The sequence below is a fragment of the Paraburkholderia kururiensis JCM 10599 = LMG 19447 genome (assembly GCF_003986935.1).
In the GTDB taxonomy this organism is placed as follows: Bacteria; Pseudomonadota; Gammaproteobacteria; order Burkholderiales; family Burkholderiaceae; genus Paraburkholderia; species Paraburkholderia kururiensis.
The window spans coordinates 55,760-113,101 of sequence record NZ_RJZE01000026.1 but is presented as its reverse complement, the minus strand read 5'-3'; the positions used below and the strand labels follow the sequence as shown (position 1 = coordinate 113,101).

General features: G+C 64.6%; 49 protein-coding genes (2 of these 49 only partly in view). 28 read left to right on the top strand and 21 right to left on the bottom strand.

From position 1 onward, the window contains the following. Together PKKP23_RS27110 and PKKP23_RS27105 are read right to left on the bottom strand one after the other, a co-directional pair. On the bottom strand, positions 1–1,555 hold the 5' portion of the coding sequence (locus PKKP23_RS27110) for a sigma-54-dependent Fis family transcriptional regulator (RefSeq protein ID WP_126879187.1). It extends 551 nt beyond the left edge of the window; 1,555 of the gene's 2,106 nt are visible here — the first part of the coding sequence; its start codon is at positions 1,553–1,555; its stop codon lies off the left edge, out of view. Between the two features lie 313 nt (positions 1,556–1,868). After that, the gene (locus PKKP23_RS27105) at positions 1,869–2,771 is read right to left on the bottom strand and encodes an NAD-dependent epimerase/dehydratase family protein (protein WP_017775153.1); all 903 of its coding nucleotides are present in this window, start codon (positions 2,769–2,771) and stop codon (positions 1,869–1,871) included. Between the two features lie 275 nt (positions 2,772–3,046). On the opposite strand from PKKP23_RS27105, the gene PKKP23_RS27100 reads away from it, so the two are divergent. The 4 genes from PKKP23_RS27100 (at position 3,047) to PKKP23_RS27085 (ending at position 7,406) form a co-directional block, all read left to right on the top strand. Continuing rightward, on the top strand, positions 3,047–4,045 hold the full coding sequence (locus PKKP23_RS27100) for an ABC transporter permease (protein WP_126879167.1): 999 nt from the start codon (positions 3,047–3,049) through the stop codon (positions 4,043–4,045). Between the two features lie 50 nt (positions 4,046–4,095). Next, positions 4,096–5,061, top strand: coding sequence for a sugar-binding protein (locus PKKP23_RS27095; protein WP_126879166.1), 966 nt, complete (start codon positions 4,096–4,098; stop codon positions 5,059–5,061). A 120-nt stretch (positions 5,062–5,181) separates the two neighbouring features. Beyond that, positions 5,182–6,684, top strand: a complete 1,503-nt coding sequence (locus PKKP23_RS27090; protein ID WP_126879165.1) for a sugar ABC transporter ATP-binding protein — start codon at positions 5,182–5,184, stop codon at positions 6,682–6,684. A gap of 62 nt (positions 6,685–6,746) precedes the next feature. Further along, positions 6,747–7,406, top strand: a complete 660-nt coding sequence (locus PKKP23_RS27085) for an aspartate/glutamate racemase family protein (RefSeq protein ID WP_017775157.1) — start codon at positions 6,747–6,749, stop codon at positions 7,404–7,406. Here the strand turns inward: PKKP23_RS27085 and PKKP23_RS27080 are convergent. Beyond that, entirely contained in the window at positions 7,392–8,162 is a 771-nt protein-coding gene (locus PKKP23_RS27080) for a Crp/Fnr family transcriptional regulator (protein WP_017775158.1), read from the bottom strand. The genes PKKP23_RS27085 and PKKP23_RS27080 overlap by 15 nt on opposite strands. A gap of 280 nt (positions 8,163–8,442) precedes the next feature. Continuing rightward, the gene (locus PKKP23_RS27075) at positions 8,443–9,474 is read right to left on the bottom strand and encodes an AraC family transcriptional regulator (protein WP_126879164.1); all 1,032 of its coding nucleotides are present in this window, start codon (positions 9,472–9,474) and stop codon (positions 8,443–8,445) included. Positions 9,475–9,632: 158 nt separating this feature from the next. Between PKKP23_RS27075 and kce the strand changes: the two genes are divergently transcribed. The 5 genes from kce (at position 9,633) to PKKP23_RS33825 (ending at position 14,220) form a co-directional block, all read left to right on the top strand. Beyond that, positions 9,633–10,571 (top strand): 3,5-dioxohexanoate:acetyl-CoA acetone transferase, encoded by a 939-nt coding sequence (gene kce, locus PKKP23_RS27070; protein WP_126879163.1) that lies wholly within the window; start codon positions 9,633–9,635, stop codon positions 10,569–10,571. A 148-nt stretch (positions 10,572–10,719) separates the two neighbouring features. Then, the gene (locus PKKP23_RS27065) at positions 10,720–12,063 is read left to right on the top strand and encodes an MFS transporter (RefSeq protein WP_126879162.1); all 1,344 of its coding nucleotides are present in this window, start codon (positions 10,720–10,722) and stop codon (positions 12,061–12,063) included. Between the two features lie 61 nt (positions 12,064–12,124). Further along, complete coding sequence (locus PKKP23_RS27060; protein ID WP_126879161.1) at positions 12,125–13,123, top strand: SMP-30/gluconolactonase/LRE family protein; 999 nt, start codon at positions 12,125–12,127, stop codon at positions 13,121–13,123. A 52-nt stretch (positions 13,124–13,175) separates the two neighbouring features. Beyond that, complete coding sequence (locus PKKP23_RS27055) at positions 13,176–13,967, top strand: SDR family oxidoreductase (RefSeq protein ID WP_126879160.1); 792 nt, start codon at positions 13,176–13,178, stop codon at positions 13,965–13,967. A gap of 94 nt (positions 13,968–14,061) precedes the next feature. Continuing rightward, positions 14,062–14,220: a hypothetical protein gene (locus tag PKKP23_RS33825; RefSeq protein WP_161978151.1), complete on the top strand. Its 159-nt coding sequence runs from the start codon at positions 14,062–14,064 to the stop codon at positions 14,218–14,220. Here the strand turns inward: PKKP23_RS33825 and PKKP23_RS27050 are convergent. Further along, positions 14,217–15,155 carry a LysR family transcriptional regulator gene (locus tag PKKP23_RS27050; RefSeq protein ID WP_126879159.1) on the bottom strand — a complete coding sequence of 313 codons (939 nt, stop codon included), beginning with the start codon at positions 15,153–15,155 and terminating at the stop codon, positions 14,217–14,219. The two genes, PKKP23_RS33825 and PKKP23_RS27050, sit on opposite strands and share 4 nt — an antisense overlap. Positions 15,156–15,305: 150 nt before the next feature. Between PKKP23_RS27050 and PKKP23_RS27045 the strand changes: the two genes are divergently transcribed. Further along, complete coding sequence (locus PKKP23_RS27045; protein ID WP_126879158.1) at positions 15,306–16,019, top strand: SDR family NAD(P)-dependent oxidoreductase; 714 nt, start codon at positions 15,306–15,308, stop codon at positions 16,017–16,019. A gap of 57 nt (positions 16,020–16,076) precedes the next feature. Here the strand turns inward: PKKP23_RS27045 and PKKP23_RS27040 are convergent, their stop codons facing one another. After that, a complete protein-coding gene (locus PKKP23_RS27040; protein WP_126879157.1) occupies positions 16,077–17,186 on the bottom strand; it encodes a lysozyme inhibitor LprI family protein in 1,110 nt (369 codons plus the stop codon). A 56-nt stretch (positions 17,187–17,242) separates the two neighbouring features. Beyond that, positions 17,243–18,130: a LysR family transcriptional regulator gene (locus tag PKKP23_RS27035; RefSeq protein ID WP_126879156.1), complete on the bottom strand. Its 888-nt coding sequence runs from the start codon at positions 18,128–18,130 to the stop codon at positions 17,243–17,245. Positions 18,131–18,298: 168 nt separating this feature from the next. On the opposite strand from PKKP23_RS27035, the gene PKKP23_RS27030 reads away from it, so the two are divergent. The 3 genes from PKKP23_RS27030 (at position 18,299) to PKKP23_RS27020 (ending at position 22,511) form a co-directional block, all read left to right on the top strand. Then, a complete protein-coding gene (locus PKKP23_RS27030; RefSeq protein WP_126879186.1) occupies positions 18,299–19,825 on the top strand; it encodes an MFS transporter in 1,527 nt (508 codons plus the stop codon). A 223-nt stretch (positions 19,826–20,048) separates the two neighbouring features. Continuing rightward, entirely contained in the window at positions 20,049–21,068 is a 1,020-nt protein-coding gene (locus PKKP23_RS27025; RefSeq protein ID WP_126879155.1) for an MBL fold metallo-hydrolase, read from the top strand. 282 nt (positions 21,069–21,350) lie between these two features. Next, positions 21,351–22,511: a glycoside hydrolase family 53 protein gene (locus PKKP23_RS27020; RefSeq protein ID WP_126879154.1), complete on the top strand. Its 1,161-nt coding sequence runs from the start codon at positions 21,351–21,353 to the stop codon at positions 22,509–22,511. Between the two features lie 51 nt (positions 22,512–22,562). On the opposite strand, the gene PKKP23_RS27015 is transcribed toward PKKP23_RS27020, so the two are convergent. The 6 genes from PKKP23_RS27015 to PKKP23_RS26990 all read right to left on the bottom strand — a co-directional run bounded on the left by PKKP23_RS27015 (position 22,563) and on the right by PKKP23_RS26990 (position 30,224). Continuing rightward, the gene (locus PKKP23_RS27015; RefSeq protein ID WP_126879153.1) at positions 22,563–23,900 is read right to left on the bottom strand and encodes a sugar efflux transporter; all 1,338 of its coding nucleotides are present in this window, start codon (positions 23,898–23,900) and stop codon (positions 22,563–22,565) included. Positions 23,901–23,903: 3 nt separating this feature from the next. Continuing rightward, positions 23,904–25,862 (bottom strand): beta-galactosidase, encoded by a 1,959-nt coding sequence (locus PKKP23_RS27010; RefSeq protein WP_126879152.1) that lies wholly within the window; start codon positions 25,860–25,862, stop codon positions 23,904–23,906. Between the two features lie 69 nt (positions 25,863–25,931). Then, on the bottom strand, positions 25,932–26,783 hold the full coding sequence (locus PKKP23_RS27005; RefSeq protein WP_017775174.1) for a carbohydrate ABC transporter permease: 852 nt from the start codon (positions 26,781–26,783) through the stop codon (positions 25,932–25,934). A 10-nt stretch (positions 26,784–26,793) separates the two neighbouring features. Next, positions 26,794–27,711 carry a carbohydrate ABC transporter permease gene (locus PKKP23_RS27000; RefSeq protein ID WP_240659157.1) on the bottom strand — a complete coding sequence of 306 codons (918 nt, stop codon included), beginning with the start codon at positions 27,709–27,711 and terminating at the stop codon, positions 26,794–26,796. Positions 27,712–27,775: 64 nt separating this feature from the next. Continuing rightward, a complete protein-coding gene (locus tag PKKP23_RS26995) occupies positions 27,776–29,017 on the bottom strand; it encodes an ABC transporter substrate-binding protein (protein WP_126879151.1) in 1,242 nt (413 codons plus the stop codon). 49 nt (positions 29,018–29,066) lie between these two features. After that, a complete protein-coding gene (locus tag PKKP23_RS26990; RefSeq protein ID WP_017775177.1) occupies positions 29,067–30,224 on the bottom strand; it encodes an ABC transporter ATP-binding protein in 1,158 nt (385 codons plus the stop codon). Positions 30,225–30,478: 254 nt separating this feature from the next. Between PKKP23_RS26990 and PKKP23_RS26985 the strand changes: the two genes are divergently transcribed. The 6 genes from PKKP23_RS26985 (at position 30,479) to PKKP23_RS26960 (ending at position 39,511) form a co-directional block, all read left to right on the top strand. Further along, positions 30,479–31,504 carry a LacI family DNA-binding transcriptional regulator gene (locus PKKP23_RS26985; RefSeq protein ID WP_126879150.1) on the top strand — a complete coding sequence of 342 codons (1,026 nt, stop codon included), beginning with the start codon at positions 30,479–30,481 and terminating at the stop codon, positions 31,502–31,504. A 237-nt stretch (positions 31,505–31,741) separates the two neighbouring features. Then, positions 31,742–32,920: a glycosyltransferase family 9 protein gene (locus PKKP23_RS26980; RefSeq protein ID WP_240659156.1), complete on the top strand. Its 1,179-nt coding sequence runs from the start codon at positions 31,742–31,744 to the stop codon at positions 32,918–32,920. A gap of 302 nt (positions 32,921–33,222) precedes the next feature. Then, positions 33,223–34,050 carry a p-hydroxycinnamoyl CoA hydratase/lyase gene (locus tag PKKP23_RS26975; RefSeq protein ID WP_017775180.1) on the top strand — a complete coding sequence of 276 codons (828 nt, stop codon included), beginning with the start codon at positions 33,223–33,225 and terminating at the stop codon, positions 34,048–34,050. Positions 34,051–34,113: 63 nt separating this feature from the next. Continuing rightward, positions 34,114–35,565, top strand: coding sequence for an aldehyde dehydrogenase (locus PKKP23_RS26970; RefSeq protein ID WP_126879149.1), 1,452 nt, complete (start codon positions 34,114–34,116; stop codon positions 35,563–35,565). Positions 35,566–35,686: 121 nt separating this feature from the next. Continuing rightward, complete coding sequence (locus PKKP23_RS26965; RefSeq protein ID WP_420873254.1) at positions 35,687–37,645, top strand: feruloyl-CoA synthase; 1,959 nt, start codon at positions 35,687–35,689, stop codon at positions 37,643–37,645. 21 nt (positions 37,646–37,666) lie between these two features. Further along, positions 37,667–39,511: an acyl-CoA dehydrogenase family protein gene (locus PKKP23_RS26960; protein ID WP_126879148.1), complete on the top strand. Its 1,845-nt coding sequence runs from the start codon at positions 37,667–37,669 to the stop codon at positions 39,509–39,511. Positions 39,512–39,621: 110 nt separating this feature from the next. Here the strand turns inward: PKKP23_RS26960 and PKKP23_RS26955 are convergent, their stop codons facing one another. The 3 genes from PKKP23_RS26955 to PKKP23_RS26945 form a co-directional block, all read right to left on the bottom strand. After that, positions 39,622–40,581, bottom strand: coding sequence for a PDR/VanB family oxidoreductase (locus tag PKKP23_RS26955; protein WP_126879147.1), 960 nt, complete (start codon positions 40,579–40,581; stop codon positions 39,622–39,624). Between the two features lie 126 nt (positions 40,582–40,707). Next, positions 40,708–41,754: an aromatic ring-hydroxylating dioxygenase subunit alpha gene (locus PKKP23_RS26950; protein ID WP_126879146.1), complete on the bottom strand. Its 1,047-nt coding sequence runs from the start codon at positions 41,752–41,754 to the stop codon at positions 40,708–40,710. 127 nt (positions 41,755–41,881) lie between these two features. Further along, positions 41,882–42,649, bottom strand: a complete 768-nt coding sequence (locus PKKP23_RS26945) for a GntR family transcriptional regulator (RefSeq protein WP_126879145.1) — start codon at positions 42,647–42,649, stop codon at positions 41,882–41,884. A gap of 260 nt (positions 42,650–42,909) precedes the next feature. Between PKKP23_RS26945 and PKKP23_RS26940 the strand changes: the two genes are divergently transcribed. The 8 genes from PKKP23_RS26940 to nfsB all read left to right on the top strand — a co-directional run bounded on the left by PKKP23_RS26940 (position 42,910) and on the right by nfsB (position 51,601). After that, entirely contained in the window at positions 42,910–43,419 is a 510-nt protein-coding gene (locus tag PKKP23_RS26940) for a MarR family winged helix-turn-helix transcriptional regulator (RefSeq protein ID WP_126879144.1), read from the top strand. A 324-nt stretch (positions 43,420–43,743) separates the two neighbouring features. Continuing rightward, entirely contained in the window at positions 43,744–44,949 is a 1,206-nt protein-coding gene (mhpT, locus tag PKKP23_RS26935) for a 3-(3-hydroxy-phenyl)propionate transporter MhpT (protein WP_126879143.1), read from the top strand. Between the two features lie 193 nt (positions 44,950–45,142). After that, positions 45,143–46,288, top strand: a complete 1,146-nt coding sequence (locus PKKP23_RS26930; protein WP_126879142.1) for a porin — start codon at positions 45,143–45,145, stop codon at positions 46,286–46,288. A 311-nt stretch (positions 46,289–46,599) separates the two neighbouring features. Next, positions 46,600–48,177 carry a methyl-accepting chemotaxis protein gene (locus tag PKKP23_RS26925; RefSeq protein ID WP_240659155.1) on the top strand — a complete coding sequence of 526 codons (1,578 nt, stop codon included), beginning with the start codon at positions 46,600–46,602 and terminating at the stop codon, positions 48,175–48,177. A 186-nt stretch (positions 48,178–48,363) separates the two neighbouring features. Further along, positions 48,364–49,263, top strand: coding sequence for a LysR family transcriptional regulator (locus tag PKKP23_RS26920; protein WP_126879141.1), 900 nt, complete (start codon positions 48,364–48,366; stop codon positions 49,261–49,263). A gap of 184 nt (positions 49,264–49,447) precedes the next feature. Next, the gene (locus tag PKKP23_RS26915; protein WP_126879140.1) at positions 49,448–49,774 is read left to right on the top strand and encodes an antibiotic biosynthesis monooxygenase family protein; all 327 of its coding nucleotides are present in this window, start codon (positions 49,448–49,450) and stop codon (positions 49,772–49,774) included. A 50-nt stretch (positions 49,775–49,824) separates the two neighbouring features. Next, entirely contained in the window at positions 49,825–50,886 is a 1,062-nt protein-coding gene (locus PKKP23_RS26910; RefSeq protein ID WP_126879139.1) for a zinc-binding alcohol dehydrogenase family protein, read from the top strand. 61 nt (positions 50,887–50,947) lie between these two features. After that, on the top strand, positions 50,948–51,601 hold the full coding sequence (gene nfsB / locus PKKP23_RS26905; RefSeq protein WP_126879138.1) for an oxygen-insensitive NAD(P)H nitroreductase: 654 nt from the start codon (positions 50,948–50,950) through the stop codon (positions 51,599–51,601). A gap of 53 nt (positions 51,602–51,654) precedes the next feature. On the opposite strand, the gene PKKP23_RS26900 is transcribed toward nfsB, so the two are convergent. The 3 genes from PKKP23_RS26900 to PKKP23_RS26890 all read right to left on the bottom strand — a co-directional run bounded on the left by PKKP23_RS26900 (position 51,655) and on the right by PKKP23_RS26890 (position 54,317). After that, positions 51,655–52,137, bottom strand: a complete 483-nt coding sequence (locus tag PKKP23_RS26900) for a RidA family protein (protein WP_126879137.1) — start codon at positions 52,135–52,137, stop codon at positions 51,655–51,657. A gap of 59 nt (positions 52,138–52,196) precedes the next feature. Continuing rightward, the gene (locus tag PKKP23_RS26895) at positions 52,197–53,462 is read right to left on the bottom strand and encodes a leucine-rich repeat domain-containing protein (protein WP_126879136.1); all 1,266 of its coding nucleotides are present in this window, start codon (positions 53,460–53,462) and stop codon (positions 52,197–52,199) included. A gap of 75 nt (positions 53,463–53,537) precedes the next feature. Beyond that, positions 53,538–54,317 (bottom strand): SDR family NAD(P)-dependent oxidoreductase, encoded by a 780-nt coding sequence (locus tag PKKP23_RS26890; protein ID WP_126879135.1) that lies wholly within the window; start codon positions 54,315–54,317, stop codon positions 53,538–53,540. Positions 54,318–54,501: 184 nt separating this feature from the next. On the opposite strand from PKKP23_RS26890, the gene PKKP23_RS26885 reads away from it, so the two are divergent. Then, positions 54,502–55,410, top strand: a complete 909-nt coding sequence (locus tag PKKP23_RS26885) for an AraC family transcriptional regulator (RefSeq protein WP_126879134.1) — start codon at positions 54,502–54,504, stop codon at positions 55,408–55,410. A gap of 39 nt (positions 55,411–55,449) precedes the next feature. Here PKKP23_RS26885 and PKKP23_RS26880 read toward each other — a convergent pair whose 3' ends face one another. Both PKKP23_RS26880 and rbbA read right to left on the bottom strand, forming a co-directional pair. Then, positions 55,450–56,562, bottom strand: a complete 1,113-nt coding sequence (locus PKKP23_RS26880) for an ABC transporter permease (protein WP_126879133.1) — start codon at positions 56,560–56,562, stop codon at positions 55,450–55,452. 1 nt (position 56,563) lies between these two features. Continuing rightward, positions 56,564–57,342 carry the 3' portion of a ribosome-associated ATPase/putative transporter RbbA gene (gene rbbA, locus PKKP23_RS26875; protein WP_126879132.1) on the bottom strand. Its footprint extends 2,008 nt past the window's final position, so only the last 779 of its 2,787 coding nucleotides appear in the window; the start codon falls outside the window, past its right edge; it ends in the stop codon at positions 56,564–56,566.

Sequence of the window (57,342 nt, the reverse complement as noted above, 5' to 3'; positions counted from 1 at the left end):
AGTCGAGGTCGCTACGCTCGCGCAGCGGCGGCAACACGAGCCGTGCGCCGTTGAGCCGGTAATACAGGTCTTCGCGGAAGCCGCCGCCGCTGATCAACTGGTCGAGCGGATGGTGGGTCGCCGAAATCACGCGCACATTGACCTTGACCGGACGCGACGCGCCAATCGCCAGCACCTCGCCTTCGGCCAGTACGCGCAGCAGACGCGATTGCAGTTCTCGCGGCATGTCGCCGATCTCGTCGAGGAACAACGTGCCGCCGTCGGCTTCCTGAATCAGTCCGCGCCTTGCTTTCGGTCCCGCGCCCGAGAAGCTGTTGGGCAGGTGCCCGAACAGTTCGCTCTCGATCAGCGTCTCGGGAATCGCCGCGCAGTTCACCGCGATGAACGGACCGTCGCGGCGCGCGCTCGCCCGATGCAACGCGCGCGCGAGGTATTCCTTGCCGCTGCCCGTCTCGCCGTTGATGAGCAGATTGATGGGCGCATCGACGAGCCGTGCGGCACGCTGCAATTGCTGCTGCAGAGCCGCATCGCCGCCGCATAGCGCGGCCAGTTCGGCGGGGATCGGCGCGGTCACGCTCTGCGGCGTGCAGGGCGGCAGACGCAGCATCGGCGGCATGACGCTCAAATAGAGCAGCCGTCCGCTTCTGCTGAGGCGCACGATGCGCTGCTCGCTGGGCCGCGAATAGACGAAGCGGCCCAGTTCCTCCGGGCGCGCGTCGAAAAGCGTGTCGAATCGCATGCCGAGCAGGGGTGTGCCCATGGACGCCACGCCCGGTTCGGCCGTCAGCATGTGCTGCGTGCGGTGGTTGTGGCCCACGATGCAGCCATTGGCGTCGAGCGCGATCAGGTATTCCGGATTGACGTCGATGAATTCGGAGGCCGGGCTCAGCTTGAGAATCCAGTCCTGCCTGTGCCGGCGCAGGAAACAGGCGTCTTCGATGCGGCTCGCGTAGGTGCGCACGAGGTACAGCGCGAGCATCTGGCTGTCCTTCGCTTGCGGCGAACTAAGCGCGGAAATGTCGAGGATCGCGTTGAGCTGGCCGTGCGAGTCGAATAGCGGCGCGGCGGTGCAGGTGAGCGGAATGTGCGTGGCGTCGAAGTGATCGGCCTGATGCACGGTCAAGGCCTGGCCCGTGGCCAGCGCGGTGCCCACCGCGCAGGTGCCGGCGCCGTTCTCGCTCCATTCTGCGCCGAGATAAAGGCCAGCGCGGCGCAGCCCTGCGTCCGCGGCGGCGTCGCCGAGATAGTCGACGGTGACGCCGTCGGCATCGGTCAGCAGCACGACGTAGCCCATCTGGGCCACCTGGCCGTACAGGCTTTCCAGGCCATAGCGGGCGATGCGCGCGAAGTCGTCGATGCGCTGCTGATGCTCGCGCAGCCGCGTTTGCGGCACGATGCGCGCTTCCTGCATGCGGGTGGGATCGAGGCCGTACTGATGCACGCACCGTTGCCACGAACTGCGGATGATGGCGTCGTGCATGCGCGCAGCGGCCGGCGACTGGCCGGTGGTCGTCAAGACCACGGTTTCGATGTGATCGCGCTGGCGCACGTCCATTGGCACGTTCATTGTCGTCTCCTGAGTCCGTGACCCGCGGCCGTGACATGTGAAACCGGACACCATCGAACCGGGACGCACGCCGGACGCTTATTGCGGCGGCGCGTGAGAGTACGACCCCAGGCGCGCCCATGCTTTCGAGTTCAGGCAGCTAATGTACCACCGTCGCGATAGGGCTTTTGTCATGGCAAACCACAGCATGCCTTGCGGGATGCTGTGGCGCGGCGGGGGGGCGGGGGCGGGAGGAAAGGGCGGGAGAGGGGGAGAGGAGGCGAGCGGGGGCCGCAGGATTGCTCGCGGCGGCCCTTCTACGTTATTTGCCGAAGCGCTTCGCCTCTTCGCGCCAGTAATGCTGCTGTTTCCAGCCCAGCAGGCGCTTGAGCTTTTCATTGCTGAGCAGCGTCTCGAATTCGCCCAGCTGCTTCTTCACCGGCACGCCCGGGTAGTAGCGATCGAGCAGCGTGCGCGTGGGCAGGTCGGACGATACGTCGTCTGCCGCCACGTTCATGACCTCGAAGCCCAGCCCGTCTTTTTCGATCGCGAGCCGGCTCGCCTCGGCGAGGTCGCGCCCGTCGATGTAGCTCCACGCAATCCGTTTGCGCAGCGCCGGGTCCTGGTTCCAGGTGGAGAACTTCGCGTAGTCCTCGGGATCGAGCACGTTGCCGATGCGGAAACAGTAAATGTCCGAACCGGTACGCGCGTGGAACGCCTTCGCCGTGACTTCGTTCACCACCTTCGACGTGGCGTAGCTATCCATCGGATCGACGGGATATGTCTCGTCGAGCGGGAAATACGCGGGATCGCGATGGCGGTGGGCGAACACCACGCCGTAGGTCGTCTCGCTCGACGCGACGATCACCTTGCGAATGCCGAGCTTCGAGGCCGCGTCGAGAATGTTGTAGGTGCCCATCACGTTGATGCGGTAGACCTCGTTGTCGGTCGTGATCATGATGCGCGGAATGGCCGCGAAGTGGACGATCGCGTCGATGGGCTTCGGCTCCAGGTCGTCGGCGAACTCCACCGGCGCCGTGCTGGAGGCGAGCGCGTTGAACACCTGGCCCGCGTCCGTGATGTCGGCAATCAGCGTGCGCACCGTGCGCTTTGGCATCGGCACGCGGTCGAGATTCATTACGTCGTAGCCATGCTGGACCAGATTCTCCACTACCCACTTGCCGGCCAGGCCGCTGCCGCCGGTCACTATCACACGCTTGGTCATGCGCTCTCTCCTCCAGATCGGGTTCAAGGGACAGACGCCCATGCGCCTGTTCTTTCACGCAGCGTAGCGAGTTCCGCGCCGCCAAGTCTGTGACGCTCGTCATAGCGTGCGCGCTGCTGCGCCAGGCACCGGCGGCGCGCTGCCCCCCTTTTGCCGTCACCTTGAGGGATAACCCCGATCCCGTTGTATGACGCCCATCACAGTTTCGCAACCGGACCTCCCCGTACTCTTTGCGCATTGAAGGAAGCGCAAGAACACGATCAAGGAGACATGCGTTGAAAGCCATTCCCACCCGCGTCGAGGCGCATACCGAATCCCGCCTGCTCGCGACCGTGCGAGCGTGCCTCGGTGTGCGGGAATTCAACATATTCGCGGTGCTGATTGCCGTGGGGGTGCTGATCAGCCTGTGCTCTCCGTACTTCCTCACCACCAACAATCTGATGGGCGTGTTCCGCTCGTTCTCGCTCACCGCGATCATGGCGATCGGCATGATGCTCGTGATCGTGACGGGCGGCATCGACCTTTCTGTCGGGTCGGTCATGGGTTTGTCGTCGCTCATCACGGCACTTGCGTTCCAGCATGGGCTCAACGCGTTCGTCGCCGTGGCGGCCGGGCTCGCCACGGGTGTGGTGGCCGGTGCCGCGAATGGCCTGCTCGTCACGCGTGTGCAATTGCCGCCGTTCATCGCAACGCTCGGCACACTGAGCATCGGGCGCGGCCTCATGTACATCATCACCAAAGGCGTGCCCGTTACACCGGACGTGCCGGACGGCTTCACGTATCTCGGCCAGGGCTACGTGGGCTTCATTCCGGTGCCGGTGGTCGTGATGGTAGTGCTGGCGGCGTGCTTTTCCGTCGTCATGCGGCGCACGCGTTTTGGCCGCCACGTCTACGCGACGGGCGGCAACGAGACCGCGGCGCACTTGAGCGGCGTGCGCACGCACCGCGTGAAGTTTCTCGTCTATCTGCTCTCGGGCGTGATCGCCGCACTTGCGGGCGTCATCAGCTTCTCGCGGTTCGTATCGGCCGAACCGGCTGCGGGCTTCGGCGCCGAACTGGACGTGATTGCCGCAGCCGCAATTGGCGGCGCGAGCCTTTCGGGCGGCGCCGGCAGTGTGGAGGGCGCGGTGATCGGCGCGGCACTCGCCGGCATCATCACCAACGGCGTGGTGTTGCTCAACATCGATACCTACGCACAACAAACCATTACGGGTTGCGTCATCCTGATTGCGGTCAGCATCGACATCTGGAGACTGCGCCGTAAGGCGCGATAGCAACATCGCGCAGCTTGGCTCATCAATCTTATAAACCTGGAGACAACACAATGAAATCCCGTCTGCTTCGCAAGGCGATCGTCAATGGCGCAAGCTTCGCACTGGCCGCGGCCGCGCTGGGCACGGTGCTCGCGCAACCGGCATCTGCCAAGGACCCGCAGTCCATTTCCGTTGCCGTGATCCCGAAGGTGGCCGTGCCCTTCTTCGACGACTGCAACACGGGCGCGAAAGAGGAAGCGAAGAAGTACAACATCAATTACCAATGGGTCGTGCCGCAGAATACGCAGGGATCGACACAGGTACAGATCATCGAAGACCTGATGGCGCGCCACGTGGACGGCATCGCGATTTCGGTGAATGAACCGAAGTCCGTGGAGAACGTGATTCAGCAGGCGAAGCGCAACGGCATCAAGGTACTCACCTACGATTCGGACTCGCCGAAGAGCGGCCGCTCCATGTATATCGGCACGAGCAACGTGGCCGCTGGCGCGACCATGGCAGCCACCATGGCCAAGGCCCTCAACGGCAACGGCGAAGTGGCGATCATCACGGGCCAGCTGGGTGCAGTGAACCTGAATGAGCGCATCACGGGCATCAAGCAGGAACTCGCGAAATATCCGGGCATCAAGATCGTGGAAACGCAGGGCACGGACGACGATCTTGCGCGCGGCGTGTCGGTGGTCGAAACGACGCTGCGTGCGCATCCGCAACTGAAGGGCATCTTCGGCGTGAGCCAGGTGGGTGGTCCCGCCGTCGCGAAGGTGCTCAGCACGCGCGAATTCGGCGACAAGAAGGGCAAGCTCGAAGTGCTGGCCTTCGACGATCTGCCGGATACGATCAAGGGCGTCAAAGACGGCCTGATTCAGGGCATCATCGTGCAGCGGCCGGTCACGATGGGACGTCTTGCCGTAGATCACCTCTACGCGCAGATTCAGGGCAAGGAAACCAGCGCGCAGGACATCGACACGGGCGTGACGGTGGTGACCAAGGCCAATCTGGGCACCTACACCAAGTAACGCCAGCTATCGGTAAATGTCGCATCACGAAGAAACACGGGCCGCTCTGGATAGCGGCCCGTGCATGATGCGAGTCGTATCTGCAGATACCGCTTGAGAAGCATGCTTGAGAGACACGCGATGACCCCCTTTCTCGAAGTCCGCAACATCTCGAAAACCTTTCCCGGCGTACGGGCGCTCAATCGCGTCAGCCTGCACGTTACGCGCGGCGAAGTGCTCGCGCTTGCGGGCGAGAACGGGGCGGGCAAGAGCACGCTCATGAAGATACTGACCGGCGTGCTGCAACCGGATGCCGGCGGGCAGATTCTGGTCGAGGGGCAGTCCGTCGTGCTCGCGGATAACAACCACGCGCGTGAACTGGGCATTGGCATCATTTATCAGGAGCTTTCGGTTGTCGACAACCTGAGCATTGCCGAAAACATCTTTCTGGCCCGCGAGCCGCTCAATCGCTTCGGCTTCATCGATCGTGCGCGCATGAACGCACAGGCGAGCGAACTGCTGGCCAACATCGGCATGACGCTCGACCCGCGCCGGCTCGTGAGCGGTCTCAGCGTGGGGCAAAAGCAGATGGTGGAAATCGCGAAGGCAGTGTCTTGCGAGCCGAAGATTCTCATCATGGACGAGCCCACCGCGTCGCTCAGCCATCATGAAACGCGGCTGCTGCTCGATCTCATCAAGCGGCTTCGCGAGCGCGGCATCGGCATCGTGTACATCTCGCACCGGCTGGAAGAGTTGTTCGAACTAGCAGACCGGGTGACCGTGCTGCGCGACGGATCCACCGTGGCGGACGCCGCAATGCGCGACGTGGACCGCGAATGGCTGGTGCGTGAAATGGTGGCGCGCGAATTGAGCGAGCTTTACGCGAAATCGGAATCCCACGCGACACGCGAAATCGTGCTCGAAGTGCGCGGCCTTTCGCTGCGCACCCGCAGCGGCGCGGCCGGCTGGATTCGCGACATCTCGTTCAGCGTGCATCGCGGCGAGATTCTCGGTATTGCGGGTCTCGTGGGCGCGGGGCGCACCGAGATCATGGAAATGATTTTCGGCATGCGCCCGGCGACGGGCGAAGTGCTCATCGATGGACGGCCTGCATCGATTGCCAGCCCGCACGACGCCATCGCCCATGGCATCGGCTTCGCAACCGAAGACCGCAAGGCGCAGGGGCTCGTGGCCGGCATGAGCGTACGCGAGAACTTCAGCCTCACGCATCTTGAAACCTACTCGCCGCTGCAATTCGTCAAGCGCGCGCAAGAAGATGAACGCTGCCGCCAGTTCGTTCGCGAACTCGGCGTGAAGACGCCTTCCATCGAACAGAAGGTCGTCAATCTCAGCGGCGGGAACCAGCAGAAGGTCGTGCTCGCCAAATGGCTGGCGCTCCACCCGCGCCTTCTGATCGTGGACGAGCCCACCCGCGGCATCGACATCGGCGCCAAGGCCGAGGTGCACGCGGTACTCGCTCGACTCGCGGCGCAAGGCGTTGCGATTATCGCGATCTCGTCGGACCTGCAGGAAGTGCTTGCTATTAGCGATCGTATCCTCGTTGTGCGCGAAGGCCGTGTGAACGGCCTGTTCGAGCGCGACGAAGCCACCCAGGAACGCGTCATGGCGGCCGCTACTGCCTGATACATTTGCCACTCCGCGTGTGCCATTCCGCGTTTGCCATTCATTACGGAAACCTGAAAGACATGACCACCATCGTCGTCGTACACACCGGCCCCGTCACCGTGCAGCCGCTCAAAGACCAGTTCAACCAGCAACTGCCCGATGTCCGCATGATCAACATCGTGGACGACAGCCTGCTCAACGACGTGCGCGCGGCGGGGCATCTGACGCCCGAAGTCACGGCGCGCCTCTACACGTACATGGCCAACGCACAGGCTATGGGCGCCGATTACATCCTGAACGCGTGCTCGTCAGTGGGCGAGGCGGTGGACGTGGTGCGCGGCATGGTGCGCACACCCATCATGAAGATCGACGAGACGATGGCCGAGGAAGCGAGCCGCCTCGGCTCGCGCATCGGTGTGGTGGCGACGGTAAAGACCACACTGGAGCCCACCGTGCGGCTCATCCGCAAAAAGGCGCAGGAGGCCTCGCGCGAAATCGCTGTGGTGGAACGCGTGGCGGAAGCGGCATTCGAAGCGCTGCTCGCAGGCGATACGGCGCGTCACGACGAGATTCTGCGGCAAACCATTCTCGAGCTTGCCGAGACGGTGGACGTTATCGTGCTCGCGCAGGTTTCGATGGCGCGGCTCGTGCCGTCGCTCGGCACGACGCGCGTGCCGGTGCTCTCGAGTCCGCAAAGCGGTGTGGCGGCGCTGCGGCAGGCACTTTCACGCGCCCACTAACGGCACCTTGATGTCGTGGTGCGTGCCCTTCACGGGCGGAGGCGCCGTCTTCACGGCAGGCGTTTCCGCTTCTGGCAGGTACTGCGCGATGAACGCGGGCGTCAACACGATCTTGCGCTGATACGTGTCGACCAGACCTTCGTTCTTGAGGTCGCTGAAGTGCCGGTTCACCGACTCGCGCGAGGTGCCGATAAATTCCGCGAGCTTGTCTTGCGGTATCGAGAGGTCGATGAGAATGCCGGTACCCACGCCTGCGTGAACGAACGGACTGCCGATCTGGCGCGCGAACATCGAAAGAATGTTGATCAGCCGTTTGCGTACTTCGTGCAGCGAGAGGCTTTCGATCAATTGCTGCGCTTCCTGCCAGCGCTGATGATGGCTGCGCAGCACGAACTGGCTGATGACGGCGTAACGGTCGAGCAGGTCTTTGAAGTCCGCCTTGTTGATGTAGCAGATGCGGCAATCCGTGAGTGTTTGCGCGTAATGCGAATAGTTGGTTTCGTTGAGCACGTCGCCGTCGCCGAACAGCATGCCGGCCTTGATGAACGACAGCGTGATTTCCTGCCCGTCTTCGGTAATGCGATAAAGCCGCAGGTGACCCACCTTGAGCAGATAGACGTAGTCGCTGCGTTCGTCCGGGCGATAGACGAGGGCATTCTTGCGCAGGATGCGATGATCGCTGAATGCCGGCATCACCTCTTCAAGGCAATTCTTTTCGATGAGCGAGAGAAGCTCGCTTTTTCCAACGAACCACATCGCATGTCTCCTTTCTGTCCGTTGCGTGTTCCGGACGCGTTTCGTCATTGCAGCGTTCGGGGCGCGATCCCGTGGCTTTTCCGTCTGGCTGCGGCGCGCACGAGGGGCGCCACGAGGGGCGCAATAAGGGACGCCACGAAGGTGCCATGAAAAAGGTGCCAGGAAGCGCGCCACATCGATTTGGCATCATAGCGCGCTCTGCGGCCACGCGCTAAACGGGGAATTTTCTTATTGTGCGACGCGGTATCGCGCCCGTGCCTGCTTCTCATGTGAACAGGCGCTAGTCCTGATCCCGAATTTCGCCTGCCCCTTTGCCCGTCCACCGCTTGAGTGCCCTGCGGAAATTCGCCGTGTCGCTGAAGCCGACCAGCATGGCGACGTCGTCTGTGCTCAGCTTGGTGGTCTTCAGGTATTCGGTGGCGAGCGAGCATCGAACGTCGTCCACGATGGCGACGAACGACGTTCCTTCCGACGCGAGGTGCCGTCTCAGCGTGCGGCTCGTCATCTTCAATGCGGCGGCCACGGTTTCCATGCCGGGAAATTCGCCGGGCTTGCGCATCAACACCTGATACACCTCGCCCGAGACACCGGACGACGTTTTCGCTTGCCCGATGAGCCGGTCGCACGTTTCCTGCAGAAGCGCCGCGGAATGCCGGTGCGCGAGATGCGGCTGCAATTCGAGTATGGCGCTGTCGTAAATGAGTTCGCATTCCGGCGTACCGAACTCGCACGGGCAGCCCAGGTACTCCTCGTAGATCGCGGCATACGAGGGCTCCGGGTACGAGAAGCGCGCAAGCAGCGGCGGACACTTGCGGCCCGCAACGTCCTGCAGGTGCGTGACGTGTTGCGTGTACTGCTGTTCCAGCAGGAATTGCTGGACGTGATGCGGAAAATGCGACGAGAACGCGTCCGGGAACGTCCATACCGAAGTCTTCGGGTACTCCGTCCATTCAATGGTGAGCGTCGGCGTGGCGAGCCGATGGTATTTCACGCCGAGCCGAAAGTAATCTCGCAGCGAAAGGCACGACATCAATGCATACCCGTACATGCCGTAGGCGGCGAGATGAAGACGCGCTCCGGTTTTGAATGGCGTGCGCGGATCAGACGACATTCTCACCGCGTTCGCGCACACCGTCGCGTACTGCCGTACCGATGTCATGACCGAGGCGTCGTAGATCTCGTCCGGCGCAACGCCGCTTCCCCGCAAACTCTGCTCCGGCGCGATGCCTTGTTCCGCGAGCACTTCGACCAGCGCCGCAATCTTGTAGGGCGCGTAAATGCGCTCGTTCAATAGCGGATATCTCGACGCCACGGTGTCTCCTCCCGGTGTCCTGATGGGACATCAGCTTGTCCGTAAATGACCTTCCGCGGCCGATCGTATCTCACTACTATCCATTGCGTCACGCTTCTTTCTTGCGGATCGCGCGTTGTGATCGCTGTGCATCCGGCCCTACCTGGAAGACTGCTTACATGAGCATTTCAAACAGCAAGGTCATCATCACGTGTGCCGTCACCGGTTCGGCCCATGTGCCTTCGATGTCGGAATATCTGCCCTTCAAGCCGGCGGACATCGCGACGCATGCCATCGAGGCCGCGCAGGCCGGGGCGGCCATTCTTCACCTGCATGCACGCAACCCCGAAGACGGGCGTCCCACGCCTTCGCCCGAAGTCTTCCGCCAGTTCGTGCCCGCAATTGCTGCGCAAACCGATGCGGTTATCAATATCTCGACGGGCGGCAGCACGCGCATGACGTTGGAAGAGCGGCTGGCCTATGCGCGTGTGGCGAAGCCCGAGATGTGCTCGCTCAACATGGGCTCAATGAACTTTTCCCTGCATCCCGTGGCGGCCAGGATGACGTCGTGGCGCTTCGACTGGGAGAAGGAATACGTGGAAGGCATGGAGGACATGATCTTTCGCAACACCTTCCGCGACATCAAGAATATCCTCACCGAGTTTAGCGATTACGGCACGCGCTTCGAGTTCGAGTGCTACGACGTGGGACATCTCTATAACCTCGCCCATTTCGTCGACAGCGGCCTCGTGAAGCCGCCGTTCTTTATTCAATCCGTCATCGGCATTCTGGGCGGCATTGGCGCGGACCCCGAGAACCTCAGCGTGATGCGCTCGACAGCGGATCGCCTGTTCGGTCGCGAGAACTATCAATTCTCCGTACTCGGTGCCGGGCGGCACCAGATGTCGCTCGTGACCCTGGGCGCGATTATGGGTGGCAACGTGCGCGTGGGTCTGGAAGATAGCGTGTATCTGGCCAAAGGCGTAAAGGCGAAGTCGAACGCGGAGCAGGTGCGCAAGATTCGCCGCATTCTGGAAGAGCTTTCGTTCGAAATCGCGACGCCGGCCGAAGCGCGGGCCATGCTGGGGCTCAAGGGGCGCGATAGCGTTTCGTTGTAGTTTCGTTGTAGTTTCGTTGTAAACGGACGGCTCCGCGTTCGTTGGACGCGAAGCCCGATTACCTTTCTCCTGCACCCTCTACGTCGCTCGTATCAGAGGCGACGAGAGGGCATAACAAGAACACGCAGGACAATTTCTGGAGACATCGATGACCGACATTGCCGCTGACCATAGTCTGGGAGAGACGCATCGGATTGCCACGCGCAAGGCGATGGCGAGGCTTCTTCCGTTGATGTGCGCGATCTACTTCATGTCGTTCATCGACCGCACGAACGTCGCGCTCGCCAAGAGTGCGCTGGCCGCGGACCTGGGTATCGATGCGGCGGCTTATGGCCTTGGCGCAGGCATTTTCTTCATCGGTTACGCGTTGCTCGAAGTGCCGAGCAATCTGGCCGCGCATCGCTTCGGGCCGCGCAGCTGGATTGCGCGCATCGCCGTGACGTGGGGCGCGCTGTCCACGGCGATGATGTTCGTACAGGGGCCAGGGTCGTTCTATCTTCTTCGCGTGCTGCTAGGCGTGGCTGAAGCGGGACTCTTTCCGGCGCTCATGTACATGGTGACGCTGTGGTTCGCGCCCAAGGATCGCGCGGTGGCGGTCGGATGGATCTACACGGCGCCCTCCGTCGCGCTCATCGTCGGGAACCCGCTCGGCGCGGCGCTCATGCAGCTTGGCACGGTTAGCGGAATAGGGAGCCTTCACGGCTGGCAATGGATGTTCCTGCTGGAAGGCGTGCCCACCATCGTGGTCGGCATCATGCTGTTTTTTACGCTGCCGAACCGGCCTTCGGAGGTGAAGTGGCTGTTGCCGAAGGAAGCGCAAGCGCTCGAGACGCATGCCGTCATCGACACGCACGGCCACGCCGATCTCACTTCGGCAGACTGGATCGCGGCGCTCAAGCGCCCCACCACCGTGCTCATTGCGCTCATCTATTTTCTGAACCAGGTGGCGTTCGTGGGCCTGTATTTTTTCACGCCGTCGATCGTGGCCCAGATGCATGTGAAGTCGCCGTTGTTGGTGGGCGTGTTGTCCAGCAGTGTCGGCATCGGCTTTCTGATCGGCGTGCTGACGCTGCCGCGCATACACCGGCGTATCAGCAACGAATGCGGCTTCCTCGGCGTGTTGACCGCGGGCGTGGTGGTCAGCGCATGCGCCTTCATTGCGACGAAGAATCAGGCGATTCAAATCACGCTGCTTGGCATTACCGGGTTCTTTGCGGGCGGCATTCTGCCGTCGTATTGGGCGGTTGCGATGAAACGGCTGCAGGGTGTGCAGGCCGCTGCGGGTCTTGCCTTCATCAATACGATCGGGTTGCTGGGCGGCTTCGTCGGTCCCTATCTTTTCGGGCTTACCGAGACCGTGACGGGTAGAAGCGATTCCGGCTTCAACGTGGTGGTGGTTGCTTCGGTACTGGGGTTGCTTCTGGTGCCGCTGCTCGCCAAAGCGATTCAAGCCGCGGAGCGTCCCGTTGCGACTGCGGGCGTTGCGGGCTAGTTGAAAGTCTTGACGTGCAAAGGAGATGTGACGAGCGGAACCACTACACGGAGGATAACGAATGAATCCGATCAAAGACTTCGTGGTTGACGTTGCCGCTATTCGAACCATAGGCACGCAGCTGCAACGTCCCGAATGCATTCTCGCGCAGCGCGATGGCTCGCTGCTGACGGCCGATGCGCGCGGCGGGATTGTGCACATCGATGCGTCGGGCGAACAAAAGCTGGTTCTGCCAGCTAACGTGGATACCGCGGCTATCGGAGATGGCTTGACGAGTGGGTCCTTGCCTAATGGTCTCGCCCTGGACGCTCAAGGCAACGTGATCATCGCGAACATTGGTACGGATCGTGTAGAACGGCTTATGCGCTCGGGCGAAATGCGCGTTCTGCTCGACAGCGTCGATGGCAGGCCGATGGGAAAGGTCAACTTCGTATTGAGAGACAGCAAGGATCGCCTCTGGATCACGGTCTCCACGCGCATCAATCCGTGGCCCGACGCGATTCGTTCGAATCTTGCGGATGGCTACATCGTGCTGCTCGACGAACGCGGCGCGCGCATCGTCGCGGACGGGCTCGCGTTTACCAACGAGATTCGCTTCGACGCGCGCGAAGAATGGCTATACGTGGCCGAGACCACGGCGAAGCGCGTCAGCCGTTTTCGCGTGCTGGACAACGGCGAACTCGGTCCTCGAGAAATCTATGGTCCGACCCAACTGGGCGCCGGCCTGATCGACGGAATCGCGTTCGATGCGTATGGAAACCTCTGGTGCGCGATGATTTTTGCGGACCGCCTGATTGCCATCGATCCGGGCGGCGACATTCACACGCTGCTTGACGATGGCGATAAGAACGCCACCGCGCGCTTCGATGCAGCGTTCGCAACCGGCGAGATCGTGCCGGGGAAAATCATGGAGGCGACGGGTGGCACGATCGCACCATGGCTAACCAGTGTGACCTTCGGCGGACCGGACCTCAAAACCGTGTACCTGGGCAGCCTGAAAGGCCAATCGATTCCGTACTTCACTTCACCCGTTGCCGGGCTGCCGATGATTCACTGGTAAGCCGCGAAACGGGTTCTGTGGGGCAAGCAAAGATACTTCGTTGGTGTGAGACATGAATACTTTCGAGCTACTGAAACCGGTGCCGGGCCTGCGCGTGCTCATTTCCGGCGCGGCGACCGGCATTGGCGCCGCCATTGCAGAGGCATTCACGCAAGCAGACGCGCAAGTCTATGTTTGCGACGTGAATACATCGGCTATCGAAAAAGCGAAAGCGCGCAATCCGAAGCTTCACGTGGGTGTTGCGGACGTGAGCAGCCGTGAGCAGGTGGACAGCGTCATAGACGACGCGAGCAACAAACTGGGAGGACTCGACCTCCTTATCAACAATGCAGGCATTGCCGGGCCGACAGGCGAGGTGGAGTCGATTCAGCCGGAAGAATGGGAGCGGACCATTTCAACCAACCTTAACAGCCAGTACTACTTTCTGCGCAAGGCGGTGCCGCTGCTGAAAGAGACGTCGGACTGCCCCGGCATCATCGCGATGTCGTCCGTGGCGGGGCGATTGGGCTACGCGTTTCGTACACCGTATGCGTCGACGAAGTGGGCAATTGTCGGGCTCGTCAAATCGCTGGCTGTCGAGTTGGGACCCAGCAACATCCGCGTCAATGCGATTTTGCCGGGCGTGGTGCAGGGCGAAAGAATGGACAGGGTGATCGCCGCGCGAGCCGAATCGACAGGCGTTTCGTTTGAGGAGATGAAAGCGCAGTACCTCAAAAAGATCTCGCTCCGGCGCATGGTGACCGTGGACGACATCGCTGCCATGACGCTCTTTCTCGCGTCGCCGGCCGGCCGCAATATTTCGGGGCAGGCGATCAGTGTGGATGGCAATGTCGAGTATCTTTGACTGATTCGGATAACAGGATATTGTCGTTTTATAACATGGATGATTTAACGGACTGAATGACTGCGCGACTCGCGCTGATATCGCGAGAATATCGATGTCTAAAGAGAATGTTTATCAGATCGTAGAGGGCCGTCATGGGCGCTTTCTCGTCAATCCGCACAAGAAGATCGACTGGGGACGCCTGCCGCTGTCGCCCGACAACTCTCGCACCGGCTTCAGCATTCAAAGGGGCGCACTCGATCATCGGGCCTAATCCCGCCACAGTGCCTCCCGCTGCCGGCACACACCCAGCACGAGCTGCCGTAACCAGCGATGAACCGGGTCGGCCTCGAACCTCGGATGCCACATCTGCGAGACCGTGATCTGTGCGGTTTCAACCGGAAGCTCGAACGTGTAGATCGCCTCGGGGGCCTGCGATTCGCCGTGCTCCAGTCGATTGCGCACGAACGACGCGGGCACCAACGCGATCAGATCGGAGGCACACGCAACGGCCAGCGCGGCCGGAAAGCCCGGCACCACGGCAACGACCCTTCTTTTCAGCCCTGACGCGGCAAGAGCTTCGTCCACCGGTCCAGTGCCTTGTCCACGGCGCGACGCAACGACGTGACCAAAGGCAACGTACCGTTCCGGGCTCACGTTGCGTTCGCGTTCGAGCGGATGCCCCTTCCTCACCACGGCAAGAAAGCGGTCGCGAAACAGCGCCTGCACGCGTACCTCCGGTCCCATTTCGCTCAGCACGCCGATCTCCAGATCGGCCAGACCTTCTCGCAAATGCAGCGCTGTTTTCTCTGCCTTGGGCGCAAAACGTATCTGCACGAGCGGCGCGATGGCCGTGATTGCCGTGATGAGCGGCGCGCCGAAGGCTTCCACGAAACCCTCATTCGCGCGAATGGTGAAGGTGCGCTGCAACGTCGCGAAATCGGGTTCGGACGCGGAGGGGCGCAGTACCACGCGCGCCTCGTTCACCACATCGCGCGTGCGTTCGCGCAGCGCTTCTGCATGCGGCGTCAGCACCATGTTGCGACCCGCGCGAACCAGCAGCGGATCGCCCGTGGCCTCGCGCAGACGCGTCAGCGTGCGGCTCATGGCTGACGCGCTCAATCCCAGCCGGCGCGCAGCGCCCATCACGCTGCCTTCCGCGAGCAAGACGTCGAGTGCAACAAGCAGGTTCAGATCGGGTTCGGCCATGCGGGCTCCTGGCAGCGTGGGGCGATACATCGCGTTTGGTGCATTTTATAAGTGCACGCGCCGCGTCTTCCGCCACGTGTGCGGCGCCCATATAGTGCTTGAGACGTCACTGATCAGCGCAATTCTGCTTTCACTCCCAGGAAACGACTCATGCAAGACTCGACGACAAAGACGACACAAAAGACGGTTCTTCTCATCGGCGCATCGCGCGGGCTGGGTTTCGCAATGGCGGAGGAATACCTCGGGCGCGGCTGGCATGTGATCGCGACAGGCCGGGCGGGCTCCATGGAAAGGCTTCTGCAAGCGGCAGAAGCGTCGCACGGCGCGCTCGAAGTCGAGACAGTGGACATCACGATTGCCGGGCAGGTCGAGGCGTTGCATCGTCGTCTCGATGGCCGGCAAGTGGACGTGCTGTTCGTGAATGCCGGAGTCAAGAACGACGACAGCGAAACGATCGCCGACGTTTCCACGGAAGAGTTCGTCCGCGTCATGGTGACGAACGCGTTGAGCCCGATGAGGGTGATCGAAGCGCTTCAGGATCTCGTGCGGCCCACCGGAACGATAGGTGTCATGTCGTCAGGGCAGGGCAGTGTCACCAACAACGTGAACGGCCATTACGAGGTCTACCGTGGCAGCAAGGCCGCGCTCAACATGTTCATGCGCAGCTTCGCCGCACGCCACCAGCACGATGCGAGGACACTGTTGCTGATGGCGCCCGGCTGGGTACGAACAGACATGGGTGGCCCGCAGGCGCGCTTGAGTATCGAAGAGAGCATTCCGAATCTCGTCAGTACGATGGAGGCTTACGAAGGCCGTTCGGGATTGCATTACCTCGACTATCTCGGCAGGGTCGTGCCGTGGTGAGCGGTTGACGGCCGGAAGGCTTCTTCTGCTGCACGGCCAGCCGTGCCTCCCAACGCCTCACGGCATGATCCGCACGGGCACGGCATCGCTTCGACAGTCCTTGCGCTCGGATGCAAACAATTTCGGAAGTTCGCGTTTGTCGCTCGCGACATTGGTGTAATAGCGCATTTCGCTTTTGTTTTCGTCGATCAGATAAAGGAGCGCGGCCCACAGATGTCCGTGCTCGTCGTAGGCGATCGAAGCGTGGCTGTCGCACGCAATGCCGCGCACGAACATGCTGACGACGCTCACCGGTTTGCCGTTCAAGGTTGCGTGATCGGGTGTTCCAACCACGTCGGCAGCATCGACGAACTTCGGGTAGTCGTCGCCCACCATGGCGCGAAACGCCTTGTCGAGTTCCGCGGAGGGCAGCACGGAGCGGGTCACCAGATCCGGCGCGACGTTCGGGTCGTGTTCCGCAGCCACGTACGTGCCGCCGTAGGTCACGTTGAGCCCTGCGCCGCAGGTGGCCGAATCGCCTTTCTGTTCCACCTGCAGGCGACTCAGTACGCGCCGGAAGGTGAGTTCGCATCCTTCCGTGTCGCTTGCGTCGTCGCCACGATAGCGTGCGGCATCGCTCGTAACGAGGCTGGCTTTGCCGGACAGTTCGCCCGTATCCGCGCCGGCCGATGCGCTGAGGTCGAACGCGAACCCTCGCTTGCCGAGCTGACTGATGACGAGTTTCGACGGCGCATTGCCGTCGGCGTCAACGCGCCACCAGTTCCCGTTCCAGCGAAACGAGCGCCCGCCCGCTCGCAGCACGGTGGTGCGTTCGCTGTATTCGTACCGCAGGCAACTATCGTCATGGCAGCGGTTGCGCTCAGCGAGCCACGCGCGCTGGTCGGCCTTCCATGCGTCGGCGTCCTGCGTCGTGGCCAACAGATGCGCGTATGCCTCGCTCATCTCGTGGTCCATGCGCGAGAGCGTTGGATCGGCGCAGAGTCGACGTTCCACTGCGGATGCTGCCTTCGAACAATCGAATCCCGCTGCTGCGGCCAGCGATGGCAGGACGAAGAGCACAAGAGCGGCCGCTATTGTTCGCGCACGTCGTGCATGGGCAAGAAAGGCGGCAACTGTGCCAACGGCGTTGTCGTGTTTCGCTTGAACGGGTTGGGACGTGTGTTGCATTCAATCTCCTACGAGGTGCATTGAGTTTTTCCTGACCGTACGATTTCGTTTCGCTGTCACGCTTCTACAAACAACCGCTCGCACATGAAGTCCACGAACACGCGCAACTTTGGCGACAGTTGCCGGCTGGAGGGCCAGAGAACCGAGAACTGGCCGGGCGGAATGGCGAGATCGTTCAGCACGGTGACAAGCGAGCCGCATGCGAGCGCGTCGCGCACGAGGAAGTCCGGCACGAAGCCGATTCCGAAGCCTGCAATTACGGCGCCGCGCAGGGCCTCCATGTTGTTGCACGTCATCGACGTACGCAACCTGGGCGGCTCGCCGTCGTCGCCGAACGTCCAGGGCTGCAGCCGGCCGGTGGTGGGAAACCGGTAGCGCACGCAGTCGTGTGCGGCCAGTTCCGCGACCGTGCGCGGCTGGCCCATACGCACCACGTATTCGGGCGAGGCGCACAGCACGAAGCTAAACGGGCCCAGCCGGCGCGACATCAGGCTCGAATCGGTGAGCAAGCCGCTGCGAATCACCGCGTCGAAACCGCCTTCCACGACGTCGACGATCCGGTCGTTGAAATCGAGATCGAGTTCGACGTCCGGATAGCGCGCGCTGAATGCGGGCAACACCGGCAGCAGAAAGCGGTAGCCGATTACGGGCAGGCTCACCCGCAACCGGCCGCGCGGCGTCTGCGCGGCCTTTGAGAGCATCGCTTCGGCGTCGCGCAATTCTTCGAGAATGCGATGGCAGCGCTCGTGAAAGTGCTGCCCTTCGTGCGTCAGGCTCACGCGGCGTGTGGTGCGGTGAAAGAGCCGCACGCCGAGCGACGCCTCCAGCTTCGCAATGGCCTTGCCGACCGCGGACGCGGAAATGCCGAGCTTGCGCCCCGCCTCCACGAAGCTGAGCGTTTCCGCGGTTCGTACGAATGCGACGATGCCGTTCAAGTTGTCCATGCCGGTTCGACTCCCGATGGCCCGTTTCCATTGCGGAATGCCGCTCCGTAATTTACGGAACGGTGCCTTGTTTTTCGCCGATTGAATCCGGATTATCGTTCGTCGCTCAGCCGGATGCATAGCGTCGCGGTATGTCGCGATGTGCCGGCATTCCATGAGGAATCGATGATGGATACCACCTGCTCTTCCGGTCTCGCGAGGCGCACCGTCGTGCTGGCCGCCGTTTGCGTTGCCGCGCTCGCCATGCCGCTATCGTTTTCCGCGGGTGCGGTCGCAACGCCCGCGATCGGTCTCGACCTGGGCGGCAGCCCGGCCGCAATGAACTGGATCACCAACGCGTTCATGCTCACGTTCGGCAGCCTGCTGATGGCGGCCGGTACGCTTGCGGACCGGTTCGGCCGCAAACGGCTTTTCGCCTGCGGCGTGGCCGGTTTCACACTGAGTTCGCTTGCGCTTGGCTTCGCGCCTTCGGTGCTCGCGGTCGATCTGCTGCGCGCGGCGCAGGGCGTTGCCGCTGCGGCGACGCTCGCGGGCGGCACCGCGGCGCTGGCTCAGGAGTTCGACGGCCACGCGCGTACCCGTGCGTTCAGCCTGCTGGGCACCACGTTCGGAATAGGTCTTGCGTTCGGGCCGGTGCTTGCGGGTTGGCTGATCGCGGCGTTCGGCTGGCGCGCGATCTTCTCGACAGGCGCGCTTGCCGGCGTGCTGTCGCTGACGTTCGGCGTTCCGCGCATGCACGAGTCGCGCGATCCTCACGCACGCCAGGTCGATTGGGCCGGCACCATGACGTTCACGGCCGCGCTGGCGTGCTTCACGTATGGCGTGATCGAAGCGCCGTCGAGCGGCTGGATGTCGACGCCTGTCGTCTCGTCCCTCAGTGCGTCTGTTGCGTTCGCGGTGGCGTTCGTCATCGTCGAGCTACGAAGCGAGCGGCCGATGCTCGACGTGTCGCTGTTTCGCTATCCGCGCTTCGTCGGCGTGCAGGTCTTGCCCATCGCGACGTGCTATTGCTACATCGTGCTGCTCGTCGTGCTGCCTTTGCGCTTCATCGGCATCGAAGGCTACGACGCGATTCAAGCCGGCTGGCTGATGCTCGCGTTGTCGGCGCCCATGCTGGTGGTGCCGTTCATCGCCGCGACGCTCACGCGCTGGATGTCGGCGGGCGCCATTTCGGGGCTCGGGCTCCTGATCGCGGCGGCGGGGCTGCATGCGCTAGCCGGCGGGCTGCGCACACGCACCGGGCTGGCCGCCATCACACCGATGATCGCAATCGGCGTAGGGGCCGCGCTGCCGTGGGGGCTGATGGACGGGTTATCGGTCAGCGTGGTGCCGAAGTCGCGAGCGGGGATGGCAACGGGCATCTTCAGCACTACGCGTGTGGCCGGCGAGGGTGTCGCGCTCGCCATCGTCAATGCGCTGCTCGCCGCACTCGCGCAGCGCAGCCTGCACGCGGCTGCGCCAGCGGTAGCGCCCGGTACCCTCAACGAGGCCGCCGCGCGGCTCGCGACAGGCGACCTTGCACACGCGGCGGCGAAGCTGCCCGAGATCGCGCAGGCGACGCTTCACGCAGCCTACGATTCGGCGTTCGACCAGCTTCTCGACGGCCTGACGCTCATCACGCTGCTCAGTGCGCTCGCGGTGTTTGCGTTTCTGGGCAGAGTCCGCGCGCAAGACGAACCGGTGACGGCCAAATAGGGCGACGCTCTCGCAGTCTGTCAGCCGCCCATTGAACGGATGCTGAATAGTTCTGAAGACGGGGCGAGCCATCTGCCGGCGAAGAGCCGCCAACCATGCGCTGTACACGCTGCCACGGGGCGTTCAGAACGCTTAATTTCGCGCCCGCGTGAGCGGCAACCATAATCGATGGCGTCGATAGCGGGAAATCGCATTCCTTCACTTCTTTCCAGCCCTTCACGCCATGAAGACGTCTCTTACGCCTGTAAGCCGCGTTCCGTTATTCCGTGCATTCGCCTCGTTCGCGGTGCTTGCCGCCGCGGTGATGCTGTCGCTTCTGCATGCGTCGTCCGCGCACGCCGCTGCGCCTCAGGTCCGCACACAGGCGCCCGGCTTCTATCGCATGATGCTGGGCTCGTACGAAGTCACTGCGCTGCTCGACGGAACGCACGACTTTCCCGTGGAAACCGTGATGACGAACGTCTCGCGCACGGATACCGATCACGACCTCGCCAGCGACGATCTCTCGCTGCCCGTGCAGGGTTCGATCAACGCGTTTCTCATCAATACCGGCAGCCAGCTCGTGCTGATCGATACGGGCGCGGGCGTGCTGTATGGCGATTGTTGCGGGCACCTGCTCGCGAACCTGCGTGCAGCAGGCTACCGCCCAGAGCAGGTCGACCTCGTGCTGCTCACGCATATGCACAAGGATCATGTGGGCGGCGTGATGCTCGACGGAGAGCGTGCTTTTCCGAATGCGGTCGTGCGTGCGTCGCGCCGCGAGGCCGACTACTGGCTCGACGCGAACAACAAACGCACGGCGCCGGCCTTCCTGAGTTCGTTCTTCGACGCGGCCGCGCAGTCCGTTGCTCCGTACATTGCCGCGGGACGCTTCCAGCCGTTCGATGGCGACGCCACGCTTGCGCCGGGCATCCGCGCGCTCGCGGCGCCCGGCCATACGCCGGGCCACACCGCCTACGTGGTGCAAAGCGGGAAAGAGACGATGCTCGTGTGGGGCGACGTCATCCACGTTGCTTCTATTCAGCTGCGTGACCCTGCCGCGACGGTCGAATACGATTCGGACGCGACCGCGGCGCAACAGACGCGGCACGATCTGCTCGCACTTGCCGCGCAGCGACACTATGTGATCGGCGCGGCGCACATCGCGTTTCCTGGCCTGGGCCACGTGAGTCCGGACGGTGCGGGCTACCGATGGATTCCGTTGAACTACGACGGGGATCCGGCAAAGCATATGGCGCAGTGAGTATGCAGACGATCCGCGTGTCGGCCACCGGCACGCCAGGCATGCCACGTGTGTGTCGTCGGCGCGTGCGCCGATCTTCATGCCGCATGTGTGCGCTGCGCCATCCCGGCCGGCTCAGGGCCGTAGCTGCGCGGCCACATAGTGAACCTGCGTCGCCATCTTTGCCTCTCAGGACGTCCTTTTGATAGCCTTGGCAGGCAGTTCGCCGTCCAGAAATTTAAGCGCTTAAATTCGGCGACTGTCCCATCGGATCTGTCATGCAGGACAACTGGAGGAAGACACATGAAAAGAAGATCGATGCTGTCGTGGATGGCCGCCATCGCGGCGCTCGCGGGCTTCGATGCCGCGGTGCCGCGTCTTGCCGGCGCGGCGCAAAGCAGCGCGTCACAGGCGGTTCGGCCTTTCGCCATGGGCGCTGACGTCTCGACGCTGCTCGAACTCGAAGACCACGGCGCCCGCTATTACGACCACGGCGCAGCGCAGGACTGTCTGCTGATTCTGCGTCGGCACGGCGTAGATTCGATTCGCCTCAAGGTGTGGAACGATCCGGGCAATCCGGCGTTTTACCCCGCGAATCAAAGCTCGCCTGCGGGCTACAACAATGCGCAACACGTTTGCGTTCTGGCGCGCCGCGCGGCCGCGCTGGGCATGCGGATTCTCATCGACTTCCACTACAGCGACTGGTGGGCCGACCCCGGCAAGCAATACCCGCCGCACGCGTGGGCGGGCAAGAGTCTGGCCGAGACGTGCGATCTGTTGTCGGCCTACACGTCCGACGTGCTGCGCATGCTGCGGGCGGTGGGCGTGCGGCCCGAGTGGGTGCAGATCGGCAACGAGATCACGGGCGGCATGCTCTGGCCGCTCGGCAAATACGATCAGTGGGACAACCTCGCCCAATTGCTGAAGGCCGGGCACGACGCGGTGAAGTCCGTGGACGAGCGCATTCAGGTCATGCTGCATCTCGACAGCGGCGGCAACAATGCGACGAGCCGCTGGTGGTTCGACAGTGCCACGCAGCGCGGCGTGACCTTCGACCTGATCGGGCTTTCGTATTACCCGCAGTGGCAGGGCACGCTGGATGCACTCGGCGCCAACCTGAATGACCTCAGCGCGCGTTACGGCAAAGACGTGATGGTGGTGGAAACGGCGTATCCGTGGACGACGAGCGATGGTGATTTCGAACCGAACTCGATGACCAACACGGGTTCGGTCAACTATCCGCCCACGCCGGAAGGGCAGGCGCAGTTCGTGGGCGCGCTCGTCGATCTCGTCAAGGCGGTGCCCGGCCATCGCGGCAAGGGCGTGTTCTGGTGGGAGCCGGAGTGGACGCCGGTGCCGGGCGTGGGCTGGAAAGTGGGTGCCGGCGATCAGTGGGACAACAACACGCTGTTCGACTTCCACGGCAATGCGCTTTCGTCGCTGAACGCATTCAGCGTGCGGTAGGTCGTGGAAGGCGGCCGCAGGTAGCCGCGGGTCGCCGCAGCTAGTGACCGGTCAGTCCTCGCGCGTGGCTTGCCGCCGCGAGGGCACCAGAAGCCAAAGCCTTCGCGCGACAGCGCGCACGGAGCGCAGCGGCTGCCGCTCGAGCAGTTGTCGCACGGGCAAGTCGCCGGCGGCAAGCAGCACGAGCGCGCAGAGCGTGAGCGCCGCGCACATCAGAAACGCCGCACGGTAACCGAGGGTGCCGACGATCGTTCCCGAAAGCACGCCCGAAAGAATGGAACCCACGCGCGCCGCGTTGAAGAAGAGCGCGGTGGCGGCACCCGTCTGCCGCGGCATGAGGTCCTGGATGTAGGTCATGCCGAGGCACGACGTGATCGCCACAACGGCCGCGCTCAAGACCTGCAGCGGCACGACCATGCCGGGTCTCGACGCCGCCGCGAGCGCGACGAAGTACAGCGTATGAAGCACGGCGGCCGCGGTGAGCCAGCGTGGCTTCGAAAGCTGCGGCGATTTCGCGCCGAGCCACAGCATCATCGGTATTTCGAGCAGTGCGCCGAGACCCAATGCCGCCGAGACTTCGAGCCGCGTGCCGTTCAAGCCGTGCACGATGAAAAGCGGCAGCACGATCATGGTCGCGTTCGCGGCGAGACCAATCAGCGTGAGCGCGAGCAGGGCGCGGATGATGACGTTCGGGCCAGCCGGTTGCGCCGCGGCGTGCGTTTTGCTTGCGTCGGCGGCTGCGTGCGGCGCGTCGTGCTCCACCGCCGCCTCGCCTTCGCGCAGCGTGACACGGTGCCGTGCCGGGGCAATCTCGGGAATGCGGAATACGAGTACGGCGCTGGCCGCGAAGCTCGCCGCCGCGAAGGCGAACAGCCCGAGGAAACCGGTCTGCGCGAGAATCAGCGCGCCCACGGCCGGGCCGAACACCCACGCGGCGGACAGCAGCGTACGCAAGGCGGCCAGGGCGAAATCGGCCTGCGCTGAATCGTCGAGCGGCAGCACGGAACGGCCGAACGCAAACACCTGCGAAAGCGAGGCCGCGCCCGTGCCGAGCAACGCCACGCCAATCACGATGAGCGCCGTGTAGTCGCGCACGAAGCACAAGCCAAGGTAGCCGAGCGCCGCGGCCACGAGCGAGCCGATCAACGGCACGCGGTGCTTGCCGCGCCGGTCCGACCATCGGCCCGCGGCGGTGCTCGCCACCACGCCGCTTGCCGAAATGAGCGTCATGAAGAGGCCGAGCCGCAACGGCGACATGCCCGCTTCTTCGATACCGAAGAGCGACAGATACGGCGCCGTAAACGACAACGCCACGCCGAGCAACAGCATGGCGACTGCAAGCGGTACGAAGTGCGGAATCCGCGTCAGGCGGACAAAGCGCGAGCGCAACGGTCAATCGTCCTCGATCCAGGCGGCGACGCCGACAGGTTCCACCTGCGGGCCGCCCAGCACGAAACGCGCGCCGTGCGGGGCGGGTACGGCGTGCGGTTCGTCGCTGTAGTTGATGGCGAATCGGAGCGGTCCGCGCGTGCGCAGCCGCAATCCTTCGGGCAGCAGTATGGACTCGATGCCCGCATCGCGCACGCAGCGTGCCACGATGGCGCGCAGCATAGCCTGATCGAAGCGCGCCGTCACGAGGTTCACGCGGCCGTGGCGCAGCAGCGCCGGCACGCCGTCGTCGAACCGGGCGAGCACGTCGGCGCCGGTGCCGGGCTGGGCATGGTCGCGCCAGCGCAGCCCGTGTCCCTCGGTGCCTTCGAAGCGAATGGCGGGGCGAATGGAAGGCCGCAGCGATTCGACTTCCGCAATGCGAACGGGCAGCACGCCTTGCAGCTTGCCGGGCGGCAACCCGGGCGCAATGGCAAAGCTGCCGGTCTTCGAGCCTGTGCGGGGCCCGAAAATCCAGTGGCTCGCGCCGCGTTCGATCTGCGCGATCACGCTGTCCGGCAGGATCGGCAAGGTTGGGGCGACAACGAGCCGGTAGTCGGCAACGTCGGCATGCGCGGACACGATATCGACGTCGAGGCCCAGCGAACGCAACGCGCTGTACCACTCGAACACGTGATGCTGATAGTCGAAGTCCGCGCCGTGCGGTTGCGCGGCCACCATCCAGTCCGCCTCGTAATCGAACAGCAGCGCGACGGGTGCGTGCTTCTTCACGTCACGCGGCGCGCCGAGCGCTCGCAATTCTTCCGCTACCTGTGCTACTTCGCGACCGCCTTGCGAGAGCGTGTTGTCGGGCGCATGAAGGCCCGAGTGCATCTGTTCCTGTGCATAGGGGCACTGGCGCCAGCGGAAGTACGAGACCAGTTCCGCGCCGTGCGCGAAGGCTTCCCAGGTCCAGAGCCGCACCGCGCCCGGCTGCGGCACCGGGTTCCAGGGCGCCCAGTTCACTGGGCCCGCCTGCTGCTCCATGACCCACATGCGGCCTTTGCCGATGCCGCGATAGAGATCGTGGCTGAACGCCGACACATCGGGATGCCCGGTGCGGGCCCAGCGGTGCTTGTCTGCTTCCGCGAGCAGCAGCACCTCCGTGCGCGGCACGGGGTAGCTGTCCCAGGCGGCGACGTCGAGACCATGACGCGCGAACGCGTAGTGATCGAACGCCGTGAAGAAGCCCATGAAGTTGTGCAGCAGATCGCGCCCCGGCGCATGGGCGCGAATGAGTTCGGCCTGCAACGCGTGGAAGCTGGCCACTTCGTCGGACTGAAAGCGGCGAAAGTCGAGTACGTGCGACGGATTGAGATCCGTGGGTGTGCACTGCGGCAGCTCGATCTCGTCGAAGTGCCGGTATTCCATGCTCCAGAACACGTTGCCCCATGCCGTGTTCAGCGCACCGATCGTCTCGTAGCGGCCGGCAAGCCACTGTCGAAAGCGTTGCAGGGCCGCCTGCGTGTAGGTGGGCACAGTGTTGTGACAGCCCAGTTCGTTGTCCGTCTGCCACGCCACCACGGCCGGGTGATCGCCGTAGCGCCGCACCATTTCGCCGACAATGCGCGCGCAGTGCTCGCGATAGATCGGGCTCGATAGGTCGTAGTGACGCCGCGAACCGAATTGCATCACGGTGCCGTCGCGCGTCACAGGCAGAATCTCCGGATGCTGGTCCACGAGCCACTTCGGCGGCGAGGCCGTCGGCGTGCCGAGCACGATTTTCAGGCCGTGGCGCGCGAGCGTTTCGATGGCGTCGTCGAGCCATGCCCACGCGTAACGTCCCGGCTCCGGTTCCATGCGACTCCATGCGAACTCGGCGATACGCACGCGCGCAATGCCAAGCTCCGCCATGCGCCGCGCGTCGCTCTCCCATTGGTGCGCTGGCCAGTGTTCCGGGTAGTAACAGACGCCGAGTTGCATTGAAGTCGTTCCTTGCATCGTTGTTGAGTGGTTATGCGGCAGGCGCTCGCGGCTCCAGTGCCATCCCTTTCAGCCCTTGGTCGCGCCGAACGTAAGGCCTGCAACGAAGTGCTTCTGCATGGCGAAGAACATCGCCACCGAAGGCAGCGCCGCAAGCACGGACCCCGCGGACACGAGGTTCCACGCCGTGGTCCATTGCCCACGCAGCGCAGCGACGCCCACGGTGATGGGCGCGGCGTCGTCGCCTTGCGTGAGGCACAGCGCCCAGAAGTAGTCGTTCCAGACGAACGTGAAAACGAGAATCGCCAGCGCGGCAAGCGCGGGCCGTACGAGCGGCAGCACCACGCGCATGTAGATGCTCCATTCGCTCGCGCCTTCGATGCGGGCCGCTTCGATCAACTCGTACGGCAGTTCGCGAATGAAGTTGCGCAGAAAGAGCGTGCAGAAGCCGGTCTGAAACGCGGCGTGAAAGAGCACGAGCGCCCACACCGTGTTGTAGAGATTCAGCCCGAGCATCAATTCGCGCACCGGAATCATGAGGATCTGGATGGGCACGAAATTGCCCGCTACGAACAGCCCCAGCAGCACGGCGTTGCCGCGAAAGCGGTAGTTCGCCAGCGCATGGCCCGCCATCGAGGCGAGAAAGATCGACACCGCCGCAGCGGGCAGCGTAATCAGGCAGCTGTTCCAGAAGTAGTGGAGCATTGGCGTCTGCGTGAGCGCCGTGCCGTAGTTTTCGAAGAAGGCGAAATGCTTCGGCCAGCCCCAGTAGTTGCCTGCGGAAAGCTCGTCGGTGGAGCGCACCGAAGTCACGAGCACTGCGATGAGCGGCACGAGCCAGAGCAGCAGCGCAACCGGCAGCGAGAGGCGATAGATGAAACGCGGCGCGGGACGCCACCGTTGCACGGGCATCGGATACATGGCGGGTTCCTTACGATTCGACGCGCACGAGGCGGCGCAGTTGCCAGACGATGTAGACGAGCATGATCGCGAAGAGCACCACGGCGATGGCCGCCGAATAGCCTTCGCGGTAGTACTTGATGGCCTGGTCGTACATGAAGTACGCGAGCACGGTGGAGCTGTCGAAGGGTCCGCCGCCGCTCATCACGGAAATGAGGTCGAAGCTGCGCAGCGCGCCGATCACGGTGAGCACCACGGCCATGAAGGTGGCGGGCCGCAATTGCGGCAGGATGATGTGCCACAGCAGCGTGAAGCCGCGCGCGCCTTCCATGCGCGCAGCCTCGATGATCTCGCTGTTGATGCCGGTGAGCCCCGTGAGATAAAGAATCATGCAGAACGGTATCTGCGGCCACAGCGCGGCGAAGATGATGCCGTAGGTGACGTAGTGCGGATCGCCCAGCACGGGAATGCCGTGCCCCACGATCAGTTTGAGCAGGCCGAACGTGGGGTCGTAGAACCAGGAGAACACGAGACCCACCACGACGCCCGGCAATGCGAACGGCGCGAAGAACAGCGACTTCACGAGCCGGATGCCGAACACGTTCTGGTTCAGATACAGCGCAAGCGCGAGTCCCGCGGGCGGCGCGAGCAGAAACAGCACGAGCCAGATCAGATTGTTCTTGAGCGCCACGTAGAACGTGTCTGACGCGAACAGCTCGCGGTAATTGTCGAGCCCGGCGAAGCTCTTCGCCGTCATGCCGTCCCAGTGGTGAAAACTGAGACTGATGCTGCTCGCAATCGGATAGATGACGAACACGGCGAAGAGCGCGAAGCCGGGCAGCAGGAACAGCAGCGCGGCACGCGTGCGCCGCTGGCTGAGCGGCACCGGCTTGCGCGCGGCGGAGCACGGCGCTTGAGAACGCGACCGATGAATGGCGGTAAGCGACATGAGTGAGATTCCAGCGGTTCATGAACGGAGCGATGCGTGCATCGCTCCGCCGGTTGCTGCGCGGCTACTTCTTGTAGATGCGCTTGCGCGTGGCTTCGAGCCGCTGCAGGATCGAATCGATCTGCGTCGGGTCGGAGAAGAACTGCTGCATGGCCTTCATGCCTTCGTCGGCCATTTCCTTCGTCATGTCGCGGTCGTAGAACTGCGCGATGCCGCCCGTCGTACTGGAGAGCGTCTGGAAACCGACCTTCGAGATGGGGTCCTGCGGCTCGGGTGCCTTGTTGTTCGACGGCAACTGGCCCCAGCCCTTCGCGAGTTCGCCGTTGATTTGCGGCGTGCCCATGAAGGCGAGCAGGCGCTGGGCGTCGGCCTTGTTCTTCGCTTTCGCGGGCACGATCAGCACGTTGACGGGACCGTCTTCGGCCACGGGCACCGAGGCATCGATCACGGGGAAGCGGAAATAGCCCATCTCGTTGCGCGTGGCCGCGGGCAAGCCGGCGGAGAAGAAGGTGCCCATCAGCATCATTGCGGCCTGGCCGTTCACGAGCAGCGGACCGACCGAATCGACGTCGTACGAGAGTGCGTTCTCGATGAAGTACTTGTTGTCGATCAGCGTCTTCCACGCTTCGTACACGTGCTTCACGCGCGGGTCCGTATAAGCGACGTCGCCGGCCATCAACTGCTGGTGAAACGCGTATCCGTTGATGCGCAGGTCGAGGTAGTCGAACCACGCGGCAAGCGTCCACGAGTCGCGTGCGGCCACGGCGATGGGCGCCACGCCCGCGGCCTTCAGCTTGCGGCAGTCTTCGAGGAACTGTGCCCAGCTTGCGGGTTCGCCTGAAATGCCGGCCTTCTGGAACAAGTCCTTGCGATAGAAGAAGCCGTAGGCGTCGTAGCCGAGCGGCAGGCTGTACTGCTTGCCGGCATAACTCGACGACTGCTTGACCGAGGCATAGGTCTGGTTCCAATCGTTTTTCTGCCAGTCGCTGCTGAGGTCTGCGAGCAGGCCGCGCTTCGCGAAGTACGCCATGCGCTCGCCGTTGTGCCAGCTCAGTACGTCGGGTGGGTCGGTGGCGAGCCAGCCGGAAATCTGCACCTTGTAGGCTTCTTCGCCCACGTAGGTCACCTTCAGGTCGATATCGGGATTGGCCTTCCTGAATTGATCGAAGGCTTCCTGCCAGGTAGCGCGCTGATTGCCGCGCGCCGAAACGTCGACGGTGAGCGTGCCTGCATCCGCCACCGTAGCTGCTGTGAAAGCAGCGCCGGCGAGGCAGGCCAGTGCGAGCGCACGTGCGTTGAGCTTCATCTCGTTGTCTCCTTCAGTTGGTGTGTTTTACGTGTGGGCTGCTTTTCTCTTACGCGACGGCCAGCACCTCACGGCTCTGCAAAACGGCTTTGCCTGCTGCGTCGAACAAATGGCACAAGCCCTCGGGTAAATGGAACGATTGCCGATCGCCTTCACGCAGCGGCGACGTGCCCGGCGACTTCGCGAGCAACGGCGCGCCGCCCGGCTGGTCGAGATGCACGTAAGCGGCCTCGCCCAGTTGTTCGACGAGCAGCACCGTGCGCGTGATCGTGCCGGCCTGCGCGGCGTCGCGCGGCGGCATGGGCGAAAGGTGCTCGGGGCGAATGCCCAGCGTGACGCGTTCGCCTGCGGCGAGCGTTCGTTGCGGCCTGCGATCGTGCAGCGTGACAGCCTCGCCGCTGGCGTCGAGACGCAGTTCGATGGTGTCGCCGTGCGCCGCGGCAATCGTGGCGGGCAGGAAGTTCATGCGCGGCGAGCCGATGAAGCCGGCCACGAAAAGGCTGGCGGGGCGATGGTAGAGATCGAGCGGCGCGCCGATCTGCGCGATGCTGCCTTCGCGCGCCACGTCTTCGCCGGAGCGCAGCAGCACGATCTTGTCGGCGAGCGTCATGGCTTCCACCTGATCGTGCGTTACGTAGACCGAACTGGCTTCGCGAAAGCGCCCGTGCAACCGGGCGATTTCGATGCGCGTCTGTCCGCGCAGGGCTGCATCGAGATTCGAGAGCGGTTCGTCGAAGAGGAACACTTTCGGCTCGCGCACGATGGCGCGGCCAATGGCAACACGCTGGCGCTGTCCACCCGAAAGCTGCTTCGGGCGACGCTCCAGCAGTTCTTCGAGTTGCAGCACGCGCGCAGCTTCCTGCACGCGGCGGCGAATTTCGTCCTTCGGCGTGCCTGCAATGCGCAGGCCGAAGCCGATGTTGTCGAACACCGTCATGTGGGGAAAGAGCGCATAGCTCTGGAACACCATCGCGACTCCGCGTTCCGCGGGCGGTGTTTCGTTCATGCGCTCGCCGCCGATCAGGAGTTCGCCCGTGGTGAGTTCTTCGAGCCCCGCGATGATGCGCAGCAACGTGGACTTTCCGCAGCCGGACGGCCCGAGGAACACACAAAACTCGTGGTCGCCGATGTCGAGGTTGACGTCCTGCAAGACGGGCCGGTGCTGGCCGTACTGCTTCGAGACATGGCGCAGCGAAATGGTGGTCATCGCTTGCTCCCGGACAGCGGAGCGCGGCGCTGCATCGAATAACTCGCGCAATTTGCGCTGAGATTTAAGCGCTTAAATTTTTGTGTTGCAAAGTTCAGCAGCGGCCGTACCATGTCGTCTCCTGCAAGTCGTTGTGGAGCAGAACTTAGCGCAGCGATTTCAGCGGTGCAACTTTTTGAAACGCCATCCCAGCATATGAGTAACGCTATGACCACGTGCGTGACGCGATTTCCCGGGCGTGGAGCGCGCACGCGATGGTGACCCTCGCCGAAGTCGCGCGGCGCGCGAAAGTAACCGGCGCGACCGTGTCCAACGTGCTGCGCAATCCGCAGAAGGTGAAGCCCGAAACCGTCGAACGCGTGATGGCCGCCATCCGCGAACTCGGCTACCGGCCGAATCTCACCGCGCGTGCGTTGGCGCAGGGCCGTACGTCCACGCTCGCGCTCATGCTGTCCAACATCGCCAATCCGTTCTACCCCGAGTTCGTGCTCGCGGCCGAACGCGAGGCGCGCAAGCGCGGCTATTTCCTGCTGGTCTGCAATACCGACGACGACCCCGCCATCACGCGCGCCTACCTCGACCAGATTGCGGGCACGCTCGCCGCCGGTGTGATCGTGATGAACACGGACCTCGCCGAGCGCGAATTGATCGACGTGGCGGGGCGCGGCGCGGCCGTGGTGCTATGCATGTGGGAGCACGTGCAGCCCTCGCGCGCGTTGCCCTGCGTGACGGTCGACTTCGCCGCGGCGGGTGCGCTCGCCGCCGGCCACCTCTCGGAACTCGGGCACCGCAAGTTCGGCGCGCTCGTGGGCGAGGGGTCCGGTGGCCCGCAAACGGTGCGCGTGGCGGGCTTCGAAAGCGGACTCGCGGCGCGCGGTCATGCGGCGAAGTCGCTTTTCGTGGCGCGCACGCGCGATTCGATCGAGGGCGGCTACGAAGCCGCCATGGCGCTGCTGCGCAAGCACCCCGCGGTGACCGCGCTCTTTGCGACGAACGACTTGATGGCCATCGGCGCAATGCAGGCCGCGGCGGATCTCGGCAAACGCGTGCCCAACGACCTTTCCGTGATCGGCATCACGGATATCCAGCTTTCCCACCAGTTCCGCCCGGCGCTCACCACCGTGCGTTTTCCGACCGCGGAGATCGCCGCGCGCTCCATTACGCTCGCGCTCGAAATGGTGGAAGGCACGGCGCCGACGCAGGAAATGTACGCAGTGCGCGGCCCCGAACTCGTGGTGCGCGAATCGACGGGGCCCGCGCCATCGCGGCGACGCAGTTGAGCCGGCGCGGTTGAGGCGGCTTTTATCCGCATCGCTAACGCTGCTCCCTTTCCAGATGACAAAAATGTGGCGGTTTGCTGTCGGCGCCGACCACGGGAAATTTGTGTTTGTCGTATAGTCGCGCGAGCGCATCAGAAGTCGGTAATCAACACGCGACACATACGCGATGCGCCACGCGGACCCAACGTTTTCTGCGCGACAGGACGACATCCGCGGCATTCTGGAGAAAGCGGATGGATGAACAGACCAACGGGGTGTGCGATGGCGGCTTTGTTTTCTGAGGCCGCTCCACCAGAGACCATTCTCGTCATCTGTACGGCCCGCATCGGCGACGTGGTGCTCACCACGCCCGTGGTGCGCGCCTTGAAGACGAAGTGGCCGGGCGCGCAGATCGACATGCTGATTTTCGAGGGCACGAGCGGCGCGCTCGAAAACAATCCCGACATTCGGCGCGTCATCGCCGTGCGGCGCAGCGCGAATCTCGATGCGTGCCTCGGTGTGGTGCACAAGCTATGGCGCCGGTACGACCTGGCTTGCTCGCTGAAGACGTCGAGTGTGGCCATGCTCTGCTGCTGGATGGCCGGGCGCAAGCGGGTGGGTGTGGTGGCCGCGTCGGGCAGGAGCTGGACGCGCCGGCGGCTGCTGCATCGGTTCGCCGTGGAGCATGACGCGTCGATCCATGTGGTGGAAAGCGGTGCCGCGGTGGCGGAACTGCTCGGCATTTCGCCTTCGTTCGAAGTGGTGCCGCCCGCAATGAGCGGCGCGCCTGAGCAGCGGGCGCATCTCGATTCGCTGCTCGCGCCTGCGGCCGGCAAGCCGTATGTGGTCCTCCAGACGTTTCCCAAGTACCAGTACAAGCGTTGGCACGTGGAAGGTTGGGCCTCGCTCATCCGCTTCGTGCGCTCGCACGGCTACGCGCCCGTGCTCACGGGCGGCGCGGACGCGGAGGAAGTCTCGTACGCGAACGAAGTGGCGAGCCACGCGGGCGTCGAGGTGATCGATCTCGTCGGCAAACTGAGCTTCGGTGCGACGGCGGAAGTGATCCGCCATGCGAGCCTGTTCGTCGGCCCGGATACTTCCACGACGCACGTGGCCGCGGCGACCGGGGTGCCCACCATCGCGCTCTTTGGCCCCTCGAACCCGATGCGCTGGGGCCCCTGGCCGAAGGGCTGGACAGGTTCCACGCCGTGGACCTTCGTCGGCTCTGCGCAAAGAGGCAACGTGTGGCTGATTCAGGGCAACGGCGGCTGCGTGCCGTGCGAGCAGGAGGGCTGTGAGCGCAACCTCGCGAGCCGCAGCGACTGCCTGTCGACGCTCGGGGCACACCGCGTGATCGACGCGGCCGCCGCGCTCCTGCGTATCGCGCAGGACGTGCGCATCAAGATTCCCGTTTTCGCGGAGCGCGTTGTGGCGTGACGGCTGCTTTGAGATTCGCTTGATGCCGGGTTGATGTCTGGTTGATGCCGGGTTGAGGCCCGCCCAGCGCGCCCTAAGCTTGTCCGCACACGTACAAAACACTTCCCATACGCCTTGCGCCCCGCTTTGCCGGGGCGTTTCGTTTTGCGTCCTTGCCGACGCTTCCATGACGCAGCGAACGGCGGGTTCGCACCCGATTAGGGGTTTGTCCCAAGGCGCGTCGATGGCGCTTTACATATCAGGTAGCCTGATAGTAAATTGGTGGCAAGTCGCAATCGCGGCATTGTTCATGGAGAGAAACGATGAGTTACGAAGGTCGCTGGAGCACGGTCAAGGTGGTGGTAGAGGGCGGCATCGCGTGGGTGACGCTGAACCGGCCGGAAAAGCGCAACGCAATGAGCCCCACGCTCAATTCCGAGATGACCAACGTGCTGGAGACGGTGGAGCTGGACCCGGAAGCCCAGGTGCTCGTGCTGACGGGCGAAGGCGACGCGTGGACGGCCGGCATGGACCTGAAGGAATACTTCCGCGAAGTGGATGCCGGTCCTGAAATTCTTCAGGAAAAGATTCGCCGCGACGCGAGCCGCTGGCAGTGGCAATTGCTGCGCATGTATTCGAAGCCCACCATCGCGATGGTGAACGGTTGGTGTTTCGGCGGCGGGTTCTCGCCCCTCGTGGCCTGCGACCTCGCCATCGCCGCGGACGAAGCCGTGTTCGGCCTCTCGGAAATCAACTGGGGCATCCCGCCGGGCAACCTCGTCAGCAAGGCCATGGCCGATACGGTGGGGCACCGCCAGGCGCTCTACTACATCATGACGGGCGAGACCTTCACCGGCCAGCAGGCGGCGCAAATGGGCCTCGTGAACAAGAGCGTGCCGCGCGCGGAACTGCGCGAAGAAGTGCGCGCGCTGGCCGCGAAGCTGCTCGACAAGAATCCCGTGGTGCTGCGTAACGCGAAGCATGGCTTCAAGCGCTGCCGCGAACTCACGTGGGAGCAGAACGAGGACTACCTGTACGCCAAGCTCGATCAGGCCAGTTACCGCGACCCGGAAGGCGGCCGCGCGCAAGGCCTCAAGCAGTTCCTCGACGACAAGAGCATCAAGCCCGGCCTGCAAAGCTACCGGCGCTAAGACGCCATACCGGACGCAACCGGACAAGACCAGAGCAGACGAGACCTGAGCGGAGACATCGAAATGCACGAGGTGAGCTTGTTGATCGACGGCGTGTCGCGCGGCGCGTCGGACCATGGAACGTTCGAGCGGATCGGTCCGGCGAGCGGGCAGCCGGTGTCGCGCGCAGCGGCCGCCACGCTGGCCGATGCGGACGCCGCAGTGGCCGCCGCCGCGCGCGCCTTCCCGGCGTGGTCCACGCTCGGGCCCACTGAGCGCCGCAAGCGGCTTGCCGCCGCGGCCGACCTGATGGACGCCCGCGCCGCCGACTTCATCGCCATCGGCACCGCTGAAACAGGCGCCATGCCGAACTGGTACGGCTTCAACGTGATGCTCGCGGCCAACATGCTGCGCGAGGCCGCGGCCATGACGACGCAGATCGACGGCGCCGTGATTCCCTCCGACGTGCCCGGCAGTCTCGCCATGGCCGTGCGCCAGCCGTGCGGCGTGGTGCTCGGTATGGCGCCGTGGAATGCGCCCGTGATTCTCGGCACGCGCGCACTCGCCATGCCGCTCGCGTGTGGCAACACGGTGGTGCTGAAGGCCTCCGAGGGCTGCCCTGGCGTGCATCGCCTGATCGGCAGCGTGTTGCACGATGCGGGTCTGGGCGATGGCGTTGTGAACGTGGTTACGCATGCTGCCGCGGACGCGCCCGCCATCGTCGAACGTCTGATCGCGAATCCTGCCGTGAAGCGTGTGAACTTCACGGGCTCCACGCGCGTGGGCCGCATCGTGGCCGAACTTTCGGCGCGTAATCTGAAGCCGGCGCTGCTCGAACTGGGCGGCAAGGCGCCGGTGCTCGTGCTCGACGACGCCGACCTCGACGCCGCCGTGCAGGCCGTCGCCTTCGGTGCGTTCTTCAACCAGGGGCAGATCTGCATGTCGACGGAGCGCGTGATCGTTGACCGCAAGGTGGCGGACGCTTTCGTCGAGAAGCTCGTCGCGAAGGCGCGCACGCTGAAGGCCGGCGACCCTGCCGCGCCGGGCGTCGTGCTCGGCACGCTGGAGAGCGTGGGCGCGGCGCAGCGTATCAAGGCGCTCGTGGAAGACGCACGCGCCCACGGCGCCGCGCTGCCGCTGGGCTGCGAGGCGACGGGCGCGGTGATGCAGCCTGTTATCGTGGACGGCATGACGCCTGCCATGAAGCTCTACGCGGACGAATCGTTCGGGCCGGTGGTCACGGTGCAGCGCGTGGACGGCGACGACGAAGCGCTCGCCGTCGCGAACGACAGCGAATACGGTCTCTCGGCCGCGGTGTTCAGCCGCGACATCGCGCGCGCGATGCAGGTGGCGAAGCGCATTGAGTCGGGCATCTGCCACATCAACGGCCCGACGGTGCACGACGAGGCGCAGATGCCGTTCGGCGGCGTGAAGGCAAGCGGATACGGACGGTTCGGCAGCAAGGCGTCCGTGGCGGAGTTCACGGACCTGCGCTGGATCACCGTTCAGACCGGCCCCCGTCACTATCCGATCTGAACGGGCCGCCTCGTTCCGACCGGTTCGGACCAGACCCGGTCGGGCAGACCCGGTCAGGCAGACCCGGTCGGGCAGACCGTACCCGTCTGCACCCACGAACATAACAACACGACGAATCTGCATGCCGGCACGTGAGCGCACCGGCCGGCATGCAGACAGGAGACACGCCTTGGATGCGTATGCAAGCCCTTTGGGCACAGGCGCCGGCGGCCCGCAGCCGTTGGCGGACGTGCCGTACCGGTCAGTCGCGATCGGTTCCACGCCGCCGCGCATCGAAACGCGCGACGGCTGCTGGTACGTGCGCGCGGACGCGCCGCTCGGCGACTATCCGCGCTGCCTCACCGACCGGCTCGCGAGCGGCGCCGCGCGCCATCCCGACCGTTTGCTGGTAGCGCGGCGCGGCGCCGACGGCCAGTGGATCGGCATCACCTACGCGCAGATGCTGGCGCGCGCGCGGGCCATCGGCCAGGCGCTGCTCGACCGCGGTCTTTCCGCGCAACGGCCGGTGGCCATTCTCTCGGGCAACGACCTCGAACATCTGCAGATGGCATTCGGCGCGATGTGGGCCGGCATTCCGCATGCGCCCATTTCGCCCGCGTATTCGCTGGTGTCGAGCGACTTCGGCAAACTGCGGCATGCGTTCGAACTGCTGACGCCAGGGCTCGTGTTCGCGTCCGACGGCGCCGCGTTCGCGCGCGCCTTCGACTCCGTGGTGCCGCCTGACGTGGAGCGCGTGGTGGCCTCCGCGCCCGCCGGCATGCAAGGCGTGACGCATCTTTCGTCGCTGCTCGATACGGTGCCCACCACCGTGGACGCCGTGCAGTCCTCGCTCACCGCGGACACCATCGCGAAATTTCTCTTCACGTCCGGCTCCACGCGACTGCCGAAAGCGGTGCCCACCACGCACCGCATGCTCTGCAGCAACCAGCAGATGCTGCTGGAAACGTTCCCGCAATTCGGTCTGGAGCCGCCCGTGCTGGTGGACTGGCTGCCGTGGAACCACACGTTCGGCGGCAGCCACAACGTGGGCATCGTGCTCTATAACGGCGGCACGCTCTACATCGACGACGGCAAGCCCGTGGCCGGCAAGTTCGACGAGACGCTGCGCAATCTGCGCGAAGTCGCGCCCACGGTCTACTTCAACGTACCGAAGGGCTGGGAAGAACTGACCATCGCGCTCGAACAAGACGCGCAGTTGCGCGCCACGTTCTTCTCGCACGTGAAGATGTATTTCTTCGCGGGCGCGGGGCTCTCGCAGGCTGCGTGGGACCGGCTCGAACGCGTGACGCAGCAGTATTGCGGCGAACGCATCCGCATCATGGCCGGGCTCGGCATGACGGAGACGTCGCCCTCGTGCATGTTCACCACCGGGCCGCATTCGGGCGCGGGATATATCGGGCTGCCGGCGCACGGTTGCGAGGCGAAGTTCGTACCCGTGGACGGCAAGCTGGAGGCGCGGTTTCGCGGCCCGCACGTCATGGCCGGCTACTGGCGCGCCACGCAGGCCGAACAGCACAACGTGTTCGACGAAGAAGGCTACTACCGCACCGGCGACGCCGTGCGCTTCGTGGACCCCGACCATCCCGAGATCGGCATGATGTTCGACGGCCGCATTGCGGAGGACTTCAAGCTTTCGTCGGGCACGTTCGTGAGCGTGGGGCCCATGCGGGCACGCATCGTGTCGACGGGCGCGCCCTACGTGCAGGACGCCGTCATCACGGGCATGAATCGCGACGACGTGGGCGCCATGATCTTTCCGCGTCTGGACGACTGCCGGCGCCTTGCAGCTTTGCCGCCCGACGCGGATGCGCGCGCCGTGCTGGCGGCGCCCGCCGTGCGCGCGTTCTTCGCGGATCTGCTGGAACATCTCAATCGCACCGCAACGGGCAGCGCGACGTTCGTCACGCGCATGCTGCTGCTCGACGTGCCGCCTTCGCTCGATCTCGGCGAGATTACGGACAAAGGCTCGATCAACCAGCGCGCGGTGCTCACGCAGCGGGCGGCGCAGGTCGAAGCGATGTATGGGACGGATGCGACCGACGCTGGCGTGATCCTCGCCAACCAGGCTGCACGCCTCTGACTCTGAGCAAAGGTCTGCACGATGAGTCTCGATTACCGCGCGCCGCTGCGCGACATGAATTTCGTGATCGGCGAGTGGCTCGATGCGCCATCGCTGTGGCGCACGGTGCCGCAGTGGGCCGATCTCGATCTTTCCACGGCCCAGCAGGTGCTGGATGAAGCGGCGCGCTTCGTTCACGAACGCATCGCGCCGCTCAACGCGAGCGGCGACCTGGAAGGCTGCCGTTTCGATAACGGCGAGGTCGCCATGCCGCCCGGTTTTGCAGCGGCCTACGGCGAATACATGGAGGCCGGCTGGCCCACGCTTGCGCTCGATGCCGATTGCGGCGGCCAGGGCTTGCCTCAACTGCTCGACGTCGCGTTGCAGGAAATGCTGGCCGCCGCGAACCACGCGTGGCTCATGTCGCCCGGCCTCACGCACGGTGCTACCGCGTGCCTGCAGGCGCACGGCTCCGAGCGCGTGCGGCGCGACTTCCTGCCGAAGGTAGCGAGCGGCGAATGGCTCACGACGATGTGCCTGACCGAGCCGCAGGCGGGCAGCGACCTTGGCCTGTTGCGCACCCGCGCCGTGCCCGACGTTTCGGGCGACGGCTATCGTCTCAGCGGCACGAAGATTTTCATCACCGGCGGCGAGCACGACATGACGGAGAATATCGTGCATCTCGTGCTCGCCCGCTTGCCCGATGCGCCGCCGGGCACGAAAGGGCTTTCGCTCTTTGTCGTGCCGAAGTGGATCGATACGCCCGCGGGCCGCGAACGCAACGGCGTGCTGTGCGAAGGCATCGAAAAGAAGATGGGGCTCAAGGCGAGCCCCACCTGCACGATGGCGTTCGAAAACGCGCTGGGCTGGCTGGTGGGTGAGCCGCATCGCGGGCTCGCTTCGATGTTCGTGATGATGAACGCGGCGCGCCTGCAGGTCGCGATGCAGGGCGTGGGGCATGCGCAGAGCGCGTGGCAGCGGGCGTCGGCGTATGCGCTCGAACGCGTGCAGGGGCGGGCGGTGGCTTCGTCTTCGGCTGCCGATGCGCGTGCTTCGGCGCTCATCGCATCGCATCCTGCGATACGGCGCTTGCTGCTCGACAGTCGCGCCATCGTGGAAGGCGAGCGCGCCATCGGCTACTGGGCAGGGCATTGGCTCGACGTGGCCGCGCATCATCCCGATGCCGCGGCCCGGCAGGAGGCCGCGACGCTCGCGTCGCTGCTGACGCCCATTACGAAGGCGTTCTTCACGGAGAACGGGTTTGCCGCGGCGTCGAACGCATTGCAGGTGTTCGGCGGCTACGGCTACATCCACGAATACGGCATCGAACAGACCGTGCGGGACAGCCGCGTATCGATGTTGTACGAAGGCACCAACGAGGTTCAGGCCATCGACCTGCTCGCGCGCAAGGTCATGACCGATCGCGGCGAGGGCTTGCAGATATTGCTTGCTCATCTGCGCGCGGAAGCGTTGCGCTGCCGCGAGAGCGTGGACACGGCGGATACCCGCACGGCCTCAGCAGGCGAGCGGCTCGACACGCTGTGCGCAGACGTGGAGCGCGTGACGCGCGACCTGATACGCGCGGGCAAGGACGACACCGAGCTACCGTACCGCGTGGCAAGCGACTATCTCGCGCTGCTCGGCTGGCTTCTGCTCGCGTTCGCGTGGGCGCGCACGCTGCGTATCGTGAGTGCGGCGAGTGCTGCGGGTGCTGCGAGTGTGGCGAGCAGCGCGGCTGCAGCCGGCGGCGCCGATCCGTTCTATGCAGAAAAGCGGGCAACCGGCGCATATTTCTTCGACTATCCGCTTGCCGCGTTTGCGCATCGTCTCGCGCTCGTCGAGGCGGGATGCAAGGCGGCGTTACCCGCTGCAGCGTACGTTGCCTAATGCCGGATAGCGCTGACGTGTTGCGCTGAATACGCGCTGAACGCGAGGCCACGCGTTCAGCGCATAGCCATCTTCTGCCCGGGCATGGCTTCAAAGAACCTCAAAAGACCTCAAAGGTCCAGCACCAACATCGGCGTGAGCGCGCGCGAACAGCACGGCAGCATTTGATCGTTGGCCGCGCGTTCTTCATCCGTGAGATAGACGTCTCGGTGATCGGGCGTGCCGGACAGCACGCGCGTGAGGCAGGTGCCGCACACGCCTTGTTCGCACGAGACGGGCACCTCGACGCCGCATCCCCGCAATGCTTCCACGATCGACGTGCCCGCCGGTACATCCACCACGCGCCCGGAGCTTGCCAGCGAGACCTGGAAGGGACCGTCATTGCCCGCAGCGCCAGCCGCCGAGCTTGTCGCCCCGGCAGCGAAGTATTCGCGATGCACGTTGCCGCTCGCCCAGCCTGCCTGTGCGGCAGCCGCCAGCACGGCCTCGATAAAGCCCGCGGGCCCGCACACGTACAGGTGCTTGCCGGGCTCAGGATCCGCGAGCACCAGCGCGAAGTCGATACGCTTGCCCGAGGAATCGCTATCGAAATAGCACTGCGCGCGATGCCGGAACGGCGGCGTCTCCAACCGGTCGAGAAACGCGGCGCGCTGCGGCTCGCGCGAGCAGTAATGCAACTCGAACGAGCCGCCCGTTTCGTGCAGATGCGCGGCCATGCTCATGAGCGGCGTGATGCCGATGCCGCCTGCCAGCAGGATGCTGTGCGTGGCCTGCGCCTCGAGCGGAAAGTGATTGCGCGGCTCGCTGATCTCGAGCGTCGTGCCCGGCACGCAGGCATGCATGGCAACGGAGCCGCCGCGCGACGCCGGCTCGCGCAGCACGCCGATGCGGTACACGTCGCGCTCCGTGGGACTGTTGCACAGCGAATACTGGCGAACGAAGCCGCCGATGTGGACGTCGATGTGCGCGCCCGCCGTGAAGGGCGGCAGCGTCGTGCCCTGGGCGGGTGCGAGTTCGAAGAGACAGATGTCCGTGGCGACGGCGAGTTTGCGGGTGAGCGTGACCTTCATGGGCGTTTTTCGGGGCAAGCAGAGGCCGCCGCGCGAACACACGAGTGCGTTCGCGCGAGGCGGTGGTGCATCGAATCGTGAATAGTGCGGCGGTGCTGCGATGAACCTGGGCGAACCGAGGCGAAGTCAGGCGACTTGAGCGCTCGCGGCCCGCTCTTCGTCGATCAGCCGGTCGAGCACACGTCGCGACTGCACGCCGCCCGCGTCGATATTGAGCTTCAGAAGCGGACGGTCCGGCCACGCCAGCAGATTGCGCTGCTGTGCTTCGAGCATCTCCAGGTCTTCCGCGAAGATCTTGCCCTGGCCCGTGCGCAGGCTATCGGTGAGCGCGCCATCGTGTACGGCGAAACTGCGCGCCATGCCCCAGAAGTACCAGATCGAAGTCCCGGTTTCCGGCGTGATGAAATCGACGACGATGCTCGATGCCTTGTCGCTCGCGTCCGCTTCGTAGCCGCCCTTGCCCGCGTGCGCGACGCCCACTTCGATCATCACGTGGCTGGGCGGCGTGAAGTGGCAGATCTGCCAGCGGTCGCACGGTACGTTGTCGGCCATGCCTTTGGCGCGCAATGCGGCCGCCCAGAACGGCGGCGGCAGGATGCCGTGCATGAAGCGGCTCGTCGTGACCGTATCGCCGTTCACCTTCGTTGCGGGCGGCGCTTCCTCGATCTCGGGCTGCCCGATGCTCGTGGCGTGCACGTAGGTCTCGTGCGTGAGGTCCATGAGGTTGTCGATCATGAGGCGGTAGTCGCATTTCACGTGGTACAGGCCGCCGCCATAGGCCCAATCGGGGTGCCCGGCCCATTCGAGGTGATGAATGGAGGCCGGGTCGGCCTTGTCCGCGTCGCCGGGCCAGACCCAGATGAAACCGTAGCGTTCGACAGCGGGGTAGCGGCGAACCGCGGGAATGCCGCCTACGCGCTGGCACGGCATGCTCACGCACTTGCCCTCGGCGCCCATCGTGAGGCCGTGATAGCCGCAGACGAGCTGGCCGTTGCGCACCGTCCCGAGCGAGAGCGGTGCGCCGCGATGCGGACAGAAGTCTTCGAGCGCGGCGATCGCACCGCTCGCGTCGCGAAAAAACACCATACGTTCGCCGCAGATCTGCCGGCCGAGCGGTTTGCCGTCTATTTCATCCGGCGTACAGGCGACATACCACGTGTCTTTCAGAAACATTCGTCTCCTCCTCGGCGTGTTCTCACGCCGTAAGCTGGGTGACCCGCGGGTCATTCATGAGTCAGATCCGACAGGCGCAGGTGCGTTATTGGCGCGAAATTGGACGCGAAATGGACGCGAAATGGGCTTAGCCCGCGTCGCGTCGAATCAGGTTGCCGCCCGTGAGCTTCGTCATCGCGCGCTGGTTGTCGAGCACGCGCTTCAGGTTCTCGTGGGCGATCTGCGAGTGCTCGCGCATCAGCGCCTCGGCGCGCGCGCCCTGGCGCTGTTCGATGGCATCCAGTACGGCGCGGTGCTGCGATTGCGCGACCACGAGCGTCTCTCTCGCGCGCGGGTCGAGCGACTGCACGATCACGAACGCACTCGCGGAGGCAAACGGCAGCGTGGCGACCTTCTCGATCTGGCGTGCCACGACTTCACTGCCCGCGGCTTTGCCGAGCAGGCGATGAAAACGCATGTTGGCGTCCACGTAGTGCGAGAACGTAGTGTCGGTCAGCTTGCCGACCAGGAGCGTATCGATCTCGTCAACACAGTCATGCAGCTCGCGCAGCATTGCGGCGGACACGCCGCGTTCGGCGGCGAGCCGCGCGGCGAGTCCTTCGAGCGTGCCGCGCAGTTCGATGGCGTCGCGTATCTCGGCTTCGGAAAAGGCGCGCACGGCGAAGCCGCCCGTGAGAATCGGTTCGATGAGCCCTTCTTCCTGAAGGCGGATCAGCGCCGCGCGAACCGGCGTGCGCGACACGCCCAGCCGCTCCACCACCCACAGTTCGGAGATGCGCTCGCCCGGGGTGAGTTCGCCGCCCAGCACCAGTTCGCGCAGACCCAGCAGCGCGCGCACGGTCTGCGAGGTCGTGGCGGCCTTGCTGTCGAGCGCGGGGTCGTCGGTAATCGCCATGTTCTGCGTCGTGAAAGGAATCGATTGGTGCTAATTGTATACAGCGAAGCGAGTGAATCAAGAGCGAATCCGCTAAATCCCGGGTAAACGAGAGGAGTGGGTGCGAGAATTCGTCTTTCCTGTATACAACAAGGTTTACTCCGCGCACCCGACGTGCTCCTGCCGTGCTCAACCGCGCGACTCGACGCCGCGATTACACCCATGCTGCCGCCCCGCGCCCGTGAGGTAAGATGGCCCGCGATTTCCATTCCGGTCCATCCATGAGTTCGACATCCGCCAAGCCGGCAAGCGCCGGAAACACGAAGGGCACGAAGAACCCCGCACGGTCCGCCGCGACGAAGCCGAAGACACGGCCGCCGCAACGGCTCACCTACGTCATCGGCAACCTGGACCGGCTGCTGCGCCGCCAGATGACCGAAGCGCTCGCGCCGCTCGGCATCACGCTCGCGCAATACACGGCGCTTTCGGTGCTTGAGGCGCGCGGCGCGCTTTCCAACGCGCAACTCGCCGTGCGGTCGTTCATCACACCGCAGTCGGCGAACGAGGTCATGAGCGTGATGGCGAGCCGCGGGTTCGTTACGCGCGAGGCCGATCCGAACCATGGGCGCGTGATCCTGCTGAGCCTCACCGATGCCGGGTCGGCCATGCTGCGCGAGTGCGAGCAGGTGTTGCGTCCGCTGGAGCGCCGCATGCTGGGCGATCTCGGCGCCGAAGACGTGGCCCAGATCCAGCGCACCATGGAGATGTTCGCGCGCAACCTGCGCGATTGATCTTTTCTCCACTGTCACTTCTCTTTTTGCCGCGTTTTTCAGGGGCTCTTGCGGGTTAACACCGGCACCGCCGCCCTTGAAATCTCAGGTAGCCTGTTATTAAATCATCCCGTCCCCTCGTTGCATGAAGGTGTCGTCCGAAGCGTGAAGGCGACCCTTTGTTGAGGCGGACTTTTTTTCGGTTGCTTAATCAGGCTTCCTGATATTTTGGTTGCGGCGGCAATACCCGCGTCGCCGCCATCAGCGAGCAGCCGCTACCCGCTGTTACGAGAACGATATTCGCCCGTGCACCCACCAGCGCAGCACGCGGCCTTAGGAGACGAGATGAACACTTACGTTGCGCAGAGAAGCACGCCGGCGACCACGCTCGGCCTGTGCTTCGCCCTGGCCCTGCTCGAAGGATTGGACCTGCAGTCGGTGGGCGTGGCCGCGCCGCGCATGGCGCACGAATTCGGGCTCACGGTTGCGCAGATGGGTCTCGCGTTCAGCGCCGGCACCTTCGGTCTGCTGCCCGGCGCGATGCTGGGCGGACGGTTTGCCGACCGCATTGGCCGCAAGCGCGTGCTCATCGTTTCCGCGTGCCTGTTCGGCTTGCTCTCCATCGCCACCGCGCAGGTGTCGAGCTTCCCGATGCTTGTGGTCGTGCGGGCGCTGACAGGCCTGGGGCTGGGCGGCGCGCTGCCGAACCTGATCGCGCTTTCGTCCGAAGCCGTGGAACCGCGGCTGCGCAGCAGCGCCGTGGCCACCATGTATTGCGGCATTCCGCTCGGCGGCGTGATTGCATCCGTGATCGGCGTGCTGCTGGCGGGCGATACCGAGTGGCGGCACATCTTCTACGTGGGCGGTGCCGGGCCGCTGCTGCTCGTGCCGCTGCTTATCGGTCTGCTGCCGGAGTCGCGCGCGTTCCTCGATGCGTCGACGTCGGGCATGGAGCGCCCCGGCGTGACGCACACGCTGTTCGGCGGCGAGCGCACGGGCCCCACGCTCGCGCTGTGGATCAGCTACTTCTGCACGCTCATCGTGCTGTACTTCCTGCTCAACTGGCTGCCCTCGCTGATGGCCGCACGCGGGCTTGGCCGTCCGCAGATCGGCATCGTGCAGATCTTCTTCAACGTGGGCGGCGCGCTGGGCGCGCTCGGCATCGGCATGTCGCTGGACCGTATGCGGCCCACGCGTGTGGTGGGCGGCATGTACCTCGGCATCGTGCTTTCGCTCGCGGCGCTTGCCGCTGCGCCCGACCTCGCCATGCTTTCGGCGGCGGCGTTTGCGGCGGGCATGTTCATCGTCGGCGGGCAGTCGGTGCTCTATGCACTGGCCGCGATGTATTACCCGACCGTGATGCGCGGCACCGGCGTGGGCGCGGCGGTCGCGGTGGGCCGGCTCGGGTCGGTCGTCGGACCGCTTGCGGCGGCTACGCTGCTCGCGGCGGGCAAGAGCGCCACGGTGGTGATCGGCGCGAGCATTCCAGTCACGCTGGTGGCGGCCGTGGCGGCGTTGCTGCTCATTCGCCGCCCGCAGGCACGCGATTGATACGCAGCCACGTTCGCGCTCGTCGGCAACGCTTTCGCAGGTCATCCCAGGCGTAACCAAAGACGCAACTACCGAAGCAACTAAAGACGCAACTAAGGACGCAACTAAAGAAGCAACTAAAGAAGCAACTAAAGAAGCAACCTCGCACGCGCCACCAGAGCGCGACATCAATCAGGATTGGAGACACATCAACATGAAAAGACTCAACGGTCTGCTGGGCGCAGGGGCTTGCTGCGCGCTTGCTGCAACGACGACGGTGCATGCGCAGTCGAGCGTCACGCTGTACGGCATCATCGATACGGGCGTCGAATTCGTTTCGCACGCGAACGCGGCCGGCGATCACGTGGTGCGCATGCCTGGTGTAACGGGCGAGATGCCGTCGCGCTGGGGACTGCGCGGCACCGAAGACCTGGGTGGCGGACTCCAGGCGGTCTTCACGCTGGAAAGCGGCTTCAACGTGCGCGGCGGCGATCTGGGCCAGGGCGGACGCCTGTTCGGCCGGCAAGCCTGGGTGGGTCTGCGTAACAGCTACGGCACGCTCGCCTTCGGCCGCCAGTACATGATGACCTACCTCGCACTGCAAGGCGCGGACATCATCGGGCCGGACATCTACGGCCTCGGCTCGTTCGACGCCTACGTGCCCAACGGACGCGCGGACAACGCGGTCACCTACATCGGCTCGTACAAGGGCGTCACGCTGGGCGCGGGCTATTCGTTCGGACGCGACGGCGCCGGCACGGGCAATTCGCCTGGGCAGGGCACATGCGCGGGCCAGGTGCCGGGTCAGGCGGTGCAGTGCCGCGACTGGTCCGTGATGCTCAAGTACGACGGCGCGTGGTTCGGCGCTGCCGCTTCCTATGAAGAACAGCGCGGCGGCACCGGCGCCGCCGCCAACTTCTTCGACGGCGTGGCACCCGTGGCCTTTACGAGCAGTGCCGACAAGGACGCCCGTGCGCACGTGAGTGCCTACGCGAACGTGGCGGGCGTACGCATCGGCGCGGGCTGGGTTGGCCGGCATGTGAGCACCGATTCGGCCGCGGCCCCGGGCGCGCATTCCAACCTGTTCTTCCTTGGCGCCTCGTATGCCGTCACGCCGTTCCTGACCGTCGACGGCGAAGGCTACCGCATCGTCAACGCTGCCCACGACACGCGCGCCACGATGGCTACGCTGCGCACCACGTATTCGCTTTCGAAGCGCACCGCGGTTTATGCGCAGACCTCGTATCTGTGGAACAGCGCGAAGGCGAAGTACGCCGTGAGCGGCGGCGGTGCGGGTACGACGCCGGGCGCGGGCATGGGGCAGTTGGGCGCCATGGTGGGCGTCAAGCATCTGTTCTGACGAATGTCGAGAAGAGATGCGGCGAAGAGAATTTAACGGGTAATCAGGGTAGTGGGCGTGCCGCCTGTGTGTGCGGCACGTCGTTCAGTTGCCGCAAAACTTCACCGTTCCGCGAATTCAGTTCATACGAAAAGAGCAAAGTCAGCGCGGTCGCGTTGCGTTTCATCATTTCGTTTTCCCACGCAAACGATTGCGTGATTTTTTTACTAAACGGTTCGGAATCTTTGTCGATAACAGATAGGAAGCGGCCACCCGTGACTAGAGCCGTCCGCTGTTCAGATCTGACGCTAGTAACGACAAAGGGAAACTTGATGAACTGGAATCGCATGACCGTGCGGGCGAAACTCGCAACTGCCTTCAGCGTGCTGGTGGGCCTCGTATTGCTCGTCTCCGGCTTTTCGCTCAATGCTTTACGAGACTCGAACAACAATTTCGCGCAATACGTGCGTGGCGTGAACGCGCGGGCGCTGGCCGCCGCGCAGATCCGGCAGGCCGTGGACCGGCGCGCTATCGCGGCCCGCAATCTCGCACTCGTCACGAAGCCCGCCGACATCGACACCGAGAAGGCCGCCGAAGCGCAGGCTCAACAAGACGTGCAGAGCAGCCTGAAACAGTTGAACGATCTGATCGCGGCGAGCGGCGATGCGACCGACAAGGCAAAGACCCTCGCAGATGAAATCAACCGCGTGGAGAGTCAGTACGGCCCGGTTGCGGTCGACATCGTCAATCTCGCGTTGAACGGCAAACACGACGAAGCCGTCGTGGCCCTGAACGAGCGCTGCCGGCCCTTGCTCGCGCAACTCGTCAAGGCTACGGACGCATTCGCGGACTATACGAAGTCGCGTTCCGAGGAGCGCGTGACTGAAGCCGAGAACCAGTACAACCGGCAGTCTGCGCTGCTGATCGGCGTTTGCCTCCTGACCGTCGTGCTCGCGGTGGCGGCCGGCCTGCTCATTACGCGCAGCCTCACGCGCGCATTGGGCGCAGAGCCCGACGTGCTGGGCGACGTGACGCGGCGCGTCGCGGCTGGCGACCTGAGCCCGGTGAACGGTGCGGCCTCGGCGCCGCGCGGCAGCGTGCTCGCGTCGATGGGCGAGATGCAGGCGAGCCTCACGAAGCTGATCGGCGAAGTGCGCATGGCCGCGGACGGCATTGCCACGGGCGCAAGCCAGATCGCCTCGGGCAATCAGGACCTGTCTTCGCGCACGGAGCAACAGGCTTCGTCGCTGCAGGAAACGGCGGCGAGCATGGAGCAGCTGACGTCCACCGTGAAGCAGAACGCCGAGAACGCCCAGCAGGCGAGCGCGCTGTCCACCAATGCGTCCGGCGTGGCGCAGAAGGGCAGCGAGGTGGTGGGGCAGGTGGTGGGAACGATGGCCGACATCAGTTCGAGTTCGTCGAAGGTGGCGGAGATTACCGGCATCATCGAAGGCATCGCGTTCCAGACCAACATTCTTGCGTTGAACGCGGCCGTGGAAGCCGCGCGTGCCGGCGAGCAGGGGCGCGGCTTCGCCGTCGTGGCGAGCGAAGTGCGAAGCCTCGCGCAGCGTTCGTCGAGCGCGGCGAAGGAAATCAAGGATCTCATCGGCGCTTCGGTGCAGAAGGTGCAGGAGGGCGCGGCGCTCGCGGGCCAGGCCGGCGAGACGATGGCCGAAGTCACCCAGGCCGTGGCGCGCGTGAACGACATCATGGGCGAAATCGCCGCGGCTTCGGGCGAACAGAGCCGCGGGATCGACCAGGTGAGCCAGGCCATCTCGCAGATGGACCAGGTCACGCAGCAGAACGCCGCGCTCGTGGAAGAGGCGGCCGCGGCTTCGCAGTCGCTGGAAAATCAGGGCGCGCAGTTGACGCGCGCGGTGTCGTTCTTCCGCGTCGGAGGGGCGGCTTAAAGCAGATTCGGCACACTCGGCAGATTCGGCACAGGTCCGCCCGCTGCGCGTTTTGCGACGCACTTGTATGATGCGTTCGCGACGCGGCGGCGCCATGCCGCTGCCGCCTCGCGCTCTTGCAGGCTCCGCGCACGGCACCCACCCGTGTGCACCATGCAAGAGCCCGAACCGGCGGCGCAAGCGGACATGATCAGACTCGAAGACCTTCTCATCTTTCTCACGGCTGCGGACAACGGCAGCCTTTCGGCCGCGGCGCGCCAGCTCGACCTCGCGCCCGCCGTGGCGAGCGCCGGGCTCAAGCGGCTCGAAACGGAGCTGGGCACGCGGCTGCTCGCCCGTTCCACGCGCAGCCTGCGCCTCACGCCCGACGGCGAGCGCTACATCGAGTACGCGCGCAACGTCATCGAGCAGGTGGAGGCGGGCCGCAATGCCGTGGCGCATGGTCGCAAGATGATCGGCGGCACGGTGTCGCTTTCCGTGCCGTCGGACCTTGGCCGCCATGTGCTCGCCGGCTGGCTCGACGCCTTTCAGGCGCAGTACCCGGCCGTGTCGCTGCAGGTTCGTATCGGCGACCACGTGGCCGACATGTTCCGCACGCCCATCGACCTCGCGATCCGCTACGGCGTGCCCGAAGACTCCACGCTCGTCGCGCTGCCGCTCGCGCCCGAGAACCGGCGCGTGCTGTGCGCCTCGCCGGCCTATTTCGCGCGCCACGGGCATCCCGCCACGCCCGCTGACCTGGCTCGGCACAACTGCCTGCGCTTCACGCTGAGCGATCGCCTGCACGACCGCTGGACCTTCTTCAGGAATGGCGAGCCAACTGTTATCACCGTGAACGGCAATCGCAGTTCGGACGACGGCGAACTCGTGCGGCGCTGGGCGCTGGCGGGCCTGGGCATTGCCTACAAATCGCGGCTCGACGTGCTGAAAGACCTCGAATCCGGCGCGCTGGAAGCGGCGCTGCCCGGCTTCGACGGCGAGAGCGCGCCGCTTCACCTGGTGTGCGCGCATCGCACGATGCTCTCGCCCACCGTCAACGCGCTGCGCGACTTTCTGCTGGAGCGCATTGCGTCGTACGCCGGTTGACGGCTGCCTGACGGCCAACTGAGCCGAACCTGACGGCAGGCTGAGCGCAGGCTGGCCTGAACGTGACCGCCGCGCCACTTTCAACGATTCTTTGAAACTGATATCGCGACTCTCCACTGGGTGAAGCGCGCGTCATGGCCGATGATCTGGTCCGAGGCGAGGGGTTCGCCTGGCAGGAGCCGGCATGGTCATCGCGATTGCGCGTTTTCAGTTGAGGGCAGACAAGGCTGTGTCGTTCGAAACGGCATGGCGCGAGGCAAGCGGATTTCTCGTGCGCAAGCGCGGTTATCTCGGCCATCGCTTCGGCCCGCAATGCGAAGACCGCAGCTGCTATGTGCTCGAAATCGAGTGGGACAGCATCGACGCCCACAGCGCGTTTCTGCTGCACGCCGATTTCCGTCCGTTCCTGCAATTGCTCTGGCCGCACTTCGCGGCGGACCCGGAGCTGTTTCATTTCGAACCGCTTGAACCACGCGAACCACTTGAACCGGTGACAAGCCCGCACGCGTAAGCGCGGCGGGCTGCCCGCACCGCGCCGACCTTCTGAAACGGAGTGCAACGATGAAAGCGATGGGTTATTACCGCAACCTGCCGATCAGCGATCCCGAATCGCTCGTCGATCTCGAATTGCCCGACCCGCAGCCGGGCCCGCACGATCTGCTGGTGGAGGTGCACGCCGTCTCGGTGAATCCCGTCGATGTGAAGGTGCGCGCCGGCAAGGCGCCGGAGCCGAGCCAGCCGAAGGTGCTGGGCTGGGACGCAAGCGGCGTGGTGCGCGCCGTGGGTTCCGACGTGACGCTCTTCAAGCCGGGCGAGCGCGTCTGGTATGCGGGTTCACTGCTGCGGCCGGGCACGAACAGCGAGTTGCATCTCGTGGACGAACGTCTGGTGGGCCGCATGCCGCAGACGCTGAACTTTGCCGAGGCCGCCGCGTTGCCGCTCACGTCGCTCACCGCCTGGGAGCTTCTGTTCGATCGGCTCGGCGTGCCTGAGGGAGAGGCTGAAGCAGCGGCTAATGTAGCGGCCAATGCAGTGGCCAATGCAGCGGCCGGGCCGGCGCAGACGCTGCTCGTGATCGGCGCGGCCGGCGGCGTGGGCTCCATCCTCGTGCAGCTTGCCCGCAAGCTCACGGGGCTCACCGTGATCGGCACGGCGTCGCGGCCCGAAACGGTGCAGTGGGTGAAGGACCTGGGCGCCCATCACGTGATCGACCATACGAAGCCGCTCGCCGAGGAACTCAAGCGCATCGGTTTTCCGGGCGTGGATCTGATTGCGAGCCTCAACCAGACCGATCGCCACTTCGACCAGATCGTCGAAGCCATTCTTCCGCAGGGCCGCGTGGGCCTGATCGACGACCCCGAGCTGTTCGATTTCCGCAAGCTCAAGGCGAAGAGCGTGTCGCTGCACTGGGAGCTGATGTACACGCGCTCCATGTTTGCCACGAAGGACCAGGTTCGCCAGCACGAGATTCTGGATCGCGTGGCGTCGCTGATCGATTCGGGCGTATTGCGCACCACGCTCAACGAAACGCTCGGCCCCATCAACGCCGCGAACCTGCGCCGCGCGCACGCGCTGATCGAGACGAACCGCGCGCGCGGCAAGATCGTACTCGAAGGGTTCTAGGCCTTCTTTATCCCTTATTTCCCGCAGCTTTTACTTCAAGCCTCATAGCAAGGAACAACAGATGAACATCGCCCATTACGCCAGAACGCGTCACTCCACGAAGGCCTTCGACGCTACGCGCAAGATCCCCGACGAGACCATCGCGCAGTTGCGCGAACTGCTGCGCTTTAGCCCCTCGTCGGTGAACTCGCAGCCGTGGCACTTCGTGATGGCCTCGACTGACGCCGGCAAGGCGCGCATCGCCAAAGCCGCGCAGGGTGGCTACTCGTACAACGAGGCGAAGATTCTCAACGCGTCGCACGTCGTGGTGCTCTGCGCGCGGACCGAAATGAGCGACGCGCATCTGAATGCCGTGCTTGGCCAGGAAGAGCACGACGGACGCTTCGTCGCGCCGGAGGCAAGGGCGGGGCAACAGAAGACGCGTCAGTCGTACGTAGACCTGCACCGTTACCAGTTGAAGGACGCGCAGCACTGGATGGAAAAGCAGGTCTATCTCGCGCTCGGCACGCTGCTGCTGGGCGCCGCCACGCTGGAAGTGAACGCATGCCCGATGGAAGGCTTCGACGCGCAGGTTCTCGACCAGGAACTGGGCCTGCGCGAGAAGGGCTTTACGAGCGTGGTGGTGGTGGGCCTTGGCTACAGCGCCGAAGCGGATTTCAACCGCAAGCTGCCGAAGTCGCGCGTGGCGGCTGAAGCCGTGTTCACCGATCTGTGATGCCGACAGGGCGCGCCGCTCCGCAACGGGCGGCGCGCACGTAACGAAGGCGCTTACGCGATCTCCACTTCCGCCTCGATTTCCACGGGAATATTGAAGGGCAGTTCCGCCATGCCCACCGCGCTGCGCGCATGCATTCCGCGGTCGGGGCCGTAGAGATTGAGTATCAGGTCGGAGAATCCATTGATGACGGCGGGCTGGCTGTTGAAGCCCGCCGCCGAATTCACCATGCCGAACACGCGGCCCCATGCCACGACGCGATCGAGGTCGCCGATGGTTCGCTTGAGACTGGCGAGAATCGAAAGCGCCGTGAGCCTCGCCGCGGCATAACCTTGCTCGACCGTCAGATCGCGGCCCACTTTGCCGAGCGGTGCGGCGAGCGAGCCGTCGGGGTTTTGCGGCCCATGCCCCGAAATGAATACGCGGCTGCCCACCACGCGTGCGAAGGCGAACGGCAGTTTGACGCCTTCGGGAAGGTGAATGGGAGCGGGCAGGTACAGGCCGCGCGCCTGCAATGCTTGTTCGATGTTCGGCATGCTGATTTCCTCTGTTGTCTGTGTTGAGATGCGGTCGCGCCGGTATTCCGTGCCAACCGTCACCACACCACGCGCGTGTTCGGCAACGCTGCCTTCAGCGCGTCGACGTTGGTCGCCTTCGTGCCGTACAGCACGAGTTCGCGCAGGTTCGTCAAACCCTTGAGCGCATCCACGTCCTCCACCGGCGTATTGGCCAGATAAAGCTCCTGCAGGCCGTGCAGGTTCTTCAGCGCATCCACGTTGCGCACCTCGGTGCGAAAGAGGTTCAGGTCCTGCAGGCCCGTGAGGCCTTTCAGCGCGTCGATGTTCTCCACTTCGGTGTCGGCCAGGTTGAGCCGCTGCAGGCTCGTGAGCCCCGCGAGCGCGTCGATCTTCGTGACCGGCGTGCGCGCCAGCACGAACGTGTCGAGCTGCGCGAGGTCATGCACCGCGTCGATGTTGTCCACCTTCGAACCGTCCAGCACCAGCGTTTTCAGCGCGGGCATGCCGCTCACCGCGTCGATGTCGCGTACCGGCGTGTTCGCGAGATAAAGCGCCTGGAGGTCGTGCAGCTTCTTCAACGCGCGAATGCTTTCCACCTGCGTTTCGTTGAGGTCGAGGGTCTTGAGCGCGGTGAGTCCGGCGAGCGGTTCGATGTTGCGGACGTTGCGCGCGCCGCCCAGCTTGAGCGTATCGAGTTGGGTGAGGCTCGCCAGCGCGTCGAGGTCGCGCACCTGGGTGTCGCGCAGGTCGAGTTGCCGCAGGTCGGTCAGGTTTTTCAGCGCGCCGAGGTTCGCCACGCGCGTGTCCCAGAGATTCAGCGATTGCAGGCCGGTCAGCGCCTTGAGCGCATCGATGTTCTCGACGTTCGTGCGGTGGAGCACGAGCCGCTTGAGCGAGCGCATGTCCTTGAGCGGATCGAGGTTCCAGACAGCGGTGCCGGAGAGGTCGAGCGCTTCGAGGTTCGGCAGCGCGGTGAGCCCGTCCACGCTGTCGAGCCCGGTATTCGCAAGGCTCAGGTCCAGCTTGCTATCGATCTTCGCAAGCTGCGGCAGCGCGGCGGCCACCTGAGCTGCCGACAGACCCGGCTTCGCGCGCAGCGAGAGGCATTCGCCGTCGGGCGAACTGGCCGGGCCGCCGTTCTCGCTGCATCCGCCCGTGAAGAACCCCAGCTCGTTCAACGCGCGCAGGTCCGCCTTGCCGTGCCAGGGACGCCAGAGCGCGAGCAGCACGACGATCAACAGCGCGATGCCGCCGCCGATGGCCCAGCGCCGTGTGCGGCGCGGTGCATCGGTGCCCGGGCCTTCTTCGGTGGGCGGCGTGTGGGAAGGTGGGGTGGTCGCCACGGCAGTCTCCGCGTGTTCAGGGTTGCCCCTTTATACACGAAGCGTGGCGCCCTCCGGGGAATGCCCGGCAGTGCTTTAGAGCGCCATGCCGCCCGATACCTCGATGCGCTGCGCGTTCACCCAGCGCTGGTCTTCCGAGAGCAGCGACGCGATGGCAAGGCCGATGTCGTCGGGCAAGCCCGGGCGGCCCAGCGCCGTCATGTCGGAGACAAACTTGTTGACCTCTGGGTTGTCGCGCACCATGCCGCCGCTGAAGTCCGTGGCGACCGCGCCCGGCGCCACCACGTTCACGGCGATGCGACGCGGGCCCAGTTCTTTCGCGAGATAGCGCGTGAGCACTTCGACGGCGCCTTTCATCGACGCATACGACGCGCTGCCCGGGTAGGTGACGCGCGTAAGCCCGGACGAGATATTCACGATGCGCCCGCCGTCGTTGATGAGAGGCAGCAGCTTCTGCGTGAGAAAGAACACGCCCTTGAAATGGACGTGGTAGAGGCTGTCCAGCGCGTCCTCTGTCACTTCGGCGAAGGGCGCGTGGTGCGACGTGCCCGCGTTGTTCACGAGGTAGTCGAAGCGCTGCGCACCCAACTGGCTGAGCGCGGCGCGAACCTGGCCCACGAACGCGTCGAAGCTCGCGACGTCGCCCGTATCGAGCGGCAGCGCGATGGCCTGCTGACCCGCCTCGGCCGCGAGCGCGACGACCTTCTCCGCTTCGGCCCGATTGGCGCGGTACGTGAAGATGGAGGGCACGCCGCGGCGGGCAAGCTGGAGCACGGTGCTGCGCCCGATGCCGCGGCTGCCTCCCGTGACGATGGCGATTTTCGTGGCGCCGGGATTCGATTGTCCTGCTGGCATGCTGCACTCCTCGTCTGGCTGGAAAGGCGCCAGCATAGGACGCAGCGGCCGCCAGCCGAATGCCGGAACTCGCCGCGTTCTTGCCTGATCCTGCCCGATGACGATCAGGCGCCTGCGAGCCGCCCGGCTCCGCAGTAACATGCGTCCCAATGCCTGCCGGAAGGCCCCCTCCGAGGTTTCAGCCATGTCCCAACCCCTCGCCGAACTCCTCAAGCGCCAGACCGACGCTCAACCGCCCGGCAACGCGAGCCCGTTCGCCACGGCCGTCGATGGCCTGATCCTGCTGCGCTCGGACCACGAGCGGCACCCGTCGCATCACATCATCCAGCCGGCGCTTTGCGTCGTGGCGCAGGGCGCCAAGCGCACCACGTTCGGCGGCCGGCACTACGAATACGGCGCGGGGCAGGCACTCGTTGTGAGTGTCGAAATGCCGGCGTTGAGCCGCGTGGTGAAGGCGAGCCCCGCCGAGCCTTACCTGGGCCTTGCCATCGAATTCGATCCGGCCGTGATGCGCGATGTGCTGGCCTGCCTGGACACCCCGCCCACCCCGCCTGCGCCCGCCATGTCGCAGGGCAACGTGGGCCACGGCGTGTTCGTGACCGACTTCGACGGCCCGCTCGCCGACTGCGTACTGCGCCTCGTCCGCCTGCTCGACACCCCGAAGGCGATTCCCGTCATCGCGCCGCTCATCGTGCGCGAGATCTGCTATTGGCTGCTCGTGGGGCCGCACGGCAACGAAGTGGCGAAGGTCGTGCTCGCCAACAGCCATGCGGAAAGGGTGGTGAACGCGATCCACGTGCTGCGGAACCAGTTTTCGGAAACGCTGCGCATCGAAGACCTGGCGGCCGTGGCGCAAATGAGTCCGTCGGCGTTTCATCGGCAGTTCAAGGCGCTCACGTCCATGACGCCGCTGCAGTACCAGAAGCAGTTGCGTCTGCTCGAAGCGCGCCATCTGATGGTGAACGGCGCGGTCAACGCGGAAGCGGCTGCGTATCGCGTGGGCTACGAAAGCCCCTCGCAGTTCAGCCGCGAATATTCGCGCATGTTCGGCGCGCCGCCCAGGCGCGACATCGTGGCCCTCAAGCCCGCCTGAAGCCCGGCTTGAGCGTTCGCAAGAACCGCGCTTTGCCCGCTACTTCAGAAAGCCGCGGAACTGCCGCAACGCCAGCGCAAACATGGCCAGTCCGATGCCCGCGAGCGCGAGAAACTGAGGCCACACGGCACTGAACCCCGCGCCGCGAAAGAGGATGGACTGCGCGAGGATCACGAAGTGCGTGTTCGGTGCCGCGAGCATGATGGTCTGGATGATCTGCGGCATGCTCTCGCGCGGCGTGACGCTGCCCGAAAGCACCTGAAGCGGCACGAGAATCAGGATCACGAGCAGCGCGAACTGCGGCATCGATTCGACCACAGTGGCGAGCGCAATGCCCATCGCCGTGGTGGCGAAGAGGTCGAGCGCGGCGCCCGCCATGAAAAGCCAGCGTGATCCTTCGATGGGCACCTTGAGGATGCCTTCCACGACGAACAGCATCGACAGGCTCGACACTACGAGCACCACCAGCCCCATCGCGGCGATCTTGCTCAACATGATTTCGATGGGCGTAACGGGCATGACGAGCAGATGCTCGATGGTGCCGTGCTCGCGCTCGCGGATCAGCGCGGCGCCGGTGAGAATCACGGCGAGCATGGTGATGGCGTCGATGATGCTCGTCACTGACCCGAACCACAGGTGCGTGAGGTTCGGATTGAACCGCACGCGCACGTTCAGATCGACAGGCGGCGGCGCCGCGGACCGATACCGCTGCATGAACTCCGTAATCTCGCCGTGCACGATGTTCTGCACGTAGCCGCTGCCGCTGAACGCCTGCGTCATGCGCGTGGCGTCCACGTTGAGCTGGATGGTGGGCGAGCGGCCCGCCAGCAGGTCGCGCTGGAAGTTGGGCGGAATGTCCAGCGCGAAGGTGTCCGCGCCGATGTCCATGCGGCGGTCCATCTCCGGCGGCGTGATCATCGAGGGCGGCGTGAAGTAGGGCGGGTAGAACGCGCCGCCGATGCGCTCCGAAAGCGGCGACTGGTCTTCGTCCACGATGCCGATGGCCGCGTTGTTCAGCACGTCGGGAATCGCGGTGGCCTCCGCATAGACCGAGAGCGTGAACGAGTAGATGATCAGCACGACCAGCACGGGGTCGCGTGCGAGGCCGCGCAGTTCCTTGATGCCGAGTTGCAGGATGTTGGCGAGGCGCATGTCAGCGGGCCTGTTTTTTCAGCAGCAGCGCGCTGGCGGTGAGCACCACCACGACCGCAATCGCGATGGGCACGAGCGAGCCGCCCAGCACTTCGATGCCGAGCCCCTTGGAAAACGTGCCACGCGCAATCGTCACGAAATACGTGGTGGGGAACACGGTGCCCACCAGCGCGGCGGAGCCCTGCATGGCCGAGACCGGGTTGATGATGCCGCAGAAGTTCACGGCGGGCACGAGCGTCAGAATCGTCGTGCCGAACACGGCTGCCACCTGGCTGCTGATGAACGACGAGATGAAGATGCCGATGCCCGTGGAGGCCGTCACGTAGAGCAGCGACCCCAGCATGAACATGAGCAGGCTGCCCTTGAACGGCACCTGGAACACCGTGAGCGTGACGAACCACAAGAGCATGGCGCTGATCATCGCGAGCGCGACGTAGGGCGCCTGCTTGCCGAGCAGAAATTCGAGCGAGGTGGCGGGCGTTACGTAGAAGTTGACGATGGAGCCCAGTTCCTTTTCGCGCACCACGCTCAAGGCCGCGAGCATCGCTGGAATCAGCATGAGCAGCAGCGGAATCATCGCGGGCGCCATGGCCACGAGGCTTTCCACGCCCGGGTTGTAGCGGTAGCGGATTTCCAGCTGGTATTGCCCTGGCATGGCCTGCTTGCCGAGCCGCTCGCGCATCTGCGCCTCGAGCCATTCCGAGTGCAGGCTTTGCACGTAGCCGCGAATGGTTTCGGCACGCTGCGCCATGGCGCCGTCTATCCACGCGGCGATCTGCA

Excerpts from the sequence above, each read along its gene's own strand:
- PKKP23_RS27050 (WP_126879159.1), bottom strand. The coding sequence starts at position 15,155 with ATGGCCGAACCCGATCTGAACCTGCTTGTTGCACTCGACGTCTTGCTC.
- PKKP23_RS27065 (WP_126879162.1), top strand. The coding sequence starts at position 10,720 with ATGACCGACATTGCCGCTGACCATAGTCTGGGAGAGACGCATCGGATT.
- mhpT (WP_126879143.1), top strand. The coding sequence starts at position 43,744 with ATGAACACTTACGTTGCGCAGAGAAGCACGCCGGCGACCACGCTCGGC.
- PKKP23_RS26990 (WP_017775177.1), bottom strand. The coding sequence starts at position 30,224 with ATGACCACCATTTCGCTGCGCCATGTCTCGAAGCAGTACGGCCAGCAC.
- PKKP23_RS27035 (WP_126879156.1), bottom strand. The coding sequence starts at position 18,130 with ATGGACAACTTGAACGGCATCGTCGCATTCGTACGAACCGCGGAAACG.
- PKKP23_RS26980 (WP_240659156.1), top strand. The coding sequence starts at position 31,742 with ATGAACAGACCAACGGGGTGTGCGATGGCGGCTTTGTTTTCTGAGGCC.
- PKKP23_RS27045 (WP_126879158.1), top strand. The coding sequence starts at position 15,306 with ATGCAAGACTCGACGACAAAGACGACACAAAAGACGGTTCTTCTCATC.
- PKKP23_RS26970 (WP_126879149.1), top strand. The coding sequence starts at position 34,114 with ATGCACGAGGTGAGCTTGTTGATCGACGGCGTGTCGCGCGGCGCGTCG.
- PKKP23_RS27020 (WP_126879154.1), top strand. The coding sequence starts at position 21,351 with ATGAAAAGAAGATCGATGCTGTCGTGGATGGCCGCCATCGCGGCGCTC.
- PKKP23_RS27105 (WP_017775153.1), bottom strand. The coding sequence starts at position 2,771 with ATGACCAAGCGTGTGATAGTGACCGGCGGCAGCGGCCTGGCCGGCAAG.
- PKKP23_RS33825 (WP_161978151.1), top strand. The coding sequence starts at position 14,062 with ATGTCTAAAGAGAATGTTTATCAGATCGTAGAGGGCCGTCATGGGCGC.
- PKKP23_RS27085 (WP_017775157.1), top strand. The coding sequence starts at position 6,747 with ATGACCACCATCGTCGTCGTACACACCGGCCCCGTCACCGTGCAGCCG.
- PKKP23_RS26930 (WP_126879142.1), top strand. The coding sequence starts at position 45,143 with ATGAAAAGACTCAACGGTCTGCTGGGCGCAGGGGCTTGCTGCGCGCTT.
- PKKP23_RS26885 (WP_126879134.1), top strand. The coding sequence starts at position 54,502 with ATGTCCCAACCCCTCGCCGAACTCCTCAAGCGCCAGACCGACGCTCAA.
- PKKP23_RS26995 (WP_126879151.1), bottom strand. The coding sequence starts at position 29,017 with ATGAAGCTCAACGCACGTGCGCTCGCACTGGCCTGCCTCGCCGGCGCT.
- PKKP23_RS26900 (WP_126879137.1), bottom strand. The coding sequence starts at position 52,137 with ATGCCGAACATCGAACAAGCATTGCAGGCGCGCGGCCTGTACCTGCCC.
- PKKP23_RS26960 (WP_126879148.1), top strand. The coding sequence starts at position 37,667 with ATGAGTCTCGATTACCGCGCGCCGCTGCGCGACATGAATTTCGTGATC.
- PKKP23_RS26975 (WP_017775180.1), top strand. The coding sequence starts at position 33,223 with ATGAGTTACGAAGGTCGCTGGAGCACGGTCAAGGTGGTGGTAGAGGGC.
- PKKP23_RS26945 (WP_126879145.1), bottom strand. The coding sequence starts at position 42,649 with ATGGCGATTACCGACGACCCCGCGCTCGACAGCAAGGCCGCCACGACC.
- PKKP23_RS27000 (WP_240659157.1), bottom strand. The coding sequence starts at position 27,711 with ATGTCGCTTACCGCCATTCATCGGTCGCGTTCTCAAGCGCCGTGCTCC.
- PKKP23_RS26880 (WP_126879133.1), bottom strand. The coding sequence starts at position 56,562 with ATGCGCCTCGCCAACATCCTGCAACTCGGCATCAAGGAACTGCGCGGC.
- nfsB (WP_126879138.1), top strand. The coding sequence starts at position 50,948 with ATGAACATCGCCCATTACGCCAGAACGCGTCACTCCACGAAGGCCTTC.
- PKKP23_RS27055 (WP_126879160.1), top strand. The coding sequence starts at position 13,176 with ATGAATACTTTCGAGCTACTGAAACCGGTGCCGGGCCTGCGCGTGCTC.
- PKKP23_RS26925 (WP_240659155.1), top strand. The coding sequence starts at position 46,600 with ATGAACTGGAATCGCATGACCGTGCGGGCGAAACTCGCAACTGCCTTC.
- PKKP23_RS26910 (WP_126879139.1), top strand. The coding sequence starts at position 49,825 with ATGAAAGCGATGGGTTATTACCGCAACCTGCCGATCAGCGATCCCGAA.
- PKKP23_RS27080 (WP_017775158.1), bottom strand. The coding sequence starts at position 8,162 with ATGTGGTTCGTTGGAAAAAGCGAGCTTCTCTCGCTCATCGAAAAGAAT.
- PKKP23_RS27030 (WP_126879186.1), top strand. The coding sequence starts at position 18,299 with ATGGATACCACCTGCTCTTCCGGTCTCGCGAGGCGCACCGTCGTGCTG.
- kce (WP_126879163.1), top strand. The coding sequence starts at position 9,633 with ATGAGCATTTCAAACAGCAAGGTCATCATCACGTGTGCCGTCACCGGT.
- PKKP23_RS27025 (WP_126879155.1), top strand. The coding sequence starts at position 20,049 with ATGAAGACGTCTCTTACGCCTGTAAGCCGCGTTCCGTTATTCCGTGCA.
- PKKP23_RS26940 (WP_126879144.1), top strand. The coding sequence starts at position 42,910 with ATGAGTTCGACATCCGCCAAGCCGGCAAGCGCCGGAAACACGAAGGGC.
- PKKP23_RS26915 (WP_126879140.1), top strand. The coding sequence starts at position 49,448 with ATGGTCATCGCGATTGCGCGTTTTCAGTTGAGGGCAGACAAGGCTGTG.
- PKKP23_RS26950 (WP_126879146.1), bottom strand. The coding sequence starts at position 41,754 with ATGTTTCTGAAAGACACGTGGTATGTCGCCTGTACGCCGGATGAAATA.
- PKKP23_RS26890 (WP_126879135.1), bottom strand. The coding sequence starts at position 54,317 with ATGCCAGCAGGACAATCGAATCCCGGCGCCACGAAAATCGCCATCGTC.
- PKKP23_RS26920 (WP_126879141.1), top strand. The coding sequence starts at position 48,364 with ATGATCAGACTCGAAGACCTTCTCATCTTTCTCACGGCTGCGGACAAC.
- PKKP23_RS26985 (WP_126879150.1), top strand. The coding sequence starts at position 30,479 with ATGGTGACCCTCGCCGAAGTCGCGCGGCGCGCGAAAGTAACCGGCGCG.
- PKKP23_RS27095 (WP_126879166.1), top strand. The coding sequence starts at position 4,096 with ATGAAATCCCGTCTGCTTCGCAAGGCGATCGTCAATGGCGCAAGCTTC.
- PKKP23_RS26965 (WP_420873254.1), top strand. The coding sequence starts at position 35,687 with ATGCCGGCACGTGAGCGCACCGGCCGGCATGCAGACAGGAGACACGCC.
- PKKP23_RS27005 (WP_017775174.1), bottom strand. The coding sequence starts at position 26,783 with ATGTATCCGATGCCCGTGCAACGGTGGCGTCCCGCGCCGCGTTTCATC.
- PKKP23_RS26955 (WP_126879147.1), bottom strand. The coding sequence starts at position 40,581 with ATGAAGGTCACGCTCACCCGCAAACTCGCCGTCGCCACGGACATCTGT.
- PKKP23_RS27040 (WP_126879157.1), bottom strand. The coding sequence starts at position 17,186 with ATGCAACACACGTCCCAACCCGTTCAAGCGAAACACGACAACGCCGTT.
- PKKP23_RS27060 (WP_126879161.1), top strand. The coding sequence starts at position 12,125 with ATGAATCCGATCAAAGACTTCGTGGTTGACGTTGCCGCTATTCGAACC.
- PKKP23_RS27090 (WP_126879165.1), top strand. The coding sequence starts at position 5,182 with ATGACCCCCTTTCTCGAAGTCCGCAACATCTCGAAAACCTTTCCCGGC.
- PKKP23_RS27010 (WP_126879152.1), bottom strand. The coding sequence starts at position 25,862 with ATGCAACTCGGCGTCTGTTACTACCCGGAACACTGGCCAGCGCACCAA.